Below are 41,677 nucleotides of genomic sequence, written 5' to 3' on the forward strand. Positions count from 1 at the left end.
CGAACGACAACCCAACTAAACAGACTGCATTCAGCCAGTATGACCGCCCACAAGCGCGTCGTCGTTATGCTGAAATCGCAGACCATCTGGGTCTGAGCGCACCGGGCGACCGTACTGCTGCTAAGATTGAGAAACTGCTCGCATGGCTGGATAGCATCAAGGCTGAACTGGGTATTCCTAAGTCCATCCGCGAAGCGGGCGTTCAGGAAGCTGACTTCCTGGCTCACGTTGATAAACTGTCTGAAGATGCGTTCGATGACCAGTGTACCGGTGCTAACCCACGTTACCCGCTGATCTCTGAGCTGAAGCAGATTCTGATGGATACCTTCTACGGTCGTGATTATGTTGAAAATAAAAGTACTGGACTAAAACTGGAAGAAAAAACTAATAAGAAAAGAACTCATAAAACAATTCAATATTAGCCAATACCCAGCCCTTAATAAGGGCTGGGTATTCGTGATGTGGGTGGCTATATAAAGATATCAACACTTTTGCTCATATTGAAATTAGCATGTTCTTTTGCCAAGTTTGCAAGATGTGATAGAGACGTTCGGGTATCATTGCTGTTCCAGCAAAATGAATATTCAACAACGGGCAAACTGAATTCGCAGAAATGTTCCGTTAGTTTTTTCTCCCTGACTAGAGGGTTCAGAAGCGTCTGTGGTAACAAGCTAATTCCCACCCCAGCTAAAGTGCAAGTAGTGATAGCGGTGAGACTGTTACAGGTAAGTATACGATGTGAGATTACATTATTTTGTGTAACCCATTGGTCATAGATATTTTTTAAATGTGAGTCGGCTGTGTGTGTTAAATGGGTGTATTTCTGTAATTCATTCACTGTTAGCTGGCTGTTTACAGGAAGTATTTTAGGAGAGGCGGCCCAAAGAAATTTAACTGATGAAAGTGTAACAGAGTTAAAATGTTTATGTTGTTCAGAATTGAATGGAAGAATCGCGAAATCAATTTCACCTTTCAACAACCTTTTGAGCAAAACCGAAGCCACATCGACATAAATTTCTATTTCGAAATTGTTATGAGCTTCATATACTGAAGAAATAAATCCCGGAAACCATGTAAGAGCAGTAAGTTCACTTAATCCTGCTTTAATTTTACCGCTAATTTCTTTCGGAGGGGTGACTGTGGTATAGATTTCATTTTCAATCTGAAGCATCCTTAATGCTTGTTCAAATATTTTAGACCCTGTTTCTGTAAGAGTTAATTTTTGTGATGAGCGTGTGAAAAGTGATTGGCGAAGGAAGCTCTCAAGCTCGAGAACCCGTTTTGAAAGCGTGGACTGAGTTATATTAAGTTTAGCCGCGGCAGCACTGATGCTGCCAAGACTTGCAGCCCAATAAAATGCCTGCAATTGCTTGAGAGTCATTTAGTTATCCTCCGTAATTGTAATATGAAGAATTGTATCTCTTAACACTTAATAAATAAAGAGTTCAAATGCAACTTAAATAAATGGAGAACTTATGAACCACATGTCAACAAAAAATAAAGTCGAATTTGTAAGTTCAGATGATGCACATTTATCATTCTGTCTTTTGGCTGCTATTGGTATTGAGCGTAAGTCAGGGGGGGTAAAAACCATTGCACAATTAAAGATATTTATTGATGCCTGGGTTAGGAAAGCGATACAGAAGAAAATCTTTTCAATTACAACAAAAGAAAAACTCTTGGACATTATCAAAAAAAACAAAAAATTAGCTTATACTTCTGCAATAATAAGAAATTGTATTTCAAAGTGGAATTTCTGGTATTCTTGTATTCTTAATCAAAGCGATTTAGTGAAAATTTCTTACTTTTGTGCTGAGTTAAATAACTCTGGTTGGCACAGTAAAAGTTTAGCACACCAAGAATGGGGGTCTTTCACTATATCTTCTGAATCCAAGTTATATGCTACACTCAAGCAAAGTTTGAAAGTGGTTTTCAATTCAGAAGGTAAGTTATTAGTGCCACTTGCATTTAAAGTATTTGGCTATGTTGATGAGTTTTCTGAAATACTAAAACAGTACCAATTCTCACAAGTGAGATGCACTCCTTCAAAGTGTAATACTGAATTTTTATTGGTTAATTTATATTAATTGTTATTTTCAAAGTTCAAACGTTAATCCAATCTTTGACATTCATCGGTATGTGTGACAATACTTATTAATATTATCTATTTAAAAAATGTCTGAACAACCCAATGGGGTTAGCTCAAAACGGCCTGATCTATTTGATATTTGCATTATAATTTCACAGTTTCAATAAATTACGGTGAAATTGTTTATAGGAAACATTTTAAATTGTCGAATTCATAACGTTGCATTTAAATTGGCTATACAAGAAAAATTAGCACCTCAATATTTTCTGTCTAAGCAACATGATTACTTTGTGTTTCGTATTAATAAGCTCACCATTTATTTTTCAACGTTTTTTTAAGTGCCAATATACGCTGTAATGCATCTCTTAAAGAACTCATTTGCTTATATTGATTTACGGAAATTTGCACATTAAATTTTTTCAATGCAATGTTTCATCTCGGAATTTGTTTTTTAACCGTTCCGCTTCAAATGCTTTCTGTTTCCATGTACCACTGTTAGAAGGCCAGAACCCGTTATGACGAAGCGAAATATTTGCTGGAACTCGAAGCTCGACACTCGCTCTTACTTAGCCCATACAAAGCTTGTCAAATGTCTCAGGGCGTAAAGCGGACGTTATACAAACACACTCTGGGACCAAAAACTCAAAGGATTTAAATTGGTAGAGTTGCCTCTCACTTCACTTCGACATCCACGAGCGCAGGCCCTCGAAAAGCTCTACGCCATTCGCTTGGGCTGACGCTGAATCTCGCTTTGAAGCTCTGGCGAAACGAGATCGGCGACTGAAAACCCACCATTTCGGATACACTTTCAATGCTACTGTTCGTCGTTTCCAGCAACTCCTGGCTTCTTTGAAGGCGCTCCGAATTCAGCCAATCTCCAAGCGTCGTTCCGGTTGCCTTGTTAAAATGACGCGTTAACGTTCGCCGACTCATGCTGACAAACCCGGCAAGTGAGTCGAGATCATGAGGCTTGTCCAGATTACGGCGCAAATAGTCTATCAGTTCGTTCATTTTGCTATCCCGAGTAGATACCGGGACCGGACGTTCAATGAACTGGGCCTGACCGCCTTCCCGGTAAGGAGGAACAACCATTCTTCTTGCCACCCGGTTAGCCATCGCAGAACCGTAATGATCACGGATAATATTCAGGCAGCAATCTATCCCGGCAGCGGTACCCGCAGAGGTAATAAGACGTTCATCACTGGTATACAGCGAGTTGCTGTCCAGATGAACGGCCGGAAATCGTTCAATAAAGTCCTGTTCGAACTCCCAGTGTGTGGCGGCACGATGCCCATCAAGCAAACCTGAATAGGCCAGGACGTAAGCACCGAGACAAAGCCCCACCACTTCTGCGCCACGCTGCCATGCGTTTGTTAGCGAATCCAGCAGGGCCTGCGAAGGCTTTTCTTCCGGATGATTCCAGTAAGGAGCGATAACGATGTCTGCGCTGTCCAGCAGCTCAAGTCCATGCTCCACGCTGATGGACAGCCCCATATCAGACGGCACGACACCAGGGTGTTCAGCACAGATTTCGACGCGGAATAAATCCGGCTGCGGCACAGACTGCCCGAAAATAATACAGGGGACTGAAAAGTGAAATGGGCTAAATCCGGCCGTGGCAATCACGGCGACCGTCAGTGCAGACATAACGTTAACCTTACCGTAAATGATAGCCACAGGGTCGCCGGCGGCTAAAACGCTGATTTTAACTGACCAGACAATAACAGGTGACCCGTTGTAATGGCATTGTTCACCATATCAGGCGGGATGGCCTATCAGAAAGCCATTGTCTCACCGTCTGCAGGAATCAGAACCTTATCTTCAATACCATGTTCAAGCGTGAACTCGCGAAGTTCCGCGCGGGTAAGAAGGCAATGATTAATCGACTCCATATGAGACGCCACGACGGTAGCAGTCGGCAACATTTTCAGCGTGCGCAGCGTGTCCTCTTTGCCCATGATAATCGGACCGTAAAGGTCATTTACCGCATAACCGGTGTTCAGCACAACAATCTCCGGTTTGAAACGCTGAAGATTTCTGGCGTAAGGCTTAACCCAGACAGTATCACCCGCGATATAGAGCGTTTTTTCATCATGGTGGGTGAAGACCAGCCCACATGCATCACCGAGTAGCTCACCCCACTGGGCATCGGCATACAATTCGTTGCTGCCATGCTGGCCGTCGGTTTTGTAAATAGTCATGCCGTCTACAAAATGATTTTCCTCTTTCAGAACGCGAATGTTGAGAAATCCCTGAGAGCGGAGAAGTGCCGCATCTTTTTCATCCTGCGTGTAGATAAGCATGTCTTTGGGAATAGCCTGCTGGGCAGCCTCATCCCAGTGATCGGTATGGGTGTGAGTCAGGATCACGGCATCAACCGCCAGTAAATCCTCAACGGCCACAGGCAAGGCAACCATGGGATTACGCAGATGAGGGCGTGCATTTCCAGCAAAACCGTCCCATGCTTCTTTTTCGGCCAGCATAGGATCGATAAGGAATCTTTTACCGGCATATTCCAGTACCAGCGTGGCGTTGCGAATTTGCGTTAATTTCATTGATTGCTCCAGTCATTAATCAGATTTATTCACCCACCATATTGGCTGTTTTTCTGCCGGGGGATGCGAGTGGGCTTACTATAAAATGAGGAAGGGATCGGCCGTGACATGCTCTCTGGTCATTAACCGATGAAATCAGGTCAATCGTAATGACTCGGGTTTTACTGACATTCTGCTGCTGCCCATTGCCTGTTCAAATGAAATAAAAAGGGACGTGTTATCTGAAAAAACACATCCCCTTTACAGGCTCTGGATTTAACAAAATCAGAGGGTTAATTTACATTACAGCGTGCACTCAGTCCGAACAGGGCAAGATCGCTCAGAGCTTTGGTGGGTGCAGCGCATGCTTGCGCAATGATATGCATGTTCATGCCCTGAGCTTGCGTGGAAAGCGCAGTATGTGTGACACAGTGCTGCGTCATCATGCCGGTAAGATAGATATCAGTGATGCCGTTCTCTCGTAGCAACTGCTCAAGGCTGGTTTCGAAGAAGCTGTCTGCCTCTTTCTTGATAATCACGGGTGCATTTCCCAGTGCAGCAACAACATCCAGATGAATGTTCGCGCCTTCACTGTCAGGTTTGAAGAAAGGAGAGTCGGCAGTTGCAATATGCTGGATGCCGACGATAAGCCAACCTTCTTTGCGCGCTTTTTTCATCGCAGTAATTGCGGCTTTACAGGCTAACTCAGGCTCCTCAAGCGGAAAGGCTCCGCCCTAGAAATAATCATTCTGGATATCAATAACGATCAGAGCATTTTTCATGTTAAGTCCTTGGGGTTTAGTGGTTGGAAGGTTCACTGAGTCAATTTACAGCAAGGGTAAAGTGACCTCATCCTCAGAGTTATCTTGACGTTTTTTATGCATAGCGAGCCACAGTAGCGGCATTATAAGAAACAGGACCCAGGGTACTAAAAGGAGGTGCATGGTTTTCCAGCCATAAGCATTAAGCAGTGGGCCGGCACCCAGCGAACAAAGCAGGCTGAAGATAAAGACGCTCATGTCATTGGTCGCCTGCGCAACCCCCTTTTCCCCTGTAGTGTAAGTTGTTGCCAATAAGCTGGTTCCGCCGACATAGAGAAAGTTCCAACCGATTCCCATCAATATTAATGCACCCGTAAACATTCCCCAGGTGACGCCTGAAAACGCCAGAGCAAGGTAAGCAAGCATGAGAAGAATGCCCGCCAGCATAATGTTAATGACGCCAAATCGGTCGATCAGTTTTCCGGTGAAGAATGACGGTATAAACCGGCCCAGTATGTGGAGCTGGATCACGGTAGCAATTTGAGACAGGTCAAAACCGTAGTGCTTCATAGCGATAGGTGTCGCGGTCAGACCCAGTACCATAATTCCAAATCCTGACGCGCCGGAAAAAAGGGCGACAAGGTAAGCGGGCTGAAAAACGACTTTTTGCCATGACCTCGTGATAACGTGTTCGGAAGATTCTCTTGACTGAACCGGTATCTGTAAGCGTGATAATAGCAACAGACCCACCGAAGCCATTATTCCCATAAAGAGGAATGAACCAGCATAGGAAACACTAAAAAATGCGCTTCCGAAGCTGGCCAGAAACGGGCCAAGCAGAGCGGCAACGACACCTCCAGCCAATACCAGCGAAATAGCTTTAGTCCGGAATGCCGGGAGAACGACTTCACCTGCGGCAAAGCGATAAAATTGAGCGAACGCTTGATAAATCCCCAGAAAGAACATGCCACTACAAAGCAGAATGAAGGAATGTTGGAACATTGCCGCCATGGAAATAATAGCCGACATAATTCCGCTCAGAGCACCGGTTATAAAGCCTGTTTTTCTGCCTATCCGGCTCATCCATAACGACGCAGGAAACATCACTAACACAGTGCCAAAACTCGCCATTGCGAGCGGTACGGTGCTCAGCGCAGGACTGGGGGTAAGAAGCGCACCGGCAAGCCCACCGATAGTCATTATCAGTACCGATATTGATTGAAAGATGGCCTGAGAACCTGCAAGTATCAGGACATGTCGATGCATATTCCTCATTTTTTCAAAGCTCCGAAATACACGAAATTAAGCATAAATGGCAATGCCAGACTCAGTGACTATTACTGACTGAGTTAAGGTTGTTTCACTCAGAAACATGCTGTGCCAGGACGGTGGTCAGGTCTAAACAGGGCGATTTTTCATGAGAAAGATGGGTCAATGGCCTGCTGACGTTGCCATTATAGGGAGAGTGATGAGTGGTCAGTGAGTGGGCTGCACGCCATGAATCAATGTAATTGGGCCAATATGTCATGCGGTCGAGTTAAAGACCTCATCAGCCAATGCCATCCAGGAAATCTTTCAACGTTCATTTTCTTTTTTTTATCTGTATGTCCGCTGTTGGCACAGTGCGGACAAATGCAGAGCACTGGAGGTCGGCCTTGAGCGAAGAGCTGACGTCAAAATCATTACGACAGGGTTGTTCTGTCACATTAAAGATAACAACCCTGTTATGAATCGGCAGAAGCAAGTTCCCCAAGCCTGATGAGCACTGAACGGGGATCTGCAGAACAATATTCCATGACGCTTAACCAGACAATTTTTTGTTTGTCGAAGCCCTGATGGTAAAACTGATAACGAAGTCCCGGAGCGCAGACGAGAAGTATAGGCTCGCGCGTTATCAGAACCTCAATATCGGACTCGGTATCGTCAGCAATTACCCTGCAGTTTATATCAAGTCTATCCAACTCCAACTGAAGCGACTTGATAAACTTATCGGTAATCGCGTAAGGGAAATACCCTCTTTGCAGCGGTGATCGTCCCAGCGTTGGGCTTGGACTGTGAACAACATAGATAGTTTTGTTTGTCATAACTCTCCCTGTTTTTTTGTCAGTTCACCAAACTACAGACTGTCAGTTGTACTGCTGTGGTGTCAAGCAAGGATACATTTTACATAAGAGTTCTTGCCCCCCCGGAGACGCCCTCAGCACGAGCCTACGGCGGGATGGCTGTATCCTGTACCTTTCCCTGTCCATTTTCCTGAAAAACAGCCCTGATGATTTTGGCCCGCATGCATGACTATGCACTGAGATCTGCTCTCTTTAGATTAGTAAAAACAGATTTTTTAAACGTCCATTCCTGGCACGGAGCGGACAAGTTAACTGGGCTGAAGGTCTACTGTGAGCGAAAACCGGAAGTTCGGAATGCATCCTTATATCGAGGTATCTTGAGTTATGGGAGCAAATCACATGCACTGCAGGACTTGGGCCAGATTAATCGTTTTGTTATTCAGGACGGATGCTTGTGCATCTGTGTATTCAATAAGAAAAATGAACATATCTGCAGTAGCAAAAAAAGAGCTGCCTTACCATTTCACATAAAACAGCCCCTGTATTTCTCTTATAGCTTAGCGATTAAAAATCAACGATTTCTAACTGACGCGCCATATTTAATTCATTACGCTCCACTATTTCTTCAACAATTTTGCCGGACGTATTGAACCTGAAATAGGTCAGGCTGGTCCAAGTGACATCCCTGCCTCTGACGTCAAAACCGTTCCACGTATTAGATCCTGTCGCCACATGAGTCAGGGCGACAACAACCTGGTCGTCAGCAACAACTTCTTTTTGAAATGTCGTCACAATGGCTTCATAGCGGTCGGTCACATTCTCGCGCAGCCCTTTTTTAAAAACCTCAAGACCGACTAATGGCCCGGGGCAGTCAGGACGGTGAATCACCACGTTTTCATCAAAAAACTCATTCACGCGTTCGACATCTTTTCCGTCGACACAATATTTAAAATAGGCTTTAACCACATTCAGGTGAGTCATCTTCATTCCTCCGGGTTAATTAATCAGGGCCCCACCCTCAATATCCACTACCGAGCCGGTGACAAAGGGGTTATCCATGACAAACAGATACCCTTTTGCCAGGTCTTCTGCACGACCATACCTTTTGGCCGGTAGATTTTCTGCCGCCCGCACCAGCATCTGTTCACGCGCTTCCGGTGCCATGCCTGCATAGGCTTCAGTATCTGTCAGCCCCGGACTGATGGCGTTAACGCGCAGAGGAGATAACTCTTTTGCCAGCATTTTCACTGCAGCTTCCAGAGCCGCATTCATCGTGGTTTTCACCAGGGTGCCGGGAACGGTACGACGGGCAAGAAAACCGCTGGTCAGGGTCAGTGTTCCACCGGGTTTAATTTTCCCGCTCAGATGACGGGCAATCGCCAGACTGCCCCAGAATTTGGTATCAAACGCCTGTTTTGCGGTCTTCAAATCCAGGGTGGTGAATGCGCCACCCGGCGCCTGGGAGCCCGCCGTCACCACAATGTTGTCCACCGGTTCAAGCGTCCGGGCCAGGCGCTCAAGTTGCGCTTCATCGGCGATATCCAGTACCAGGCTTTCCGCTGACGCACCGGTTGTCTGAAGTTGCTGACAGGCATGTTGAAGTTTATCGTGATGGCGACCGGCAAGAATAATATGCTCCCCACGGGTTGCCAGAAGCTGTGCCACGGCGAAACCAATACCGGTAGTACCACCAATAATGAGTGTGCGTTGTGTCATGATTCAGACCTCAGTCGTCAGGAACGGATAATCGGTATAACCGACTTCAGTACCGCCAAACAGCGTTGCCGGATTGCCCATCTCTGCCAGCGGCAGGTTTTGTTTCAGACGGCGCGGGAAGTCGGGGTTGGCAATAAACGGGCGACCGAAGGCCACCAGGTCCACCACACCCGCCGCCAGCAGTTTGTCGGCTTTTTCACGCGTGTAATTCCCCGCCACAATAATGGCGCCGCTGAAGGTTGCCCGCAGGGTTTCACGGAACTCATAAGGCACCTGCGGTGCATCATCCCAGTCAGCTTCAGCCAGATGAATAAAGGCGATACCCTTTGTTTCACACCAGGCCGCCAGCGCCAGAATCGCTTCGATGGCCTGTGGGTCGTCCATGCCACGTTGGGTGATAAAGGGCGCCAGGCGAATACCGGTGCGCTCTGCACCAATGGCGTCGCTGATGGCTTCCAGCACTTCCTGAGCGAAACGCACGCGGTTTGCCAGGCTGCCGCCATATTCATCGGTCCGTTTATTCGAGGAGCGACGCAGGAACTGGTCAATCAGGTACCCGTTGCCACCGTGGACTTCCACACCGTCAAATCCGGCTTCCATAGCATTGATGGCCGCCTGGCGGTAATCCGCAATCACCTGCTGAATATCGCCATGGGTCAGCTCACGCGGGACCGGGCAGTCAACCATTTCACCCACACCTTCGCGGTTAACTACCCACACCTGTGCCTCCGGTGACAATGCTGAAGGGGCAACAGGCTTGCCATCCGGGTGAAAACTTTCATGAGACATACGCCCCACATGCCACAACTGAGAGAAGATTTTGCCGTTCACTTTATGGACCGCATCGGTCACCAGACGCCAGCCTGCGATTTGTTCAGCGGAATGAATACCCGGCGTCCAGGAGTAACCCTGACCCTGCGGAGAAATCTGCGTCGCTTCGGTGATGATGAGACCTGCACTGGCGCGTTGCTGGTAATACTCCGCCATCAGTGCAGTGGGGATATTGCCCGGCTGCGCGGTACGTGCACGGGTCATCGGCGCCATCACAATACGGTTTTTTAGCTCAAGATGGCCAATCTGTGTGGTTTCAAAAAGAGGGTGTTGTTGCATGTTCTGTTCTCCAGGGAGGTCAATTATGGCTTGACTTTATGTCCTGCGCGTCGCTTTGATAATGGCGGGAATAACTGATTCTATTTTCAGGAAAACGGAATAATGGGCAAGTTTGAAGATATGACGTTACTGGTGGAAGTCGTGGAGGCGGGTGGACTGGCCGCAGCCGGACGGCGGATGAATCTTTCTCCTGCCACCATGACGGCCCGGTTAAAGGCACTGGAGGAACGCTATCAGACCCGGCTGTTTAATCGTTCCACCCGGGCTATTGCACTGACACGTGCAGGTGAGGATTTTTACCACGCCGCACTTCGCGTGATGGAGGAAATGGCGCAGGCCGAGTCGAAACTGACACAGAAAGACGGGATGCTCAGCGGCAGCCTGCGTATTTCAGCGCCATCAGATTTTGGCCGACAGTATCTTTCGGCCGCACTGCTCGATTTTTCCCGCCTGCATCCTGAAGTCAGAAGCTTTGTCTATCTGAGTGAAAGTGTGGTGGATTTGATTGCCAACCGTCTGGACATGAGCGTGCGTTTCGGCAACCTCCCGGACAGCAATCTGGTGACGAAATTTATCCGCCCCAATCACCGTGTACTGGTTGCGTCAAAAAGCTACCTTGAAACACATGGGAAACCTGTGCATCCGGATGACCTGCACGGGCATCGTTGCCTGGTGATGGAGCAGCGCGGCACGCCGATGAACGAGTGGCGTTTTGAAGCGCATGATGTGCCCTCCATGGTGCGGGTCACGCCGGCCATGGTGTGTGATGATGGTGCCCTGCTGCGCCAGTGGGTGCTGGCCGGGGCGGGTATCGCCAGCAAATCATGGTGGGATGTGAAGCGCGATGTCGAACAGGGGCGGCTCATCGTCTTATTTGCCGACACCTTTATCGGTTTCAGTCGCCATGACAAAAAACAGGTTGGCCTCCAGTTTGTCTACCCGCAACGCCGTTTTCAGCCCTTGCAGGTGACGGCGTTCAGCGAGTTTTTCATCAACTGGCTGGATAATGAATGATCCGGCAACAGGTTTATTCATAAAAACAAAATAATCCATTCATTATTACTGCAATTATCAAAAGTGATTCTTTAGCCCAGAATGACTCTCATCATTCATCTGTCAGAGTCACTTATGAAACCGCAGCGTATTCCATTACAGGTCTGGATACTGACCTTATCCGCTTTTGCTATTGGCACCGCCGAGTTTGTTGTCGCCGGGTTACTCACCACTATGGCGCACTCCCTCAATATCACCGACGGTCAGGCGGGAAATGTGATCACCGCTTACGCCATGGCGATTGTTATCGGTGGGCCGGTGCTGACGCTGTGGCTCGCCCGTTTTGAAAAACGTAATGTCCTGGCCGGACTGATGGTGATGTTTATTGCCGCCAACCTCGTCAGCGCCTTATCCACCAGTTATTCGGTGCTGCTGGTCAGCCGGGTGCTGGCAGGCCTGGTACAGGGGCCGTTTTACGGTATCGGTGCGGTGGTCGCAACGCGTCTGGTGGCAGAGAATCTTGCGGGCCGCGCTGTGGGGCAAATGTTTGCCGGGCTGACGCTGGCCAACGTGTTGGGTGTGCCGTTCGGGGCCTGGATTGGCAATATCTTCGGCTGGAACGTGACGTTTTATGTTGTCTCCGCCCTGGGTGCGGTGGCGCTGGTTGCTATTATGCTGACCATTCAGCGCCAGCCTCCTGAGCCGGGTAAGAGTGTGCGTCAGCAACTGGCGGTATTCCGTCATGGCCCGTTACTGGCAAGCCTTGCGATTACCGTTCTGTGCTGGACGGGCTTTATGACGCTGTATGGTTACATTGCACCACTGGCAGAGCAGGTGGCAGGTTACAGCGTACAGGCGTTAACCGTACTGCTGTTTGTGGTCGGGCTGGGCCTCGTGGTGGGTAACCATATTGGGGGTATGACGGCTGACCGCAACCTGCGCCAGGCGCAGCTTTTATGGCCAGTCCTGATGGTCGTGTCACTGATTGTTGTTGGCCTGGTCAGCAGCCATTACTGGTTGTTTATGGTGGCGACGTTCCTGTTCGGCATTGCCTCATTCGGTAATGTCCCGCCATTACAGATGAGCGTACTGAAACATGGTAGTACTGCACCGGAACTGGCGGGTACCGCTAATATCTCAGCCTTCAACCTGGCGAATGCACTGGGCGGGATTATCGGTGGTCTGACCGTCGACAGTGCCCTCGGCGCGGCAGGTATTCCGTGGGTGGCGATACTGATCCCTGTGGCCGGCATTGCGTTTGTGCTGTTTAACCGTCGTACCACTGGCCTGAAAGCCCAGACCTCGAGGTAACTATGTATATCGACCATGCGACATTCCGAAGCAGTGACATGGACGCCACGCGAGACTTTTTTATCGCAGTCTTTGATTTACAGCCCGGGGCACGCCCCGGTCTTATCAGCAACCGCATTCCCGGTTACTGGTTATATGCGCAGGACAAACCGCTGGTGCATATTATTCCTGCGGGCGACGAAGGGTACCCGTTACCCGCTGCGGCGTTAAAAGAAAGTATTGACCATGTGGCATTTCATCTCGAAGGTTACGGTGCCTTTCGGGAAAAACTCCAGGGTCTTGGGATACATTATTCCCTGATGGACCTGGCTGATATTCAGGAGCGGCGAGTGTTTATACGAGCCCCCGGAGGGCAGTTAGTTGAAGCGGTGTTCAGTGAACCTGTACCGGAATCAACTTCTTAAAGGACAATGCTATTTTCTGAAGCAGTTCGGTTCTGTACGGATGTCACTCTGCTGTCAGCGCCTGGTTTAGGGTGGTATCCGTTGGCAGGCAGTACGGCGGGATAGCGAACCAAAATACAGCTGTGCAGGGATAACGGGCAAATTGGGGGCCAGTTATCCCGCTTATTTTCACTTTTGAAAGATAAGTCTTATCGTTCAGTCATTATTTTTAAGCGGTTCGATTTACGCTATTTTATAACCTGAGATTTTAACGGCATTAATAAGACATTCTGTCTCTTACTATAAATTAACAGGCATCACTGCTGTGATAGTTATATTGGGTTCTACACAGTGATAAAGACCAGAGCGGATTTGCTCTGTTGGTGATGGTTCCCGTGAGTCCGCATACTGAATCAAAAATATCATTCAGCCGCGCCCCGGTATTAAAGTTCGACGTAGTAACAGAAATGTTACTTTTACGCTATGGCTAATACAGCATAGCGTTTTTTTTATCCAACTCTATTCCTTTGAGGACGAGCATGAAAAAAACACTTCGTATCGGTCATATTGATTTAAGTTTCCACGCGGCCAGTGCAGCGCTGGTTTGTACTGTATTTGAAAAATATGGCTGGCAGGTTGAAATGACAGCCAGCCCTCATGAAGAGATGTTTAAGCGCTATGGGAAAGGAGAAGTGGACATGCTCATTTCAGCCTGGCTCCCTGCCAGCCATGATGTCTATCTGGCCCCTTATCAGGATAATACGGTTAAATTAACAGTTCTGTATCATCCTTACTGTATATGGGGAGTCCCTGATTATGTCCCCGTCAGCGATGTGACCTCTGTTGAAGACTTACTCAAACCCGATGTCCTGTTGAAAATGGAAAAACGGATCCTGGGTATTAACCCGGGGGCCGGGATCAGCCGTTTTTCTCGTACAATGATCGAGGAATATCAACTTGCCGATTCCGGTTATTATTTTGAAAATGGCAGTGAAGCGGCGTGCTACAGCACTTTTGAGCAGGCTGTCAGCGAACAGCGCTGGCTCGTTATTCCCTTGTGGCATCCGCAGTTCCTGCATCACCGATATACCATCCGGGCATTAGAAGAGCCAAAAGGATTACTTGGCGGACAGGATGAAGCTACGCTGATAGCGTCCAAATCGATAACAGAGACATTCGAACCCCAGTTACTTGCTGAGCTTCAGGCTTTAGCACCCGGTAATACCGTCATCAGCGAGCTGGATTATCTCATCTGCCGGCAAAATAAAACTCCCAGTCAGGCCGCTGAAATCTGGCATCAACACCACTATCAGGAATAGCCTGTTGTGGAGAGCACAAAAAAACGGCGAGCAGGCTCGCCGTTGCAAACTGTCTTTAATTAGCGGTCTTTTAAACTGGCATCCACGCCCGAGAAGAGATTAATGATGGGCTGGAACGCCGTTTTCCATTCGAAATCCAGTGACAATTTACCTGCGGAATTAGGCAGTAAAAACGGAATCGTGACCATAAAATAAAAGAAGGGAAATTCCCATCCGCCTCCTGGCATCATCCATGTGTAACCGATACCAAAATGTCCACTCATTAACTCGGCCGCAATAAGATAAATTGCTGCAATAAAAGCGCCAGCGCGGGTCAGAAAACCGAAACCAATCGATATTGCTGCTGTGAGTTCGGCAAGCCCACCGAGAATAATCATTGTAACGGCAACGTTTTCACTGAGCACGGTACCGAAAGTATGCATACCCACGACATTCTGAAAGAAACCAACCAGACCGGCATCATGATGCGACAAAAACAGTTTTTCAGTACAATGCGTCAGGAAATTAAATCCAACAAACATTCTTAAAAAGGAGAGTGCGACCTCCTGGTGACCATATTGACGTATCCCCTCCCTGAAGATAATGATGGCCTGGAGCAGCAGAGGAATGAATGTGATGGCGGTTAACCAACCCACCCGCGACCAGTCATGCTGATCGGCATTTCGCACGACAATCAATGTAAAGAACAACGTTAACATAAAACTTATCAGGCGGTTTTTACGCCATAAGAGTGCTGTCAATGGGATCAGGAATGAAAACAAAACCATCACGATTGCAGACCATGTCCCGTCGTAATGATTCAGATATGTCACCGATGCAATAAAAGAAATCAGCCCGGTAATAAAGGTTAAATAATAAATTTTAGCTTTCATTTATTTTCCGCCTGTTAAGAAATACTAAAGGTCACTGATTTCTGACAACTTTGAGTGTAAGAGTGGATGTGGCAAGAGTATGCTGATTAATAAAATACCCGGTCAGTGGTGCGGTTGAATTATCCGGTACATCGAGTTTTTCAACATCAAGAGCGTGTAGTGTATAAATATAAGAATGGACTTTTCCCACGGGAGGACAAGGACCGAGATAATTGCGCTTGCCGGTATCATTTGCTTTTATTGTTGCGCCATCCGGTATTTCATTTCGTGAGAGATGATTGCGTGCTGTGGGAATATCAATTAACATCCAGTGCCAGAAACCACTGCCTGTATCAGCATCTTTATCGTATAAAGTGATGGCATAACTGCGTGTACCTTCAGGGGACGATTGCCATGATAATTCAGGCTGGATATTCTTCCCTTTGCATCCGAAATCATTTGCCATTAAATCAACAGAGATATTTTCACCATTATGCAAAACCGAACTTTTCAACGTCAGTCGGGCAGCATATCCCGTTGCTGATGATACCCCAGTCCACAGAATCAACGTTGCTATTATTACTTTTTTACTGAATCTCATACGTCCCCCATAAATATTCAACTAAAATACAAGTGAGGAATGTATTTATAACGCTGGATGGCTTTGTTCTGCTATCTATTAATACTGAATAAATAATTCACCTGAAACGAATAATATATTTTGAATTATGAGGTGTAGATCTTGTTTTTTTCAGGTTCGTTATAATCCCAAAAAGTAAAAACTGCCGACAGGCGATAGTGTTGTAACCTATTTACCCAAAGAGTTCTGAAAAGGGATATGAACTGCTTAATTAAAAAATGTCATATAAGAATATATTCGGCTGTAGGCTCCTTTGCCACGCACTGATTTTCTCTGGGCATTGGTTGTGCCTGCAACTGACGCATTTGCTTTTTCCATTCCGAAAATTTAAGTCCGTGTTCTGACGCGGCTGCGTTTTAGACCGAATTATTTAAAATAACAGCTGAAATTTTTAAAAATTGAATTTATAGCTGATTGCATATTTAAAATATTTTCAGATAGATATTACATCCATGAACATACCCAACTATTGGCCGGATCCTTGCGATCCGGCTTTTTTATTTATCTGAGGAGATGTTATGGAACATAAAGATCCGTCGGAGCCTTTGCGACAAGTGCTTTCCGGATTACCTGCATGGGTCAGCGGTAACAGTGCTTATGGCTACAACGGTCAGGCAACGCTGAAAGTCGCTTTCTGATAACGCATCTGCCCCACTTACGGGGCATCACATCACCACTCCAGGCCCCTTTTGTTCTCGCTGCAGGGGGCCTTTTGCATGTAAGGACCGAGCTTTCTTTCCACTCTCAGTATTAACTGTTTTAAATCAGCATTTATCACTCACTTCACGCCAGCCCTTACCGGCTGGCTTTTTTATTACGGAGCGAACTAATGACCACACAAGCTGACACCACCCATTCACCGATTAGTGATTCACAAATGACTACCGTCATTACGACCACCCTGGTACCTGATGAACTGCGTGCTAACTTTTGGCCGCAGCACTTCGGGCGTATCCCACAGTGGATTTTTATCGAAACCCATATTTTCGGCTGGATGGACCGCTTCTGTGAAGACTACAGCGGTGGCATCTGGCATTTCCATACACTCAGCAACGGTGGTGCATTTATGGCACCCGAAGATGTGGATGACGAGAAATGGAGGCTGCTCAACAACATGAATGGCAATGGCGCAGAAATGAGTGCGGAAGCCGCAGGCATTGCCATCTGCCTGATTGAGTACAGCCATCACGCCTGTCGTACCGAATGCGACGCCATGACAGAGCATTACTACCGACTGAGGGATTACGCCCTTAGCCATCCCGAATCCCACGCCATTCTCGCCATCATCGATTAAGGAGTTTTGCTATGGAGAAACAACTGACCTTGTTTACGCCAGAACTACCGTTGACCTCACAGCGCACCATTAAACGAGCCCTGAGTCTGCTTGACCACCATCTGCGTGAGCCGGGAGTGGCTTTCACCTCCACACAGGCGGCTCGAGACTGGCTTATGCTGAAGATGGGAACCCTTGAGCGCGAGGAGTTTATCGTGCTGTATCTCAATAACCAGAACCAGCTGCTTGCCCACGAAACGCTCTTCACCGGCACCCTCAGTCACACTGAAGTCCATCCCCGTGAGGTGGTAAAACGCGCCCTGTACTTTAACGCGGCGGCAGTGATATTCGCCCATAACCACCCATCCGGGGAGGTGAATCCAAGTCAGGCAGACAAGGCCATTACCCAACGACTGGTACAGGCGCTGATGCTGGTGGAAATCCGGGTACCTGACCACCTGATTGTGGGCGGCAGACAGATATTTTCTTTCGCTGAGCATGGCTTACTGTAAGGCGCAATAATGAAGATTATCAGCAAGTCAGCAGCCATGGTGATACATCACCAACATCCACAGTCGCGTATCTTTCGGTACTGTACCGGGAAGTATCAGTGGCACGGCAGGACCAGCTATTACACCGGCCTGGACGTTCAGGAAATCACCGGTGTACTGGCGGTTTTTGCTGAACGACGCCAGGACCGCAACGGACCCTATACCCGTCTGATGAGCATCACACTGAACTAAGTAGAGGAGCAAAGCCATGCACAACAATGATGCCACCGAATGGGGGCTTCGACGGGATATCACACCACGCTTTGGCGCAAGGCTGGTACAGGAAGGCCATCGTCTACATTTTCTGGCGGACCGGGCAGGATTCACCGGTATGTTCAGTGAGGTACAGGCCCTACAACTGGATGAAGCCTTCCCTCATTTTGTCGCACATCTGGAGCTGATGCTGCTCTCCTGTGAACTGAATCCCCGGTACGCGCACTGCGTCACGCTGTACCGTAATGGGTTGACCTGTGAAGCCGATACGTTGGGCAGTCATGGGTATGTATATATCGCAATTTATCCCTCAAAATAGGTTAAAGACTGATCTTTAGCTTTATCCCTGCATCGTAATACTTCAAACCTTTTCCTCCTTTATTAAGAGACTCAACATATGCAAATCTCAACTGTACCGGCCACGGTGCCGGTTGCGTCACGCCTGTCGCCTGTGCAGGTCTGGCAGCAACTGTTAACGTACCTATTAGAACACCATTACGGTCTGACACTTAACGACACGCCATTCCATGATGACACGGCCATTCAGGAGCATATCGAAGCGGGAATTACGCTTGCTGATGCGGTGAATTTCCTTGTGGAACGCTATGACCTGATACGCACTGACCGTAAAGGGTTTACATGGCAGGAGCAGACACCGTTCCTGACGGCTACCGATATTCTCAGAGCAAAGCGAGCTACCGGATTAATGAATACGTAAATTCTTCGAGCCTCATTCCTGGTTTTTATCTCTGCGCTTTCCACCCTTTTTATTCATCGCATAATGCGCCTGCCACTTTCGGCAGGCGTGTTTGCTTTAATGGACGATTTACGATGCAAACAGAATCCGATGTATTAACTGAACACAATGAGCTTATCTGTTCGACCAGCATTGAACGTATTGTTACAGGCCGCAATACTGCGCTGCTACAGATTGAATCCCTCATCCGGCAACTTGATGACATCTCGACACTGACCCGCAGTCTTGGTGGTGGGATGGCAAAAGACTGGGGCATGCGACAAGACTTTCGCTCGGGTTGCTGGTTAATGGAGAAAATGGCAACGGCCATGGACGTCATTACCCGCAATCTTGATCGCAGTATATGGCGAGATTTGATGAAAAAATCAGGAATGCTCAGCCTGATGGATGCCCAGGCCAGGGAGCAGTGGGACAGAAATCTTGAGGGCGATAATATTCCAGCCATCAGCGAAGCCAATATCCTCAGTACTTTTGAGCAGCTACATCTGAACAAAATGGACGTCTTTGAACGTGGCATTATCAATGTCTTTAAAGGGCTGTCGTGGGATTACAAAACCAATAGTCCCTGCAGCTTTGGTAAAAAGATCATCGTCAACAATCTGGTGACGCATAGCCGCTGGGGATTTAGTCTGAACTGGGGTTGGCGTAGGGATCAACTAGCGGATCTGGAGCGAATGCTATTTCTGCTGGATGGTAAACCGATACCCGACAATCGTGGCGATGTTACTACTCGATTGATGGAGCATATTCGGGATAACCCTTCGAAGGATGTTTACGAAGATGATTTCTTCAGTATCCGTTACTTTCAGAAAGGAACCGCGCACATCACTTTTAAGCGGTACGATCTGACAGAAAAGATGAATGATATTGTGGCGAAGCACTATCCGGGAATGCTGGCGAAGCCACGCTAATGTTGATGGGCGTTGAGAAAATTTACTTACACCAGCCGTTACATAAACTTTTTGGATGCGTGGTTTTTAGTGAGGGGTTTTGCGTAACTCATTGAGTTTAAATGGTACGCCCTACAGGGCTCGAATTTAAGCCTAATACCTCTTGTTATTAATGGTTTTTTCTCTGTTCGAAAAACTCAGGGGCCCCCAATTAGGCCCCCAAACGTATTTCACTGAAAACATAAGCGATTTCGAGTCTGGTGATTGTAACTGTGAATTACCTCGCCGCCAACATCTCTGGATATGGTCTTATTACCCAACAAATGTTGATGTTCTTTAATCTGTTTCATGGCTTTGGTCAGTTCAGACGCAGGAAAAATCTATTTATCAGCGGTATCTACGGGGGGCGCGATACCATGATTTTGAAATCCGCCCTTCAGCTAGCTCTTCATCCTTCAATTCAACCCTGTTCTACTGGATGTCGTCAGCTGTAAGATCAAGAGGATGTTTCGCTTAAGTTTCGTTCATAAGTGCCGATATAACTCTTAATTGATCTCGACAGAATGATTTATGTCAGAGTTTTTTTGCATACGTGACATAACCTGTCAACTAGCGCATGTAAGCTCACTAACATGATGAAAAAACACGGAAGTGAAAAATGAGCAAAAAGAATCTCTTATTAGCTACGCGTCTTGCAGATATTTTATTACGTTTTAACCGTGGCGAGACTTTAACGCTTAATGGTCTGGCTGAAGAATACGGGGTGCATCAACGCACTATTCGTCGTGATATCGAAGAGCGACTCGCCATTGCTGGGATAGAAAAAAACACTGCACTGAACAGCTACAGCCTGCGTCCGGAGTATCTCGGCAAGTTTGATGCCTCAAGCATTGATACCTTCGCGAAGGTGGCTGGTGTAAAAGAATTATTCCCGGTGCTGGACAGAAAAATGCTCCAGTCCATGTTTTACCCGGCACCCGCACAGAATGTGCTGGTGATGGGTCATCGCTATATCAAAAATGAGCAACAAACCGACAACTTCACACGCTTGCAGCAGGCGATTGATGAACGCCGTCGCGTGTCATTTAGTTATTACAAGCGTGCCGAACAGCGAAACTACAGCGTTGAACCCTACCAGTTAATTAACCATAACGGAGTCTGGTATCTCGCCGCGCAGCATGACCAAAAAATGAAGAAGTTCACGCTCGGTAAAATATCTGCCCTCAATTGTACCTTCGATCTCTTTGAGCGCTCGCCAACCCTATTAGAGGAGTTGAAAAATGAAGAGAGCGTGTGGAGTAATGAGCGGAAGTTTGAAGTGGTGATTAAAGTTTCCCCTGCAGTGGCTGAGTATTTTCAACGCAGGGATTTAGTACTGGGGCAGGTCATCGAAAAAGAGTTGACAGATGGCGGGTTAATTATCTCGTCTCATGTGTCGCATAAAAATGAAGTCTTGCCTGTGGTGCAATATTGGCTCCCTCATTTGCGAATTATTTCACCTGAAAGTTTGCAGCAAGAAATGGAAACAGAGATCAGAGGTTATCTGGGAATATAAGGGAAGGACATGGCAGAAAAGAAACTAGGTAAAAAAGAGTCCGCCAAGAAACTAGTTAGTAGGTCTGAACATTGTAATGTAATTATTGCGGCTACCATGAGTGCAGGGAAAACTTCGCTTATTAACGCGCTACTTGGCAATGAAGTTCTTTTTTCAGCGAATGAAGCAGCAACGGCGACGCTGACGCGTATTACTCATAACCGAAATTTACGTCAGCGCATCGAAGGAGTGAGCTATACCCAACAGGGCGAATGCCATGAACGTAGTAATAATGTGCAAAGTGCGACACTCAAGCAGTGGAACGACCATCAGGCGGTGAAGTATATAGAGCTGGATTGCCGCATTGAGAGCCTGCGTAAAACCGCAAAGCCGCTGGTGATTTACGACACACCAGGGCCGAACAACAGCCAGGATGCCAGCCATAAAGCCCTGCTGGATGCGGCGCTGACGCTACCGGGGAAAAAACTACTGGTCTACGTGCTCAATGCAACCCAGTTGGCGACGCAAGACGACAAACAGCTGCTGCAGGAGATAAAAAACAGTCCTGCCTTGACCTCAGGTAACCAGATTATTTTTATCCTCAATAAGGTGGATCAGCTCGATGAAGAGCGCGGTGAGACGATCGAGCTTTTCCTTGAAAAAACTCGGAACTACCTGGAGCAAACGGGATATTCACGGCCGGTAATTATCCCGGCGATGATGCAAACGTCTTTAATTGCCAAAAAAGTTCTCAGCCGTAAAAGTATCACCCGTAATCAAAAGCATCGTCTGCAGGCTGAGCTTCAAAGATTTAGGGAAAATAAATTTAACCTCAATGAAGCGTCGCACGTTCCTCTCGCGATTAAGCGCCAGGTTCGCGCTGAATTAAAAAGAAGTCAGCCGGAAAATGCGCAGTCCGATATTTTTGATAAAACTGAGCTGACACAGTTTGTTGCCTACAGCGGTATTCGTACCCTGGAAATTTTTCTTTCACAGCATAATTAATTATTCGGAAAACTATGAACAGTATTTATCTGGAACATAACCCTTTTACCGTTGAATCAACATTCCTGGTTAACGGCGTAGAGCCTGCATCAGGCTGTAAACTTTCCAGCTATAAAGAAGCGCGTTTACAGCTTTGGGTGGAATCTCTGTTTACTGAGTTGCAGGCGCTGTTAAACGGCGAAACTCAGCTCGATGTGGAGTTCAAAGGCGTTGAATCCGACTTTATGGACGTGCAGGATGCCGCCGCTGTAGCCTGTGAAAATGGCATGGAAATCAATCTACGCTGGCAGCCAGTGCAGGCGACGGAAGATCGCCTAGACGAGATTAACGCGCTGATGGAAGAGGCGAAGCTCAACCCGCAGTTTAATGACTACATCGTTAACAACGAACAAGTACGTAACGATTTTCGTGAAGCCTTCAACAACGATTTTAACGTATATGTGGTTGCGACCATGTCTTCGGGCAAATCAACGTTGATCAATGCCATGCTCGGACAGGATCTGCTGCCTGCGGCGAACGAAGCCACCACGGCGACTATCGCGCAAATAATAGATGATAAAACCACGGGGAATAATTTCGCCGCGCGCCGTTTTTCCAGCAGCGGCGAGGAAGATTCGCTGCCTGAAATCAATGCCGATACCCTCAAAGAGTGGAACCAACTGCCGGATACGCAGGAAATTGAGCTGCGTGGCAATATCGTGGCGATGCAACCGCGCGACCATGTTCGTCTGGTGCTAACCGACACGCCGGGGCCAAACAACAGCCAGGATGCGGATCACGCGCTGAAAACGATGAGCTTCATCAAGGATTCTAAGCGTAACCCGCTGATCCTATATGTATTAAATGGCACTCAGCTGAGCACCGATGATGATAAAAGGCTACTAAGTCTGGTTTCGGAAACCATGCAAAAAGGCGGTAAGCAAAGCAAGGATCGCTTTATTTTTGTGGTGAACAAGATGGACGCCTTTGACCCGGAAAAAGGCGAGTATGTCGGTGCCGCACTTGAGAGAGTGAAAGAATATCTTGAGAATAATGGCATCAATAATCCGCAAATTTACCCTGTTTCCGCACAGTTAACTTATCTGCTGCGTAAACATCCTGACGGCCTGACCCGTAAAGAACGCGGCGATTTAAACGGTATGACGGATCTGTTCCTCGAAGAACCCACAATGAACTTCCCGGAATACATGCCGCTCACCTCGCGCGTACGTCGCAGCCTTGAAGAACGCGGCTTCACCAATGTGCTCAAGCGCAGTGGCCTGCCGGCTGTTGAAGTGATGATTGATGAGTACATCGATAAATATAACGTCCCCACGCGTTTGAATCGTGCCTATGCCGCACTGCATCGTGCAATCGGTCTGGGCATGAAGGAAACCCAGCTTGCCGAGCAGCTTAAGAAAGATGAGAAAGAGCTGGCGATGATTAATGATGAAATTAATCTCCTGCAGGAGCGGCATAAAAAGGGGCTGGATACCGAAGCTTATAAAGAACGGGTTCGTCGTGAAGGGAAAGGGCTACCGCCGTTCATTGCTGATAAATTCACGCATGAAGATAAGAAGTTCCGCCGTCTGTTAAAGGAACTGTCTAATGAAATTAGCGCCCAAGGTGAGGTGGATATCAATCGTGCAAAAATTGAATTAGAAAATGCCGAGCGGAAACTGACCTTTGCCAGTAACGATTTGATCGGCAATTTTGAAATCGCCTTCTCCGACGGGCAGCAGCATATTAAAGATGAATTGCAAAAAGAGTATCTGAAATTTATCGCTGAGATATTCGATGAAGCCCGCACACTGGCTTTGCCTATGTTGCAGGGCCTCAAAGAGAGCATGCAGGATATGTCGCTTAACCTTAGCCTCAACGATCGCGACGTTAAAACCAAAGAGGAAGCTTATAACGGCCGCGAGGTCAGCGATTCCAGCTGGTATAACCCTTTCTCCTGGGGGCGAAAGCGTACTGTGTACGATTACCGCACCGTCGAATATGTCGATATGAATGAAACTTGGAAAGAGAAACGAACCATTATCGAAAGCGAATTTAATGATTTCCGGGCCAGCGCGCTGAAAAAATTTGAATCGGATAAAGATAAGCTGGTGCAAAACTATCTGGCCTTTATTGAGCGTGAATTTAACGAAAAGTTCGAAGCTTTAATTGGTGTGATGCAGGAGCGGCTAAATAATAAAGAGGTTCGCGAGCAGACTATTGCTGAGGCGAGAGAGCAGCAGCGCTGGATTATCGCTTTTAAAGCGAAGCTCGATAACACGCTGGCCATTTAATAAAGGGAGTCATGATGGACAATAAAGCTAAAAAACAGCAAACCCTGCGCAAGAATATACTGGAGCAGTTAACCCGTAACGAACTGGAAGGCGATGAAATACGCCAGATTGTCGCCTCCAGCTCCGCCATTGCTGATTTCTTTGATGACTACCTGGTTAATGAGATCTTCGCAGCCATAGAGCCGGATGAGCTTGACTGGAACGCCGGGTATTTTGACCGCCAGCGCAAGCTGGCGCAGAACAACTTCGCCGAGAAGCGTATCAGTCATCTTATTGATGTCCGTGAGTATCTTATTCGTAATGGGGTTGCTGGATTTGCAAAAGTGCCGGTCACCGGGTGCACAGAGGGAACGAACACAATGAATATGCAAGGTTATTTACCCGGAGCTAATCTGGCAAGGATGGTTGAACAAGGCGTTACCAGCATGGTGCGTTCGGCCTTGATCAGTGAGCTTGAAAATAACCGCCTGGAAGATAATGACATCAACAAGGCCGTCGCCTGGGTTCAGTCCCAGATCGCTGATTTGTTTGTCGGCTACGAAGAAAACTCTCTGGCCGGGAAAATGAATAATGACCCCGCCCAATGGGATGCCGATTACTACGACCTGCAGACTTCTTATCTGAATAGCAACTTTGCCAAAGTCCGTTTCGAACACTTGATTTCGGTGCGAAATTTGCTGCGCCTGCGCGGAGTGAAAGGCTTTGAGCGCATTATCATCAAGCCAAAAGCTCAACTGCAACCTCGATCCCAACAGACGCAGGCAGCTTCTCGTCCGCGCTCGGATTCCTCTTCCGCGCCCTCTCAGCCGGGCTTTTTGCGTATTGCGTTGATGGCGGGCGGGGCGCTTGCGGTCTTGGCAGCACTGGTGATTTCTTTACTTTAAAGGTGGATTTATGTCGCAAAAAATCATGACGCCGTCGCGCCTTAAAGAGCTTGAGCAGCGCACCGATGTCACGTTGCAATCGGCAAGAGTGCTTATTAACCGCAGTTATCTGGCGGAGATGAAAAACTACTCTTTGCAGTCCGTCTCTACCCAGACTGGGCTGCCGGTCAACCGTGCCGGGGATATCCGTATATTCCGCATTGAGCGCATCGTGCAGGAAAACAAACAGTCGGTGCTTGAAAGCACAACGGCTGCCTATACCGCGCTGGGCGCAGCCGGTTATGCCGTCTTTCTGTTCCTAAAGTCCGATGGGCGCGAAACCAATTTGTACATTGGTACGCGTGGTACGCCGGGAAAAATGCTGGGGCATAATTCTGGCGAGCTGCTCAAAGAAACCTTTAAAGGGCATTTTTCCGGTAGCAGCCTGGTGCCGCTGGCGGCAGGTGAAACCGACGAACTGCTTGAGGGGGCGTTAGCGCAGCAGGACGAACCATCGGCGACAATCACCGCTGTCACAGGTGTGCCGTCCTTGTCCACGGATAATCATGAGCATTTTATGCAGGGGCTGGAGCATTTTATTGATGCGGCGGAAAGTCGGGTTTATCAGGCCCTAATCCTCGCGGAGCCGGTTTCGCCGCAAAATCTGGAAGTGATCCGCACCGGCTATGAGCAGGTGGCGACCCAGCTTTCCTGCCTGGCAAAAAGGCAGTACTCGTTTGGAGTTCAGGACAGCGAAAGCGTAGGTTTGAGCATCAGCGAAGGGTTAAGCCAGTCTCTGGGCGAAAGCCTGGGAATGACTGAAACTAAAGGCACCTCGGATACCACCAGCAAATCGACCAGTAAAAGCTGGGGGGAGTCGCAAACCGTCAGCACTTCCGATGCTTTCACCCGCACCTATGATGAATATCAACAGGCACGCGCTCAGGGCGATAACATGGGGATAGCCCGCGGCATCGGCAGTCTGCTGAAAAACACAGTGTTACCAAGAAATATCTCTGGCAGCATAAATAGCGGCGGATCGGAAAGCCTTTCCGAAAGCCATACCGACAACCTGTCGCAGGCCAGCAGCACAACGACAAGCAAAACAGATACCATCAGCCGCACCGACAGCCACTCGCTGAACAAAACCCAAGGCAGCAGCCAGCAAATCTCGCTAGAAGTAAGCGACAAGACCATCGAAAAGATGCTGGAAAAAGTTGACCATCATCTGGAGCGCGTCAACGAAGCGCGTACCTACGGCGGCTGGCAAACCGCAGCCTACTTTATCGGCGACAGCGCGGCCTCGTCTGAATCCTTAGCCAGTATTTTCCTCGGCCTGATGCGCGGCAGCCGCTCGAGCACCGAGGATTTTGCGCTGACGACTTGGCAGTCGCAAAACAAAAAGGTGGTGCTTGACTGGCTGGCGACGCTCACGCATCCGCGCCTTACACCGGCCTTCTCTGAAGGCATCAATATTGATTACCTGACGCCTGCGACGCTTGTATCGGGCAAAGAAATGGCGATTCAGCTGAGCCTGCCGCGCCGCTCTACCTCCACCGTGGCGGTGCTTCAGACCCAGGCTTTCGGGCGTAAAGTTCAGCGTCTTGACAGCAATGGCGCGAGAACCCGTGCCGAGCGCGAAATTTGCCTGGGCTCGATCCGCCACTTATGGAATGACCTGCCGCAAACCATCAACCTGGATGTTAACCAACTGGCGAGCCACCTCTTTGTGACGGGCTCCACCGGCGCGGGGAAAAGTAACACCATTTACGAGCTTCTTTCCCAGTTAGGCCGCCATCAGGTGCCGTTTATGGTGATTGAGCCGGCGAAAGGTGAATACAAACATATGTTTGGTCACCGCAGCGATGTGCGGGTTTTGGGCAGCAATGCGAAATACAGCGAACTGCTGCGTATCAACCCCTTCCGCTTCCCGGGTGAAACCCACGTCCTTGAACACATTGACCGGCTGGTGGAGATTTTCACTATGTGCTGGCCGATGTACGCCGCGATGCCCGCCATCCTGAAAGAAGCAATTCTGCAAAGCTACAGCGAATGCGGCTGGGACATGGTCAGTTCCGTTAACCGTTTCACCCCGGCGCTATTCCCGACGTTCAACGATCTGCTGGCGCAACTGAAAGCGGTGATCGATGATTCCGCCTACTCCCAGGAGCTTAAAAGCAACTACACCGGCTCACTGGTGACGCGCGTGAAATCGTTGACCAACGGGCTAAACGGTCTGATTTTCTGTGGCGAAGAAATTGATAACGTGGAGTTGTTCGACAGCAACGTGATTGTCGATCTCAGCCGCATTGGTTCTCAGGAAACGAAATCCCTAATCATGGGGATCTTGGTGATTCGCCTGAGCGAACACCGAGCCGCGTTTTCAGGCATGAACCAACCGCTAAAACACGTCACGGTGCTGGAGGAGGCGCACAACATCCTTAAGCGCAGCACCTCCGGCGGTGGCGGGGAAGGGAATGACATTACCGGAAAATCGGTGGAAATGCTCTCCAACGCGATTGCCGAAATGCGTACCTGGGGTGAAGGATTTATCATTGCCGATCAATCCCCTTATGCCGTTGATATCTCTGCGATTCGTAATACCAACACCAAAATAATTATGCGTCTGCCGGATGAAGCCGACCGACGCATTGCCGGTAAATCCGCAGGTCTGAACGACGAGCAGCTTGATGAGCTGGCGCGGCTGCCGAAAGGGGTGGCACTGGTTTACCAAAACGACTGGCTGGAACCGGTGCTGTGTCGGATTAATAAGTTTGCCGGGAAAGAAGATATCTACCGCTACGAAGCCGCCGCCGTGAATACGTGTCGCCCCCAGCTTTTTAACCAGCAATTGATCGCCTGGCTGATGGCTCCGCGCTTGCGCCAGCCGCTGGAGATCCCACTGGCGACGCTGGAAGCCGGGTTGGAAGGTAGTTTGCTGGCAACCGGGCAGAAAATTGCACTGAAAACGCTATTTGAAGAGTTCCGCGCAACCGGAGAAATCAGTCTGCAAAACGAACAGCATTTTTCTCGCCTGGCAAAACTGGTCGTTAATCTTCTCGATTGCACCACCGCCATTGAACGATGCGTTCGCACCGCCCCGGGCTTTACTGAACTGGAACAGTCGTTCCGCCAGCTTATTGTTAAGCAAACTGGTGAGCTACCCACAGGGCTTGAACTGGCGGTGCAGCAGTGTTTTATGCGCGAGCTGGCTAGCAGAAATGATGAATACCTGAAGGTCTATGCCGCATGGCGTAAACACGTCACCCCAGAGGCAGTAGCATGATTGAGATGGCAGTATTAAAAGAGCTGGCAGTGGAAGCACTCGGCGATCTGATGGAAAGTGTGAAAGAGTTGCAGATCGAGAACATTAATGTCGAAGAACTCGACAGGCCTGTTGACTTGGAACTGCCGCGCAACGAGTTGACTCCGCTCTCTGAAGAAACCAAAGAGGTCTTAAGCGAGGAAGGTTACAGTGATGAGGTGATCGAAAGTATAAACAGCGAAGAAGAGGCGACGATTTACCAGGATGCAGGTCTGGAATGTCGGACCGTTAATGGCAATGATGCGTTAATTAATACCGAAATCGACCTGGATCAAACCGATGTGTTAGGTGATACCAACCTCGAACGTATGGAAAAGGGGAAGTCGCCATTGGATACCAATGGTAAGCCGATTGAGTTACATCACGTCGGGCAGAAGGCAGATTCCCCGCTGGCGGAGCTGACGCACGCGCAGCACATGGAAGGTGGCAATAACACTATTCTGCACGACACTACAAAAGAGTCTGAAATCGATCGTGGCGCGTTTGCCAAAGAGCGTGAGGCGCACTGGAAAGCGCGAGCGGAAGAGATTAAACAACGTCAGGAAACGGAGGCAGCATGAAAAAGTTAGAGCAACAGGTCGTAGCGCACGGTGCCGATATTCGCCCTGCGAAAGAGGATGAAATCACAACTGCGGAACAGGCGTTACGGATGCATTTTTCCACGGAATATAAAGCCTATTTGTCGGAGTTTGGTTTGATTGCCTCCGGGGCTACGGAGGTTAACGGCCTTGGGGTTCCTGCGACGTCACATCTGAATATTCTGAGCGCGATAGAACCGCTGCGTGACGGCAAGGACTATCCTCCGCAGGCCGTCCCGCTTTGTGATATTGGCGATGGTTACTATTACCTTTATGACAATCACCAGCGAAAAATCCTCACCTGGTCGATGATTAACGGCGTGGTGGCGACTAGTGGTGAGGACCTGGAAGCCTTCTTGCTACGCATCGTTTTCGACGTTAAGTAATAGTAGCAAATGCCTAGTCATCCGCTTTATTAGCCCATATAAAATACCCGTCAGTTGAGAATAGCTGGCGGGTATATTGTGAATAAAAAGGGACAAAGTTCTGGGGCACACATCAGAAATGAGGCTCGAAGAAATTAAGTATTCATTAGTCCGGTTGCTCGCCTTGCTCTGAGAATATCGGTCGCGGTAAGGAATGGCGTCTGCTCCTGCCAAGTGAATCCTTTGCGGTCAATACGCACCAACTCATAACGTTCTACCAGGAAATTCACCGCATCAGACAGTGTTATTTCCGCTTCGATATGCTCCTGAATGGCCGTGTCATTATGGAATGGCGTGTCATTAAGCGTCAGGCCGTAATGGTGTTTTAACAGATACGTTAACAGTTGCCGCCAGACCTGTACGGGTGACAGATGTGACGAAACCGACACCGTGGCCGATACAGTTGAGATTTGCATATGTTGAGTCTCTTATATAAAGGAACGGAAGATTTGATGGCTTACAAAGCTGAGATGATGCTAAGGATCAGTCTTTAGCCTGATTTGTGGGATAAATTGCGATATACACATACCCATAACTGCCCAGCGTATCGGCTTCACAGGTCAACCCGTTACGGTACAGCGTGACGCAGTGCGCGTACCGGGGATTCAGCTCACAGGAGAGCAGCATCAGCTCCAGATGTGCGACAAAATGCGGGAAGGCTTCATCCAGTTGTAGGGTCTGCACCTCACTGAATGAGCCGGTGAATCCTGCCCGGTCAGCCAGAAAATGCAGGCGATGACCTTCCTGCACCAGTCGGGATCCGAAACACGGAGTGATATCTCGTCTAAGACCCCAAGTTTGGATTGCGTCGTTATTCATAATTTTATTCCTGTTAAAGAAGACCATGTTCCGCGAAGGAGAATATCTGCCTGCCACCGACAATCAGGTGGTCTGGTACCCGGATCTCCACCAGCATCAACGCCTGTACCAGTCGCTGGGTTATGGCCTTGTCTGCCTGGCTCGGAGTCACTTCGCCGGACGGGTGGTTATGGGCAAAGATTACTGCCGCCGCGTTAAAATACAGGGCGCGTTTCACCACCTCGCGGGGATGGACTTCGATGTGACTGATTGTCCCGGTGAACAACGTTTCGTGTGCAAGCAACTGGTTCTGGTTATTGAGATACAGCACGATAAATTCTTCGCGCTCAAGGGTGCCCATTTTCAGCCTGAGCCAGTCGCGGGCGGCCTGTGTGGAAGTAAACGTGACACCCGGTTCGCGAAGGTGTTGGTCAAGCAGACTCAGAGCCCGTTTGATGGTGCGCAGTGAGGTCAACGGCAGTTCCGGCGTAAAGAGAGCCTGTTGTTTCTCCATGGTAAAACTCCTTAATCAATGATGGTGAGAATGGCACGGGACTCAGGATGGCTCAGGGCGTAGTCGCGCAGGTGGTAGAAATGCTGTGTCATGGCATCGCACTCTGTACGACAGGCGTGATGGCTGTATTCAATCAAACACACCGCAATGCCCGCCGCCTCAGCGCTCATTTCCGCACTATTGCCGTTCATGTTGTTGAGCAGCGTCCATTTCTCATCATCCTCAGCCTCGGGTGTCATAAATGCACCACCGTTGCTGAGTGTATGGAAATGCCAGATACCACCGCTGTAGTCTTCACAGAAGCGATCCATCCAGCCAAAGATACGGGTCTCGATAAAAATCCACTGCGGGATACGCCCGAAGTGCAGCGGCCAGAAATCCAGGCGCTGTTCATCGGGTACCAGGCTGGCCGTAATGAGGGTAGACATGTGTGAATCACTCATCGGCGAGTGGGCTGTATCAGTTTGTGTGGTCATGGTTTTGCTCCGTAATAAAAAACCAGCCGGTAAGGGCTGGCGTGATGTAGTTGATAAAAATCGGGATAAAGCAGGTGAGTCTGAAGACAGAAAACGGTGTTGCGATTGAATGCAAAAGGCCCCTGCTGCGAGAACAACAGGGGCCTGGTGTGGTTATGTGATGCCCCGTAAATGGGGTAGATGCGTTATCAGAAAGCGACGTTCAGCGTTGCCTGACCGTTGTAGCCATCAGCACTGCTACCGCTGACGTTGCGGGTATAGCCCCCCTGTATACCCAGCGTCACGTTCTGGCGGATAAGCGCATCAATACCGGTCTGGAAATCAACAGATGTGCCATCCTGAGAAGGGCTGAAGCTGACATTGCTGCCAGCCGTTGCGGTGCCCATGCTCATCTCGCCATCACTGCTGAAGGTGCGGATAACTGACGGGCGCACCCACCAGTTCACCGGCAGCTCGCTGACGCTGCGCTTCATGCTGTCAGCAAAACCTGCCACGGTTGAGGTGCCTTTACCGAAGTCCATTTCAGATGAACTACCGAAACGGATACCGGCACGGACATGCTGAGCGCTACCGTCACCAAAGTTCACGTAACCGCCGTTATCATGGCCATTATCAAGCTGTAGTCCCTGCCAGACGTACTGCAGTTGCGGCTCCAGCACCAGTCCCTGGCTGACACTGAACGGCATACCGGTTTCCAATGAGGCGAGCCAGCCGGTACCCCGGGTGTCGAAACGGTTGTCATCGGAACTGGCCTTCAGGCTGTGACGTGAACCCTGCGCCACCACATCAGCCCACAGCCCGCTGGTTGTATGAACGGCTGTCAGATACCCACCGAGACTGTACACCGTGTCGCGCACGGAGCCTGCCGCAGAGCGGTCATCGTTTTTCACAGCCACCAACGACTGGCCTGCCGCACCGTAAAGACCTGATGTCAGCGAAAGCGCACCGGTGTCGTGTCTGAACAGGTCACCACCGAGCTGAATAAAGCCATAGCTGCCGCTGCTTTCAGGCGTGTCACCCTGTGCAATGCCACCATTACCATCATGCCCGGTATGCCCGCCCTGAATACGTCCCCAGAGCCCCTGGTCCACTACTGCACTGCTACGCTGGCTGTATGAGCCTGCCAGTGCCCGGTCATAATCCATGCTCTGCGCAAACACAGAGGCGTACAGTGCCACTTCGGCACGGTAGCCGGCTTCGCTGGAAAGATACCAGTTCTCATCGGCACTGCCGTGGTTCAGGGTGTAGTTATACGCCCCGGCCTGCAGTTTACGACCCAGTGCAAAAGCACCCGCATCGGTAGTGGCTCCGTTAATCGCATCCACTACTTTGATACCATTGCCGGTAGTGGCAAGGCCGATCCCGGCATCACCAGCATTAGTGAAGTTCAGCCAGGTTTTACCGGTTGCTCTTCCGCCGTCAATCACCAGCATATCGGTCGGGAAGGCAGGGTCATCAAGGCGAAGGGACAGGTTAATTGTGCCGTTGCGGCCCGTCAGATTCGTCACCGTCAGCGTTTCAGGGACAAAGTGACTGCCTGTGGCTGGCGTAAAGCTGATGGTTCCGGCGCTGTCCAGGTTATCGAGCACCGATTTAACCGTCGCACCACGCTGAATATTCCAGCTGGCACCGCTGTCGAGTGAGACATCGGTCGGGTCAATCGCCCCGTTAATGACCGAGTTACCGGTCAGACGCACCTGTGTGCCGGACTGTGCGATAATGTCGCTGTTAATAACGGCATTATTCAGCGCCAGCGAACCCTGATTCAGGGTCACCTGTGACTGGGACAGCGTGCCGTTACTCACCGTCAGGGTACCGTCTCCGTCCTTGAGTAACTGCCCCTCACCGTTAACCGAGCCGTTGATGGCCGCGTTCTGCCCGTTACCCGTGCTGAATTGCAACTGTCCGCTGTTGTTGGCATTCCCTGTAAGGGATGCTCCATCATTGAAGACGGTGGTGCCGGTGAGCGTACCGCCCTGCGCCACATTCAGCGTACTGCCCGCCCCTACGGTGGTGTGATCCGCACTGCCGTTGCCCAGGACGGAAAACTGGCTGCCATTATCGAGACGCAGGTTGCTGGCTTTGCCGGTTGCCGCATCAATTCCGAACGCCCCGGAGGTATTCGTGCCACTGACCGTTGCGCCGGTATCCGCAATCAGCACACCACCGTCGTGCATCACGATGCTCTGAGCTTTACCGCCGGTCGCGACGGCCAGAATACCGCCCTGATTGACCGTGGTGGCATCAGCAATGCCATTACCCAGTACATCGAGACGCCCGCCGTTTTCCAGCAGCACGTTAGTGGCGCTCGCGGTTGCCGCATCCACGCTGAAGTTACCCAGGCTGTTGGTCCCGGACACGGTGGCGCTGGTATTCGTCACCAGTGCGCCTCCGGAATTCTGGATAACATTCGCGGCGGTTCCACCGGCATTCACCTGCAGTTTTCCATTCGTGTTGACCGTGGTGGTGTCAGCTGTCGCACCGTTTTTCACCACCTGCCAGCCGCCTGCATTTATTACCGTGTCTGCTGCAGATGCACCGGCATGCACGTACTGATTACCGCCATCCAGACGGGTATTGTTTGCCGAACCCTGCACACTCTGGTCACCACCGGCTTTAATGACCGTACCGGTCGCAATGCCGCCCGCTGCAATAATCTGCCGACCATTGATATTAATGGTGGTATCAGTTGCGGTACCGGCAACCCACTGCCCGTCACTGTTTTCCGCATCCGGGCCACCCTGCGCACCGGTGTTGACCACGGTACCGGTCGCCTGCGCCCCGGCTTTTACCAGCTGATATCCGCCTTCATTAATGACGGTACCGGATACGCTGCCACCGCTGTGTACCCACTGGGACCCGCCGTTCAGCACAGTATCCACCGTCTGACCATGCACGCTCTGACCGCCGCCGCTGTTGACGGTGGTGTCCGTGGCGCGGCCGCCTGCCAGCACGCCCTGCAGGCCGTTATCATTAACGGTCGTCTGGTTTGCCACGCCACCAGCCTGAACAAACTGACCACCGCTGTTGGCCTCGTCATCATCGCCATATTCCTGACCCGTGTTGATGACCGTGTTGTTTGCCGTACCGAATACCTGCTGGGTGTCATGGTTGCTGATAACGGCATTGTTCACCACGTCTCCGGCAGCGATGGTACTGGTATTGCCCGGCGCATCATCAGCCAGCGCGGCAGGACTTACCAGCAGTCCGGCAACCGCCAGTGCCAGCACCGCACCGCTGCGTTTTCCTTTTGCTTTCGCCAGCTCAGAGACCACAACAAATGCGCCCAGTACTTCATTCCATACCAGCCGGTAACTGGTGTTCAGGTTTTGCTTCATCGTATTAACCTTATTAAATAAAGAATAAAAAAGACCCACATCCGCAAAACGGATGTGGGTCGGTGAAAAATCAGGGTAAAGACAGGGACTTCAGGGACTGTTGAATACAGCGAAAATGTGGCAGGGCCTGGATGAAAGTGGCCTCCTCCACCAGCCGGTAAAGTCGCCCGTTACGCGTGAACGTTTCTTTCGTGGGCTGGATGGTATGGATTTCATCCAGGGTGAATACCGCCGGATGCCCGTGATGTTCAGCAACCAGGTACCATGTACCGTCTTTCGCAATCAGCCGGTAAGGAGCCAGCCGTTCACAACGCTGTCCGTCAGCCAGCAGCGTCACGCGCTGGCAGGTGGTGATAGCTTTTATCAGGCGATAAAAAGACAGCGAGGCGGAAGGGGAAATGCCGCTGGTACTGTCTCCGGTCAGGCAGGGCACGTCATCACAGGCCAGCAGCAGGCCGACCAGGCGACGATCGAGACCGGGAAATAAACCCGCCATGCCCGTGCGATGGGCAAAGGTCAGGACATCCAGCTCTGCCTGTGCACCACCGCTACCGGCTCGCAGACGGTAACAACCATTGCGGCATTCGAGATCCAGATACATCAGGCGTTCGCGAAAATCCCGGTACAGGGTACGTGCGGATACACCAAACTCTGCGGTCAGTCTGCGCATATCTAACGTTTCACCCGAGACAAGGCGACTGATAATCAGCGACAGTCTGATCGCCAGCCTGTCGTGGCGGCGCTCTGTCTGTGTCATTATCATTTCTCCATACGATCTAACTGTTTGAAAGGAATATGATTCTAGAGAGGGGGTGTGACAGGGTGTGTCAACTGAGGGGACTATTTCTTAACACCCGGAAGTTCAGTGTTAACAGGGGCTGCAGCCATTTCTGGTTAATTAATCCTCACTGATGGACCGAAAAAATGACAGGGTGTGTCATTCTTTAACGTTGCCTTAACGTTTTTCAGTGCAAACTGTGAGTTCACGCATCCTGAAACTGCGACAGCATTGTCTCTGCCATCACCCACAGCGCACGATTGAGCTTTACATCACCATCGATGCCGCGCACCGTCCGGGTATGTGTGCGACTCCCTTTCGCATTACGCCCACTCAGACCACCTTTAATCAGGTTTTCCTGAACCCGCTGATAGGTGGTCCACAGGTCATCGCTGTCATCTTCGTAACGGCGGGGAGTCAGGACCTGCGATTCGGTAACTGGCTGGTGGTCTTCTCCAAAGCGATACGTGAGAGCAGCCTTTGCCAGTGCCTGCTGTGCAGGAGGCGGTAGCATCAGCGACTGCATGGCATCGCGTTTCTCTTCCACCCGGTCAAAAATACTCAGTACATCATACGCGCCTTCAATCACCTGACTCACCACGTCCCCCTTGTGCGGCACACGCACCTCGCCAAAGGTTTCACCACAAATCAGCCCATTCTGGCAAACCTGGCGAAACAACCCCGGCAGCATCTGGTACGAGCTGGTGCCATCGTATGAGTTAAGCAGAATGATTTCCGGCACCTGCTTACCGGTGATTTGCCCTTCGCGACGCAGGCGCAGCATGTGCTTTGTGTGCTCCCGACGCTCCGGGTCACGTACACGCGTCTGGCAGGCAAAGAAGGGCTGAAAGCCTTCGCGCCGCAGGCTGTCCAGCAAGGTAATGGTCGGGATATAGGTATAACGTGCGCTGCGTGATTCATGTTTTTCCTGACTGAACACGCTGGGCACAAAGCGCATCAGCTCATCATCAGTCAGCGGGCGGTCACGACGAACGAGGTTCGCCGCACCAAAGCGGGAAGCTAAACGGGACATATAACACCTCAGATATCTGGATTAACGACAGGAAGTAAAAGAAGGAAACTCAGAAGAAAAAATCCCATATGGCGCGGGCCACAGAGACTACTGTGTCACGCACGGCACGTATCACCGTGCGTACCGGGGCGGGTATCAGGGGAACATTGCACATCATATCCAGCGCGGCACCGACCGTTTCACCAAAATCACTGCGCGCTTTCTCCTTTACCTGTTCAGTACGAAAGGGGCGCTGCAGTTGTGCCACCACCGGGCTGCTGGCCTCACGCGGCAGGCTGCGGACCAAACGCTCTGCCATAACCCTGAGTCCCCAATTCGTGCGCACCGATACCGCACAGACCGGATGAACGGGCTGGAACAGCTTATGAAGGGCAACGATTTTACGACTGATGCTGCGCTTCTGAGCAGTTGATAATCCGCCACCGAGGGTATCTGTTGGTTCAATCTTGTCAGCCTGACTGATAACGAACAGCACTTTGTGCCGGTACTGCTCACCAATAACCTGATGGTAAAACTGCTCATCGACTGCCAGTGCGCGGTCATCGGCTTTAATCAGCCACAGCACCAGGTCAAGCTTCGGTAACTGCTGGTGGTAGAGTGCTGCATATTCCGTATCTCGCTGTTCGCTTTCACCAACACCCGGTAAATCCACCAGTAACATGCTCCTCTCACCAACCTTCAGCCGGAAGCGCAAGGGCTCACGAGTACAGGCTGTCACATCGCTGACGGGCGAAACTTTGCCCTGAAACAGGGTATTGCAGAGAGATGATTTACCGGCACCTGTTTTCCCCATAATGCCGATAGCCGGCTCGTAGTTTGTAAGCTGACGAATTTGCTGCATAAGCCGCTCTGAGGCCCATTCTGGTAAGCCCATAAGTGAGTCCTGCAGTGGCTGCAGGCCTTCTTGATTTTTCATGACATCTCCTGAGACAAATCAAACAAAAAACGGCAGAACCGTGAGGTTCTGCCGTTAATGACGTATGTTCAGAAGAATAATATCTATCTGAAATTATTTAGATTGCAGACATGTTACTTTTTAGATTTCTTGTAAGATTTTGATGCCTGCCAGGCATGTTTCATCTTTTCAATGAATTCCAGTTTCTCATCCGGCGAAACATTCCAGACGTCAATCGCAGCAATCATCATGTCATATCGCATCGACGTATTATAAGGACGAAGATAGCCTGCTATCTTATTTTTACCTTGAAGATAGTCCCACAGATACAACAACTGATTTTCATCATCCCTGGACATCCATTCAAAATCCCTGAGAAAAAAATTATATTGATCCAGCCAGCACTCATGTAGTTTTCTGAAATAAGATATTTTATCGTCAAGCGTTCCCTCCGCATTATCAATGTATCTCATTACACCATTAATCTGCTCACGCTCTGTTACCGGGCTGGGGTTATATGAATCAGTACTCGCTCCACTATTAAGATAAAAACGAGAAAATGAGCGCTTTGGTTTCTTAGGGTTCTCAGTATCGGGTTTTAATATGAAATCTAGGTTAAGGTTATCAGCGGCAATATCCAGTGAGAAATTGCTCAGGTTTTCGAAAGGTGGGGGATCCATTAAAATACTATTAAACACGTTGGTATCAGGAAATGTACTTCCCAACCCACCTAGTTTTACTTCTGGAGGCAGAATGGGATATTCAAAAATATAGTGATGTGCAAACCATGTTGCTCTTGGCGTTCCCTTAAAACATTCAAAATATTCTTTATCGATGAGCTTCAAATCAGCCCAGTATTTCAGTTTTTTACGGGCATCATTTATCCGCCCCTTATCCCCGACAAAGTGCTGTTCAAGTATCCAGGTGATTAAGTCCCTAAACTGCTCTGGTGTGTCATAGCTACTATAGAGCAAAGAATTATCCGTCTTTAAAAGCTCATCCAGCGCTCTCAGATACATAATTTCAAAACGGACCATGTCGTAGTGCAGCATTTCTCTCTCCCTGATTTTTATACACAGGTAGGTTAGCATGCGCCCTGTTACGAGGCAGGGCATCAGGTCACAGACTGAAAAAACACTGATTTATTTATGATAATTAACTGATTTTAATGTGATTTATTACTGACTAAGTTCTGTGGAAATTCTGATGATTTTTCTGTGAGATGGTTGAGTACTGAAAAGACAGGTCTCATGCATCAGGAATGAACATTTGGGTTTTTAGTATAATTAAGGGGTATTCCTTTTCCTACATATGCATGTTTAGTGGTCATCCATCAGTAAATCATCCGTTAGCTGCGCTACAACCTACGGTCCCCGATTACCCTTTATCTGACCATTTGTTAACAGATAATGCCTTAACGAGTATCTCTCCCAAGGGAGATACTTTCCACTTAAAAATTACAACGTATCCCCATCCTTTGTACACCACCTCACAAAGGATAAATAAATGAATACCCCGTACCCTTATATATCCCGATATACGATGAACTGGTTTCTGCTGTCTCTTCTCAATGATCACCTTAATCAACTACTGGCTCGCTATTCCCGAATACAGGCATTAAGAATCGATCTGTTCTATCAGAAAGGCACAAGCCGTTTCAAACGCAACTCCTGGAAAGAAACTGAAAGTGAAGTACGTATTCTTGTGGAAAGAACTATGCAAGGCTCAAACCTGACAGGATATTTCTGGGTACTGGAAAGTACTGACGAACATGGCTGTCATGCCCATATTGTTTTCTATCTCGACAGGCACATTAACCAAGCTACATTCCCGATAGCCGAACGCATCGGAGCAATATGGCGAGAAATAACGGAGCAGGAAGGATATTACAACCGATGTACGTTTAAACCCACTTATACGGCCAATATTGATAAGCCCGTAAATTACGATGATGCCGAAGCTATCAAGGGACTGCGATACATCATCAGCTATCTTGCAAAGGAGGAGCAAAAGCACGGTTGTTATTACCACGGAAGCAATGAGGTACCAACGCCCAGCGGACTGGGACGACCCAGACCTCTGTAATTTGGGTTCTGCACTTTTTTACATATTACCCCATTGATGTGGAAGGGCGGGTGGTTACAGGCAATCAACCACCCGCTCAGGTCAATCCCACAATGGAAGACAGTACAATGACAACTCAAATTTCTCTGCTTGATGACCAACTGGTGGATATGCGGTTCATTACCAGATTCACTGGCCTGACTGATAAGTGGTTTTATAAGCTAATCAAAGACGGTTTATTTCCAAAGCCGATTAAGCTGGGTCGTAGTTCTCGCTGGAAGCAAAGTGAAGTCGAATACTGGCTGCAAGAACGAATTGACGACTCCCGCAAATAAGCACCTTACCTTATCAACCAACTATCCTGACTGGCAGACTGCTTATCCGATTATTGCGGAGGTTTGCGGCTGCCTGTCATTCACTATTCAGGGATTATTTACTATAAAAGAGACAAAGATGCGATATGGCAGTTTACTGGACAACTATCAGCGTTGGTTAAGTTTGTACTTTGCTTGTGGCAATGCATCTCTTGCCAGTGGTCCGTAACTCTGAACTATTTTCAGGACTTCTTGAAATTTAAAAGCTGAATTATTTTGCATTTCTTTTGAGGTATATCACTGAAATTAAAAAGACTTTATATCATTTCAGTATTCATCATATCTGTGAAAATAGTAAAATAGAATAATCAATTAGTGTCTTGATAAGTTGAGCTCATGAGATTCCATGCCGAAGGTCCTGTTATACCAGACATTCTCTTAGAACGCTGTGATGCAGGTAGAGTCGTATTTCTATGTGGTGCAGGGGTTTCATTACCTTCTGGGATGCCAACCTTTGTAGACCTCACTCAGTACGTAATTGAATACTTTGACCCGCCACACGACTCAGAAATTATGGCTGCATTTCTCCCGTGGCTTCACGACCAATCTTCGGCGAATGTCCCTCTAGACCAAATTTTCAATTTACTTCATCTTGAATATGGCAAGGATGAAGTTAATGCCTTAGTAACAAAGCGCCTAAGTGTTTTCCGTTCTGAAAGAGTGGTTGGACGCGAGCATGCCCTTATCAAACGAATCTCCTCAAATCAGAGTGGAGTTCCACAGATTGTCACGACAAACTTTGACCGACTATTCGAAGTTGACCAAGGGCAAGATGACCTAGCCCTATATGTACCGCCTGCTTTTCCAGATCTAAATTTCGGTTCGTCAATTGAGGGAATTACGTATCTTCATGGTCGTCTGGTCGATGAAGACTCAGTAAGCCATCCTTATGTGCTGAGCAGTGCAGACTTTGGACGAGCTTACCTTTCAGAAGGATGGGCAACCAACTTTATCAAGCTTCTTCTTGAGCGATATATTGTTGTTCTGGTGGGCTACCAGGCAGAAGACCCACCAGTTAAATACCTCCTTCAGGGTCTCAATCATGATGGTCAGTATGATCGTTCCAGAATTTATGCATTTGATTGTGGACTTCCTGAAGAGGTCGAAGCCAAATGGCGTGATAGAGGCGTTACTGCCATAGCCTATTCCGGTCATCCGTTGCTCTGGAAGAGTATGGAAGCATGGGCTGAACGAGCAGATGATCCGCGTCGGTGGCGAGCTTCAGTGATCGCCAAAAGCAGGCAGGACCCGAAAATTCTGGCACCGTATGAACGTGGTCAAGTTGTTCATGTACTGCGCACAGTACAAGGTGCGAGATTATTCTCTGAAGCTGTTCCACGCCCGCATCCAGAATGGCTTTGCGTTATGGATGCGAATATTCGATCAGCCAAACAGAAGAAAAGATATAACGAGTTTGCCGATAACGATGCAGAGACTTTCGATCCGCAAGAAGCTTATGGAATCGATGATGATCTGCAGGATATCTCTGACGATGAACGCAAACGTGGAGTGAGTAACGATAATCTCCTTGAATGGCGTGATGAAGACGATAATCCGTCAGATTACCATCGCTTGGCTGGGGGGTTTGAGACAATCCCTAGAAGGCTAGGTCACCTCATGACTTGGTTTAGCGAATCCCTTGATAGCCCGGTAATGGCTTGGTGGGCTATGCGAAAAAATGGTCTTCATCCACTTCTGCTGCAAAAGATTGAGCACAACATTGAGTTTTCAGGATTGACCCACAAACGTGGTCGTCATCTGTGGAGCTTAATTCTAGAACATCATAAAGATCCTCGTAATCGTCGATATGACGTCGACTGGCATTGTAAGTATCCCAGCTTTAGTTCCACGCACTTTTTGAGATTTCCGGTTTCTCAGCCATCAGCCGGTATTCTTCCGGCGTCAGGTTATTCAGGGATTCATGGGGCCGCTCACTGTTGTATTCATTCA

Annotated in this window: 41 protein-coding genes and 3 pseudogenes; 23 read left to right on the plus strand and 21 right to left on the minus strand. The window is 49.0% G+C overall.

Annotated elements, in window-relative coordinates:
• Window positions 1-422 (plus strand): annotated as a pseudogene (locus GC128_RS21575) (iron-containing alcohol dehydrogenase); the annotation flags it as partial.
• 47 nt (window positions 423-469) lie between these two features.
• Here the strand turns inward: GC128_RS21575 and GC128_RS21580 are convergent.
• Window positions 470-1,381 (minus strand): LysR family transcriptional regulator, encoded by a 912-nt coding sequence (locus tag GC128_RS21580; RefSeq protein WP_151996024.1) that lies wholly within the window; start codon window positions 1,379-1,381, stop codon window positions 470-472.
• Window positions 1,382-1,475: 94 nt separating this feature from the next.
• On the opposite strand from GC128_RS21580, the gene GC128_RS21585 reads away from it, so the two are divergent.
• Window positions 1,476-2,087: a DUF2913 family protein gene (locus GC128_RS21585; protein WP_151996025.1), complete on the plus strand. Its 612-nt coding sequence runs from the start codon at window positions 1,476-1,478 to the stop codon at window positions 2,085-2,087.
• A gap of 674 nt (window positions 2,088-2,761) precedes the next feature.
• On the opposite strand, the gene GC128_RS21590 is transcribed toward GC128_RS21585, so the two are convergent.
• From GC128_RS21590 to GC128_RS21630, 8 genes are all read right to left on the minus strand, one after another.
• A complete protein-coding gene (locus GC128_RS21590) occupies window positions 2,762-3,736 on the minus strand; it encodes a GlxA family transcriptional regulator (RefSeq protein ID WP_151996062.1) in 975 nt (324 codons plus the stop codon).
• A 128-nt stretch (window positions 3,737-3,864) separates the two neighbouring features.
• Window positions 3,865-4,644 carry an MBL fold metallo-hydrolase gene (locus tag GC128_RS21595; protein WP_151996026.1) on the minus strand — a complete coding sequence of 260 codons (780 nt, stop codon included), beginning with the start codon at window positions 4,642-4,644 and terminating at the stop codon, window positions 3,865-3,867.
• Window positions 4,645-4,916: 272 nt separating this feature from the next.
• Window positions 4,917-5,309, minus strand: coding sequence for an isochorismatase family protein (locus tag GC128_RS21600; RefSeq protein ID WP_267901674.1), 393 nt, complete (start codon window positions 5,307-5,309; stop codon window positions 4,917-4,919).
• 141 nt (window positions 5,310-5,450) lie between these two features.
• On the minus strand, window positions 5,451-6,659 hold the full coding sequence (locus GC128_RS21605) for an MFS transporter (protein WP_151996027.1): 1,209 nt from the start codon (window positions 6,657-6,659) through the stop codon (window positions 5,451-5,453).
• A 449-nt stretch (window positions 6,660-7,108) separates the two neighbouring features.
• Window positions 7,109-7,468 (minus strand): hypothetical protein, encoded by a 360-nt coding sequence (locus GC128_RS21610; RefSeq protein ID WP_151996028.1) that lies wholly within the window; start codon window positions 7,466-7,468, stop codon window positions 7,109-7,111.
• A gap of 543 nt (window positions 7,469-8,011) precedes the next feature.
• Window positions 8,012-8,428 (minus strand): ester cyclase, encoded by a 417-nt coding sequence (locus GC128_RS21620; RefSeq protein ID WP_226812228.1) that lies wholly within the window; start codon window positions 8,426-8,428, stop codon window positions 8,012-8,014.
• Between the two features lie 15 nt (window positions 8,429-8,443).
• Complete coding sequence (locus GC128_RS21625; RefSeq protein ID WP_151996031.1) at window positions 8,444-9,163, minus strand: SDR family oxidoreductase; 720 nt, start codon at window positions 9,161-9,163, stop codon at window positions 8,444-8,446.
• A gap of 3 nt (window positions 9,164-9,166) precedes the next feature.
• Window positions 9,167-10,273 carry an alkene reductase gene (locus tag GC128_RS21630; protein ID WP_151996032.1) on the minus strand — a complete coding sequence of 369 codons (1,107 nt, stop codon included), beginning with the start codon at window positions 10,271-10,273 and terminating at the stop codon, window positions 9,167-9,169.
• 102 nt (window positions 10,274-10,375) lie between these two features.
• Between GC128_RS21630 and GC128_RS21635 the strand changes: the two genes are divergently transcribed.
• The 4 genes from GC128_RS21635 (at window position 10,376) to GC128_RS21650 (ending at window position 14,279) form a co-directional block, all read left to right on the plus strand.
• Window positions 10,376-11,287 carry a LysR family transcriptional regulator gene (locus GC128_RS21635; RefSeq protein WP_151996033.1) on the plus strand — a complete coding sequence of 304 codons (912 nt, stop codon included), beginning with the start codon at window positions 10,376-10,378 and terminating at the stop codon, window positions 11,285-11,287.
• Window positions 11,288-11,401: 114 nt separating this feature from the next.
• A complete protein-coding gene (locus GC128_RS21640) occupies window positions 11,402-12,577 on the plus strand; it encodes an MFS transporter (protein ID WP_151996034.1) in 1,176 nt (391 codons plus the stop codon).
• A 38-nt stretch (window positions 12,578-12,615) separates the two neighbouring features.
• The gene (locus GC128_RS21645) at window positions 12,616-12,981 is read left to right on the plus strand and encodes a VOC family protein (RefSeq protein WP_226812229.1); all 366 of its coding nucleotides are present in this window, start codon (window positions 12,616-12,618) and stop codon (window positions 12,979-12,981) included.
• A gap of 518 nt (window positions 12,982-13,499) precedes the next feature.
• Window positions 13,500-14,279 (plus strand): glycine betaine ABC transporter substrate-binding protein, encoded by a 780-nt coding sequence (locus GC128_RS21650; RefSeq protein WP_151996035.1) that lies wholly within the window; start codon window positions 13,500-13,502, stop codon window positions 14,277-14,279.
• 59 nt (window positions 14,280-14,338) lie between these two features.
• Here the strand turns inward: GC128_RS21650 and GC128_RS21655 are convergent, their stop codons facing one another.
• Together GC128_RS21655 and GC128_RS21660 are read right to left on the minus strand one after the other, a co-directional pair.
• Window positions 14,339-15,151 (minus strand): DoxX family protein, encoded by an 813-nt coding sequence (locus GC128_RS21655; protein ID WP_151996036.1) that lies wholly within the window; start codon window positions 15,149-15,151, stop codon window positions 14,339-14,341.
• A 31-nt stretch (window positions 15,152-15,182) separates the two neighbouring features.
• Window positions 15,183-15,731, minus strand: coding sequence for a YbhB/YbcL family Raf kinase inhibitor-like protein (locus GC128_RS21660; RefSeq protein WP_151996037.1), 549 nt, complete (start codon window positions 15,729-15,731; stop codon window positions 15,183-15,185).
• Window positions 15,732-16,288: 557 nt separating this feature from the next.
• Here GC128_RS21660 and GC128_RS23195 point away from each other — a divergent pair.
• The 14 genes from GC128_RS23195 (at window position 16,289) to GC128_RS21725 (ending at window position 29,418) form a co-directional block, all read left to right on the plus strand.
• Window positions 16,289-16,408 (plus strand): autotransporter adhesin family protein, encoded by a 120-nt coding sequence (locus tag GC128_RS23195; protein ID WP_226812230.1) that lies wholly within the window; start codon window positions 16,289-16,291, stop codon window positions 16,406-16,408.
• 191 nt (window positions 16,409-16,599) lie between these two features.
• Window positions 16,600-17,064, plus strand: coding sequence for an antirestriction protein (locus GC128_RS21665; RefSeq protein ID WP_151996038.1), 465 nt, complete (start codon window positions 16,600-16,602; stop codon window positions 17,062-17,064).
• An 11-nt stretch (window positions 17,065-17,075) separates the two neighbouring features.
• Window positions 17,076-17,555, plus strand: a complete 480-nt coding sequence (gene radC, locus GC128_RS21670; RefSeq protein ID WP_151996039.1) for a RadC family protein — start codon at window positions 17,076-17,078, stop codon at window positions 17,553-17,555.
• A gap of 9 nt (window positions 17,556-17,564) precedes the next feature.
• Window positions 17,565-17,786, plus strand: coding sequence for a DUF987 domain-containing protein (locus tag GC128_RS21675; protein WP_151996040.1), 222 nt, complete (start codon window positions 17,565-17,567; stop codon window positions 17,784-17,786).
• Between the two features lie 16 nt (window positions 17,787-17,802).
• Window positions 17,803-18,126, plus strand: coding sequence for a type IV toxin-antitoxin system YeeU family antitoxin (locus GC128_RS21680; protein WP_151996041.1), 324 nt, complete (start codon window positions 17,803-17,805; stop codon window positions 18,124-18,126).
• 78 nt (window positions 18,127-18,204) lie between these two features.
• On the plus strand, window positions 18,205-18,525 hold the full coding sequence (locus tag GC128_RS21685; RefSeq protein ID WP_151996042.1) for a TA system toxin CbtA family protein: 321 nt from the start codon (window positions 18,205-18,207) through the stop codon (window positions 18,523-18,525).
• Window positions 18,526-18,638: 113 nt separating this feature from the next.
• Entirely contained in the window at window positions 18,639-19,475 is an 837-nt protein-coding gene (locus GC128_RS21690) for a DUF4942 domain-containing protein (RefSeq protein ID WP_151996043.1), read from the plus strand.
• A gap of 637 nt (window positions 19,476-20,112) precedes the next feature.
• On the plus strand, window positions 20,113-21,009 hold the full coding sequence (locus GC128_RS21695) for a helix-turn-helix transcriptional regulator (RefSeq protein WP_151996044.1): 897 nt from the start codon (window positions 20,113-20,115) through the stop codon (window positions 21,007-21,009).
• A 9-nt stretch (window positions 21,010-21,018) separates the two neighbouring features.
• Window positions 21,019-21,993, plus strand: coding sequence for a dynamin family protein (locus GC128_RS21700; protein ID WP_151996045.1), 975 nt, complete (start codon window positions 21,019-21,021; stop codon window positions 21,991-21,993).
• Between the two features lie 14 nt (window positions 21,994-22,007).
• Window positions 22,008-24,266, plus strand: a complete 2,259-nt coding sequence (locus GC128_RS21705) for a dynamin family protein (RefSeq protein WP_151996046.1) — start codon at window positions 22,008-22,010, stop codon at window positions 24,264-24,266.
• An 11-nt stretch (window positions 24,267-24,277) separates the two neighbouring features.
• Window positions 24,278-25,150, plus strand: coding sequence for a hypothetical protein (locus GC128_RS21710; RefSeq protein WP_226812232.1), 873 nt, complete (start codon window positions 24,278-24,280; stop codon window positions 25,148-25,150).
• A 10-nt stretch (window positions 25,151-25,160) separates the two neighbouring features.
• Entirely contained in the window at window positions 25,161-28,415 is a 3,255-nt protein-coding gene (locus GC128_RS21715) for an ATP-binding protein (protein WP_151996048.1), read from the plus strand.
• Window positions 28,412-29,014, plus strand: a complete 603-nt coding sequence (locus tag GC128_RS21720; RefSeq protein WP_151996049.1) for an HNH/ENDO VII family nuclease — start codon at window positions 28,412-28,414, stop codon at window positions 29,012-29,014. The genes GC128_RS21715 and GC128_RS21720 overlap by 4 nt, the downstream gene beginning before the upstream one ends.
• Window positions 29,011-29,418 carry an SMI1/KNR4 family protein gene (locus tag GC128_RS21725; RefSeq protein WP_151996050.1) on the plus strand — a complete coding sequence of 136 codons (408 nt, stop codon included), beginning with the start codon at window positions 29,011-29,013 and terminating at the stop codon, window positions 29,416-29,418. The genes GC128_RS21720 and GC128_RS21725 overlap by 4 nt, the downstream gene beginning before the upstream one ends.
• 134 nt (window positions 29,419-29,552) lie before the next feature.
• Here GC128_RS21725 and GC128_RS21730 read toward each other — a convergent pair whose 3' ends face one another.
• The 9 genes from GC128_RS21730 to GC128_RS21770 form a co-directional block, all read right to left on the minus strand.
• Window positions 29,553-29,873: a TA system toxin CbtA family protein gene (locus GC128_RS21730; protein ID WP_151996051.1), complete on the minus strand. Its 321-nt coding sequence runs from the start codon at window positions 29,871-29,873 to the stop codon at window positions 29,553-29,555.
• Between the two features lie 67 nt (window positions 29,874-29,940).
• Window positions 29,941-30,276: a type IV toxin-antitoxin system YeeU family antitoxin gene (locus tag GC128_RS21735; RefSeq protein ID WP_151996052.1), complete on the minus strand. Its 336-nt coding sequence runs from the start codon at window positions 30,274-30,276 to the stop codon at window positions 29,941-29,943.
• Window positions 30,277-30,289: 13 nt separating this feature from the next.
• Window positions 30,290-30,769 (minus strand): RadC family protein, encoded by a 480-nt coding sequence (radC, locus tag GC128_RS21740; protein WP_151996053.1) that lies wholly within the window; start codon window positions 30,767-30,769, stop codon window positions 30,290-30,292.
• An 11-nt stretch (window positions 30,770-30,780) separates the two neighbouring features.
• Entirely contained in the window at window positions 30,781-31,245 is a 465-nt protein-coding gene (locus GC128_RS21745; RefSeq protein ID WP_151996054.1) for an antirestriction protein, read from the minus strand.
• Between the two features lie 188 nt (window positions 31,246-31,433).
• A complete protein-coding gene (locus tag GC128_RS21750) occupies window positions 31,434-34,583 on the minus strand; it encodes an AIDA repeat-containing protein (protein WP_151996055.1) in 3,150 nt (1,049 codons plus the stop codon).
• Between the two features lie 70 nt (window positions 34,584-34,653).
• Window positions 34,654-35,340 (minus strand): helix-turn-helix transcriptional regulator, encoded by a 687-nt coding sequence (locus tag GC128_RS21755; protein ID WP_151996056.1) that lies wholly within the window; start codon window positions 35,338-35,340, stop codon window positions 34,654-34,656.
• A gap of 226 nt (window positions 35,341-35,566) precedes the next feature.
• Window positions 35,567-36,394: a DUF932 domain-containing protein gene (locus GC128_RS21760; RefSeq protein WP_151996057.1), complete on the minus strand. Its 828-nt coding sequence runs from the start codon at window positions 36,392-36,394 to the stop codon at window positions 35,567-35,569.
• A 49-nt stretch (window positions 36,395-36,443) separates the two neighbouring features.
• Complete coding sequence (locus tag GC128_RS21765) at window positions 36,444-37,310, minus strand: GTPase family protein (protein WP_151996058.1); 867 nt, start codon at window positions 37,308-37,310, stop codon at window positions 36,444-36,446.
• Between the two features lie 113 nt (window positions 37,311-37,423).
• Window positions 37,424-38,341, minus strand: coding sequence for a hypothetical protein (locus GC128_RS21770; RefSeq protein ID WP_151996059.1), 918 nt, complete (start codon window positions 38,339-38,341; stop codon window positions 37,424-37,426).
• Window positions 38,342-38,795: 454 nt separating this feature from the next.
• On the opposite strand from GC128_RS21770, the gene GC128_RS21775 reads away from it, so the two are divergent.
• The 3 genes and pseudogenes from GC128_RS21775 to GC128_RS23200 all read left to right on the plus strand — a co-directional run.
• Window positions 38,796-39,374 (plus strand): YagK/YfjJ domain-containing protein, encoded by a 579-nt coding sequence (locus GC128_RS21775; RefSeq protein ID WP_151996060.1) that lies wholly within the window; start codon window positions 38,796-38,798, stop codon window positions 39,372-39,374.
• Window positions 39,375-39,481: 107 nt separating this feature from the next.
• A complete protein-coding gene (locus GC128_RS21780) occupies window positions 39,482-39,688 on the plus strand; it encodes a helix-turn-helix transcriptional regulator (protein ID WP_151996061.1) in 207 nt (68 codons plus the stop codon).
• Window positions 39,689-40,240: 552 nt separating this feature from the next.
• Window positions 40,241-40,855: pseudogene (locus GC128_RS23200) on the plus strand (SIR2 family protein); the annotation flags it as partial.
• A gap of 712 nt (window positions 40,856-41,567) precedes the next feature.
• On the opposite strand, the pseudogene GC128_RS23205 reads toward GC128_RS23200, so the two are convergent.
• Window positions 41,568-41,677 (minus strand): annotated as a pseudogene (locus GC128_RS23205) (integrase); the annotation flags it as partial.

This window comes from Buttiauxella massiliensis (assembly GCF_902500225.1).
Lineage (GTDB): Bacteria > Pseudomonadota > Gammaproteobacteria > Enterobacterales > Enterobacteriaceae > Buttiauxella > Buttiauxella massiliensis.

Bases quoted from the DNA above. Each gene is read 5' to 3' on its own strand.
- GC128_RS21665 (WP_151996038.1), top strand. From the start codon at position 16,600: ATGACCACACAAGCTGACACCACCCATTCACCGATTAGTGATTCACAA.
- GC128_RS21640 (WP_151996034.1), top strand. From the start codon at position 11,402: ATGAAACCGCAGCGTATTCCATTACAGGTCTGGATACTGACCTTATCC.
- GC128_RS21580 (WP_151996024.1), bottom strand. From the start codon at position 1,381: ATGACTCTCAAGCAATTGCAGGCATTTTATTGGGCTGCAAGTCTTGGC.
- GC128_RS21725 (WP_151996050.1), top strand. From the start codon at position 29,011: ATGAAAAAGTTAGAGCAACAGGTCGTAGCGCACGGTGCCGATATTCGC.
- GC128_RS21750 (WP_151996055.1), bottom strand. From the start codon at position 34,583: ATGAAGCAAAACCTGAACACCAGTTACCGGCTGGTATGGAATGAAGTA.
- GC128_RS21765 (WP_151996058.1), bottom strand. From the start codon at position 37,310: ATGAAAAATCAAGAAGGCCTGCAGCCACTGCAGGACTCACTTATGGGC.
- radC (WP_151996039.1), top strand. From the start codon at position 17,076: ATGGAGAAACAACTGACCTTGTTTACGCCAGAACTACCGTTGACCTCA.
- GC128_RS21685 (WP_151996042.1), top strand. From the start codon at position 18,205: ATGCAAATCTCAACTGTACCGGCCACGGTGCCGGTTGCGTCACGCCTG.
- GC128_RS21745 (WP_151996054.1), bottom strand. From the start codon at position 31,245: ATGACCACACAAACTGATACAGCCCACTCGCCGATGAGTGATTCACAC.
- GC128_RS21605 (WP_151996027.1), bottom strand. From the start codon at position 6,659: ATGAGGAATATGCATCGACATGTCCTGATACTTGCAGGTTCTCAGGCC.
- GC128_RS21635 (WP_151996033.1), top strand. From the start codon at position 10,376: ATGGGCAAGTTTGAAGATATGACGTTACTGGTGGAAGTCGTGGAGGCG.
- radC (WP_151996053.1), bottom strand. From the start codon at position 30,769: ATGGAGAAACAACAGGCTCTCTTTACGCCGGAACTGCCGTTGACCTCA.
- GC128_RS21720 (WP_151996049.1), top strand. From the start codon at position 28,412: ATGATTGAGATGGCAGTATTAAAAGAGCTGGCAGTGGAAGCACTCGGC.
- GC128_RS21710 (WP_226812232.1), top strand. From the start codon at position 24,278: ATGATGGACAATAAAGCTAAAAAACAGCAAACCCTGCGCAAGAATATA.
- GC128_RS21690 (WP_151996043.1), top strand. From the start codon at position 18,639: ATGCAAACAGAATCCGATGTATTAACTGAACACAATGAGCTTATCTGT.
- GC128_RS21735 (WP_151996052.1), bottom strand. From the start codon at position 30,276: ATGAATAACGACGCAATCCAAACTTGGGGTCTTAGACGAGATATCACT.
- GC128_RS21655 (WP_151996036.1), bottom strand. From the start codon at position 15,151: ATGAAAGCTAAAATTTATTATTTAACCTTTATTACCGGGCTGATTTCT.
- GC128_RS21590 (WP_151996062.1), bottom strand. From the start codon at position 3,736: ATGTCTGCACTGACGGTCGCCGTGATTGCCACGGCCGGATTTAGCCCA.
- GC128_RS21660 (WP_151996037.1), bottom strand. From the start codon at position 15,731: ATGAGATTCAGTAAAAAAGTAATAATAGCAACGTTGATTCTGTGGACT.
- GC128_RS21705 (WP_151996046.1), top strand. From the start codon at position 22,008: ATGAACAGTATTTATCTGGAACATAACCCTTTTACCGTTGAATCAACA.
- GC128_RS21610 (WP_151996028.1), bottom strand. From the start codon at position 7,468: ATGACAAACAAAACTATCTATGTTGTTCACAGTCCAAGCCCAACGCTG.
- GC128_RS21650 (WP_151996035.1), top strand. From the start codon at position 13,500: ATGAAAAAAACACTTCGTATCGGTCATATTGATTTAAGTTTCCACGCG.
- GC128_RS21680 (WP_151996041.1), top strand. From the start codon at position 17,803: ATGCACAACAATGATGCCACCGAATGGGGGCTTCGACGGGATATCACA.
- GC128_RS21760 (WP_151996057.1), bottom strand. From the start codon at position 36,394: ATGTCCCGTTTAGCTTCCCGCTTTGGTGCGGCGAACCTCGTTCGTCGT.
- GC128_RS23195 (WP_226812230.1), top strand. From the start codon at position 16,289: ATGGAACATAAAGATCCGTCGGAGCCTTTGCGACAAGTGCTTTCCGGA.
- GC128_RS21755 (WP_151996056.1), bottom strand. From the start codon at position 35,340: ATGACACAGACAGAGCGCCGCCACGACAGGCTGGCGATCAGACTGTCG.
- GC128_RS21675 (WP_151996040.1), top strand. From the start codon at position 17,565: ATGAAGATTATCAGCAAGTCAGCAGCCATGGTGATACATCACCAACAT.
- GC128_RS21700 (WP_151996045.1), top strand. From the start codon at position 21,019: ATGGCAGAAAAGAAACTAGGTAAAAAAGAGTCCGCCAAGAAACTAGTT.
- GC128_RS21780 (WP_151996061.1), top strand. From the start codon at position 39,482: ATGACAACTCAAATTTCTCTGCTTGATGACCAACTGGTGGATATGCGG.
- GC128_RS21645 (WP_226812229.1), top strand. From the start codon at position 12,616: ATGGACGCCACGCGAGACTTTTTTATCGCAGTCTTTGATTTACAGCCC.
- GC128_RS21620 (WP_226812228.1), bottom strand. From the start codon at position 8,428: ATGACTCACCTGAATGTGGTTAAAGCCTATTTTAAATATTGTGTCGAC.
- GC128_RS21630 (WP_151996032.1), bottom strand. From the start codon at position 10,273: ATGCAACAACACCCTCTTTTTGAAACCACACAGATTGGCCATCTTGAG.
- GC128_RS21695 (WP_151996044.1), top strand. From the start codon at position 20,113: ATGAGCAAAAAGAATCTCTTATTAGCTACGCGTCTTGCAGATATTTTA.
- GC128_RS21585 (WP_151996025.1), top strand. From the start codon at position 1,476: ATGAACCACATGTCAACAAAAAATAAAGTCGAATTTGTAAGTTCAGAT.
- GC128_RS21770 (WP_151996059.1), bottom strand. From the start codon at position 38,341: ATGCTGCACTACGACATGGTCCGTTTTGAAATTATGTATCTGAGAGCG.
- GC128_RS21775 (WP_151996060.1), top strand. From the start codon at position 38,796: ATGAATACCCCGTACCCTTATATATCCCGATATACGATGAACTGGTTT.
- GC128_RS21595 (WP_151996026.1), bottom strand. From the start codon at position 4,644: ATGAAATTAACGCAAATTCGCAACGCCACGCTGGTACTGGAATATGCC.
- GC128_RS21730 (WP_151996051.1), bottom strand. From the start codon at position 29,873: ATGCAAATCTCAACTGTATCGGCCACGGTGTCGGTTTCGTCACATCTG.
- GC128_RS21715 (WP_151996048.1), top strand. From the start codon at position 25,161: ATGTCGCAAAAAATCATGACGCCGTCGCGCCTTAAAGAGCTTGAGCAG.
- GC128_RS21625 (WP_151996031.1), bottom strand. From the start codon at position 9,163: ATGACACAACGCACACTCATTATTGGTGGTACTACCGGTATTGGTTTC.